The sequence below is a fragment of the Nocardia noduli genome, assembly GCF_019038455.1.
Classification (GTDB): Bacteria; Actinomycetota; Actinomycetes; order Mycobacteriales; family Mycobacteriaceae; genus Nocardia; species Nocardia noduli.
This window is the reverse complement of sequence record NZ_JAFMPL010000019.1, coordinates 57,040-99,807: the sequence shown is the minus strand read 5'-3', so window position 1 is coordinate 99,807 and position 42,768 is coordinate 57,040. Positions and strand designations below refer to the sequence as shown.

General features: G+C 68.5%; 41 protein-coding genes (1 of these 41 only partly in view). 20 read left to right on the top strand and 21 right to left on the bottom strand.

The genetic code is table 11. The features are described from left to right. The 4 genes from JZ792_RS14355 to rimP form a co-directional block, all read right to left on the bottom strand. Nucleotides 1-277 (bottom strand): translation initiation factor IF-2 N-terminal domain-containing protein (locus JZ792_RS14355; RefSeq protein WP_216910900.1); only part of this gene is annotated, 277 nt, incomplete at its 3' end. Between the two features lie 109 nt (nucleotides 278-386). Then, nucleotides 387-704, bottom strand: coding sequence for a YlxR family protein (locus JZ792_RS14350; RefSeq protein WP_232840028.1), 318 nt, complete (start codon nucleotides 702-704; stop codon nucleotides 387-389). 194 nt (nucleotides 705-898) lie between these two features. Next, the gene (gene nusA / locus JZ792_RS14345) at nucleotides 899-1,927 is read right to left on the bottom strand and encodes a transcription termination factor NusA (protein WP_216910898.1); all 1,029 of its coding nucleotides are present in this window, start codon (nucleotides 1,925-1,927) and stop codon (nucleotides 899-901) included. Continuing rightward, the gene (rimP, locus tag JZ792_RS14340; protein WP_216910896.1) at nucleotides 1,924-2,571 is read right to left on the bottom strand and encodes a ribosome maturation factor RimP; all 648 of its coding nucleotides are present in this window, start codon (nucleotides 2,569-2,571) and stop codon (nucleotides 1,924-1,926) included. The genes nusA and rimP overlap by 4 nt, the downstream gene beginning before the upstream one ends. A gap of 248 nt (nucleotides 2,572-2,819) precedes the next feature. On the opposite strand from rimP, the gene JZ792_RS14335 reads away from it, so the two are divergent. From JZ792_RS14335 to JZ792_RS14325, 3 genes are all read left to right on the top strand, one after another. Continuing rightward, on the top strand, nucleotides 2,820-3,482 hold the full coding sequence (locus JZ792_RS14335; protein ID WP_308165295.1) for a hypothetical protein: 663 nt from the start codon (nucleotides 2,820-2,822) through the stop codon (nucleotides 3,480-3,482). Continuing rightward, nucleotides 3,479-3,913 (top strand): DUF4439 domain-containing protein, encoded by a 435-nt coding sequence (locus JZ792_RS14330; protein ID WP_216910894.1) that lies wholly within the window; start codon nucleotides 3,479-3,481, stop codon nucleotides 3,911-3,913. Before JZ792_RS14335 ends, JZ792_RS14330 begins: the two co-directional genes overlap by 4 nt. 324 nt (nucleotides 3,914-4,237) lie before the next feature. Continuing rightward, nucleotides 4,238-4,438, top strand: a complete 201-nt coding sequence (locus JZ792_RS14325; protein ID WP_216910892.1) for a hypothetical protein — start codon at nucleotides 4,238-4,240, stop codon at nucleotides 4,436-4,438. 69 nt (nucleotides 4,439-4,507) lie between these two features. On the opposite strand, the gene JZ792_RS14320 is transcribed toward JZ792_RS14325, so the two are convergent. Together JZ792_RS14320 and JZ792_RS14315 are read right to left on the bottom strand one after the other, a co-directional pair. After that, a complete protein-coding gene (locus JZ792_RS14320) occupies nucleotides 4,508-6,259 on the bottom strand; it encodes an acyl-CoA dehydrogenase family protein (protein WP_216910890.1) in 1,752 nt (583 codons plus the stop codon). Nucleotides 6,260-6,476: 217 nt separating this feature from the next. After that, the gene (locus JZ792_RS14315) at nucleotides 6,477-8,225 is read right to left on the bottom strand and encodes a proline--tRNA ligase (RefSeq protein WP_216910888.1); all 1,749 of its coding nucleotides are present in this window, start codon (nucleotides 8,223-8,225) and stop codon (nucleotides 6,477-6,479) included. Between the two features lie 124 nt (nucleotides 8,226-8,349). On the opposite strand from JZ792_RS14315, the gene yaaA reads away from it, so the two are divergent. After that, the gene (gene yaaA / locus JZ792_RS14310; RefSeq protein ID WP_216910886.1) at nucleotides 8,350-9,093 is read left to right on the top strand and encodes a peroxide stress protein YaaA; all 744 of its coding nucleotides are present in this window, start codon (nucleotides 8,350-8,352) and stop codon (nucleotides 9,091-9,093) included. A gap of 13 nt (nucleotides 9,094-9,106) precedes the next feature. On the opposite strand, the gene JZ792_RS14305 is transcribed toward yaaA, so the two are convergent. Next, nucleotides 9,107-9,733 (bottom strand): HD domain-containing protein, encoded by a 627-nt coding sequence (locus JZ792_RS14305; protein ID WP_216910884.1) that lies wholly within the window; start codon nucleotides 9,731-9,733, stop codon nucleotides 9,107-9,109. A gap of 535 nt (nucleotides 9,734-10,268) precedes the next feature. Here JZ792_RS14305 and JZ792_RS14300 point away from each other — a divergent pair. Both JZ792_RS14300 and JZ792_RS14295 read left to right on the top strand, forming a co-directional pair. Then, nucleotides 10,269-10,634 carry a hypothetical protein gene (locus JZ792_RS14300; RefSeq protein WP_216910883.1) on the top strand — a complete coding sequence of 122 codons (366 nt, stop codon included), beginning with the start codon at nucleotides 10,269-10,271 and terminating at the stop codon, nucleotides 10,632-10,634. 524 nt (nucleotides 10,635-11,158) lie between these two features. After that, nucleotides 11,159-12,412, top strand: coding sequence for a PucR family transcriptional regulator (locus tag JZ792_RS14295; protein ID WP_216910881.1), 1,254 nt, complete (start codon nucleotides 11,159-11,161; stop codon nucleotides 12,410-12,412). Nucleotides 12,413-12,422: 10 nt separating this feature from the next. On the opposite strand, the gene JZ792_RS14290 is transcribed toward JZ792_RS14295, so the two are convergent. Beyond that, nucleotides 12,423-12,755, bottom strand: a complete 333-nt coding sequence (locus tag JZ792_RS14290) for a hypothetical protein (protein WP_216910879.1) — start codon at nucleotides 12,753-12,755, stop codon at nucleotides 12,423-12,425. A 180-nt stretch (nucleotides 12,756-12,935) separates the two neighbouring features. On the opposite strand from JZ792_RS14290, the gene JZ792_RS14285 reads away from it, so the two are divergent. Both JZ792_RS14285 and JZ792_RS14280 read left to right on the top strand, forming a co-directional pair. Beyond that, nucleotides 12,936-13,511, top strand: coding sequence for a TetR/AcrR family transcriptional regulator (locus JZ792_RS14285; RefSeq protein ID WP_216910877.1), 576 nt, complete (start codon nucleotides 12,936-12,938; stop codon nucleotides 13,509-13,511). A 2-nt stretch (nucleotides 13,512-13,513) separates the two neighbouring features. Then, nucleotides 13,514-14,722: an NADH:flavin oxidoreductase gene (locus tag JZ792_RS14280; protein ID WP_216910875.1), complete on the top strand. Its 1,209-nt coding sequence runs from the start codon at nucleotides 13,514-13,516 to the stop codon at nucleotides 14,720-14,722. A 19-nt stretch (nucleotides 14,723-14,741) separates the two neighbouring features. Here JZ792_RS14280 and JZ792_RS14275 read toward each other — a convergent pair whose 3' ends face one another. Then, complete coding sequence (locus tag JZ792_RS14275) at nucleotides 14,742-16,331, bottom strand: GMC oxidoreductase (protein ID WP_216910873.1); 1,590 nt, start codon at nucleotides 16,329-16,331, stop codon at nucleotides 14,742-14,744. A gap of 84 nt (nucleotides 16,332-16,415) precedes the next feature. Further along, nucleotides 16,416-17,756 (bottom strand): lipase family protein, encoded by a 1,341-nt coding sequence (locus JZ792_RS14270; RefSeq protein ID WP_254189792.1) that lies wholly within the window; start codon nucleotides 17,754-17,756, stop codon nucleotides 16,416-16,418. Nucleotides 17,757-18,163: 407 nt separating this feature from the next. Between JZ792_RS14270 and JZ792_RS14265 the strand changes: the two genes are divergently transcribed. The 6 genes from JZ792_RS14265 to JZ792_RS14240 all read left to right on the top strand — a co-directional run bounded on the left by JZ792_RS14265 (nucleotide 18,164) and on the right by JZ792_RS14240 (nucleotide 22,872). Then, on the top strand, nucleotides 18,164-18,895 hold the full coding sequence (locus tag JZ792_RS14265; protein ID WP_216910871.1) for a DUF7873 family protein: 732 nt from the start codon (nucleotides 18,164-18,166) through the stop codon (nucleotides 18,893-18,895). 517 nt (nucleotides 18,896-19,412) lie between these two features. Next, nucleotides 19,413-20,903, top strand: a complete 1,491-nt coding sequence (locus JZ792_RS14260; RefSeq protein WP_216910870.1) for a CoA-acylating methylmalonate-semialdehyde dehydrogenase — start codon at nucleotides 19,413-19,415, stop codon at nucleotides 20,901-20,903. A 273-nt stretch (nucleotides 20,904-21,176) separates the two neighbouring features. Then, nucleotides 21,177-21,542: a hypothetical protein gene (locus JZ792_RS14255; RefSeq protein ID WP_216910868.1), complete on the top strand. Its 366-nt coding sequence runs from the start codon at nucleotides 21,177-21,179 to the stop codon at nucleotides 21,540-21,542. A gap of 255 nt (nucleotides 21,543-21,797) precedes the next feature. Beyond that, a complete protein-coding gene (locus JZ792_RS14250; RefSeq protein ID WP_216910866.1) occupies nucleotides 21,798-22,241 on the top strand; it encodes a PPOX class F420-dependent oxidoreductase in 444 nt (147 codons plus the stop codon). Between the two features lie 74 nt (nucleotides 22,242-22,315). Then, nucleotides 22,316-22,552 (top strand): hypothetical protein, encoded by a 237-nt coding sequence (locus JZ792_RS14245; RefSeq protein ID WP_216910864.1) that lies wholly within the window; start codon nucleotides 22,316-22,318, stop codon nucleotides 22,550-22,552. Next, nucleotides 22,552-22,872: a hypothetical protein gene (locus JZ792_RS14240; protein ID WP_216910862.1), complete on the top strand. Its 321-nt coding sequence runs from the start codon at nucleotides 22,552-22,554 to the stop codon at nucleotides 22,870-22,872. Before JZ792_RS14245 ends, JZ792_RS14240 begins: the two co-directional genes overlap by 1 nt. Before the next feature lie 7 nt (nucleotides 22,873-22,879). Here JZ792_RS14240 and JZ792_RS14235 read toward each other — a convergent pair whose 3' ends face one another. Both JZ792_RS14235 and cobA read right to left on the bottom strand, forming a co-directional pair. Further along, nucleotides 22,880-24,364 (bottom strand): MFS transporter, encoded by a 1,485-nt coding sequence (locus JZ792_RS14235; protein WP_216910860.1) that lies wholly within the window; start codon nucleotides 24,362-24,364, stop codon nucleotides 22,880-22,882. A gap of 137 nt (nucleotides 24,365-24,501) precedes the next feature. Beyond that, nucleotides 24,502-25,758, bottom strand: a complete 1,257-nt coding sequence (gene cobA, locus JZ792_RS14230) for a uroporphyrinogen-III C-methyltransferase (protein ID WP_216910858.1) — start codon at nucleotides 25,756-25,758, stop codon at nucleotides 24,502-24,504. Nucleotides 25,759-25,973: 215 nt separating this feature from the next. Here cobA and JZ792_RS14225 point away from each other — a divergent pair, with 215 nt between their 5' ends. Then, nucleotides 25,974-27,353, top strand: a complete 1,380-nt coding sequence (locus JZ792_RS14225) for a purine-cytosine permease family protein (RefSeq protein WP_216910856.1) — start codon at nucleotides 25,974-25,976, stop codon at nucleotides 27,351-27,353. Nucleotides 27,354-27,369: 16 nt separating this feature from the next. Here JZ792_RS14225 and JZ792_RS14220 read toward each other — a convergent pair whose 3' ends face one another. Further along, the gene (locus JZ792_RS14220) at nucleotides 27,370-28,899 is read right to left on the bottom strand and encodes a PucR family transcriptional regulator (RefSeq protein WP_216910854.1); all 1,530 of its coding nucleotides are present in this window, start codon (nucleotides 28,897-28,899) and stop codon (nucleotides 27,370-27,372) included. An 85-nt stretch (nucleotides 28,900-28,984) separates the two neighbouring features. Here JZ792_RS14220 and JZ792_RS14215 point away from each other — a divergent pair, with 85 nt between their 5' ends. From JZ792_RS14215 to JZ792_RS14200, 4 genes are all read left to right on the top strand, one after another. Continuing rightward, nucleotides 28,985-29,455 carry a nucleoside deaminase gene (locus JZ792_RS14215; RefSeq protein WP_216910852.1) on the top strand — a complete coding sequence of 157 codons (471 nt, stop codon included), beginning with the start codon at nucleotides 28,985-28,987 and terminating at the stop codon, nucleotides 29,453-29,455. A 17-nt stretch (nucleotides 29,456-29,472) separates the two neighbouring features. After that, a complete protein-coding gene (locus JZ792_RS14210) occupies nucleotides 29,473-30,459 on the top strand; it encodes an isopenicillin N synthase family dioxygenase (protein ID WP_216910850.1) in 987 nt (328 codons plus the stop codon). Nucleotides 30,460-30,611: 152 nt separating this feature from the next. Then, nucleotides 30,612-31,742, top strand: coding sequence for a phosphotransferase family protein (locus JZ792_RS14205; protein ID WP_216910848.1), 1,131 nt, complete (start codon nucleotides 30,612-30,614; stop codon nucleotides 31,740-31,742). Nucleotides 31,743-31,744: 2 nt separating this feature from the next. Next, a complete protein-coding gene (locus JZ792_RS14200) occupies nucleotides 31,745-32,842 on the top strand; it encodes an Rv3169 family protein (RefSeq protein WP_216910846.1) in 1,098 nt (365 codons plus the stop codon). 124 nt (nucleotides 32,843-32,966) lie between these two features. Here the strand turns inward: JZ792_RS14200 and JZ792_RS14195 are convergent, their stop codons facing one another. The 6 genes from JZ792_RS14195 to mqo form a co-directional block, all read right to left on the bottom strand. Next, nucleotides 32,967-33,347 carry a cobalamin biosynthesis protein gene (locus tag JZ792_RS14195; protein ID WP_254189791.1) on the bottom strand — a complete coding sequence of 127 codons (381 nt, stop codon included), beginning with the start codon at nucleotides 33,345-33,347 and terminating at the stop codon, nucleotides 32,967-32,969. A 110-nt stretch (nucleotides 33,348-33,457) separates the two neighbouring features. Continuing rightward, entirely contained in the window at nucleotides 33,458-35,104 is a 1,647-nt protein-coding gene (locus JZ792_RS14190; RefSeq protein WP_216910844.1) for a cobyrinic acid a,c-diamide synthase CobB, read from the bottom strand. An 85-nt stretch (nucleotides 35,105-35,189) separates the two neighbouring features. Beyond that, nucleotides 35,190-35,804 carry a cob(I)yrinic acid a,c-diamide adenosyltransferase gene (cobO, locus tag JZ792_RS14185; RefSeq protein ID WP_216910842.1) on the bottom strand — a complete coding sequence of 205 codons (615 nt, stop codon included), beginning with the start codon at nucleotides 35,802-35,804 and terminating at the stop codon, nucleotides 35,190-35,192. Between the two features lie 59 nt (nucleotides 35,805-35,863). Beyond that, the gene (locus JZ792_RS14180) at nucleotides 35,864-37,924 is read right to left on the bottom strand and encodes a VWA domain-containing protein (protein WP_216910840.1); all 2,061 of its coding nucleotides are present in this window, start codon (nucleotides 37,922-37,924) and stop codon (nucleotides 35,864-35,866) included. A gap of 147 nt (nucleotides 37,925-38,071) precedes the next feature. Further along, entirely contained in the window at nucleotides 38,072-38,521 is a 450-nt protein-coding gene (locus tag JZ792_RS14175) for a GNAT family N-acetyltransferase (RefSeq protein ID WP_109529583.1), read from the bottom strand. Nucleotides 38,522-38,533: 12 nt separating this feature from the next. Next, nucleotides 38,534-40,054 carry a malate dehydrogenase (quinone) gene (gene mqo, locus JZ792_RS14170; protein WP_216910838.1) on the bottom strand — a complete coding sequence of 507 codons (1,521 nt, stop codon included), beginning with the start codon at nucleotides 40,052-40,054 and terminating at the stop codon, nucleotides 38,534-38,536. A 288-nt stretch (nucleotides 40,055-40,342) separates the two neighbouring features. Here mqo and JZ792_RS14165 point away from each other — a divergent pair, with 288 nt between their 5' ends. Continuing rightward, complete coding sequence (locus JZ792_RS14165) at nucleotides 40,343-41,404, top strand: alpha/beta hydrolase (RefSeq protein WP_308165294.1); 1,062 nt, start codon at nucleotides 40,343-40,345, stop codon at nucleotides 41,402-41,404. Here the strand turns inward: JZ792_RS14165 and JZ792_RS14160 are convergent. Then, nucleotides 41,384-41,947 carry an alpha/beta hydrolase gene (locus JZ792_RS14160; protein WP_216910836.1) on the bottom strand — a complete coding sequence of 188 codons (564 nt, stop codon included), beginning with the start codon at nucleotides 41,945-41,947 and terminating at the stop codon, nucleotides 41,384-41,386. The two genes, JZ792_RS14165 and JZ792_RS14160, sit on opposite strands and share 21 nt — an antisense overlap. Before the next feature lie 120 nt (nucleotides 41,948-42,067). Next, nucleotides 42,068-42,768, bottom strand: partial view of a cobyric acid synthase gene (locus JZ792_RS14155; RefSeq protein WP_216910834.1) — the 3' portion only. The gene runs 937 nt beyond the window's last position; the window shows 701 of its 1,638 coding nt (coding positions 938-1,638); its start codon lies off the right edge, out of view — the gene reads right to left on this strand; its stop codon occupies nucleotides 42,068-42,070.

Below are 42,768 nucleotides of genomic sequence, written 5' to 3'. Positions count from 1 at the left end.
GTGCGGGGGGACGCGGTCCGGGACGGGGGCCGGGACCGGTCGGCTTCTGGCCCGGGCGGGCCGACGAAGCGGGTCCGGGACGAGCCCCGGACTTGGCATCGGACGCCGTGGCGGATTTCGCCGACAGCGACTCGCGGAGGCGACGGGCGACGGGCGCTTCCACCGTCGAGGACGCCGACTTCACGAACTCGCCCTGCTCCTTGAGCTTCGCGAGTAGTTCCTTACTTGTGACACCGAGTTCTTTGGCCAACTCGTGCACGCGGGCCTTGCCTGCCACTGCTCTCCTCACTGAGAGGTCGAGCAGCTCCGCCGTTTCAGGGGACGGCGGCCCGCACGACCTCGGGTTATCTCCGATGGACGTTCATCGTTGGTACTTCACGGTGTGCTCATGAGTGCTCGTGCCTGTTCTCGAGGTAATGCTCCAGGGCTGAGATATCCAGATTTCCGGACACTCGTAGTGCTCTGCCGAATGCTCGGCGTCGCTCTGCTGCGCGCAGACAAGACGAAAGGGGGTGCAACCAGGCACCCCTCCCGGGCAGTCTGCGCCGCGAATCGGGAACGATCGCGACGATACGGGAACCGTCACCGGCATCCCGATCCTGCGCCACGATCCGCAACAGATCGACGGCCAACTCGCGCTCCCGGCATCCGATACACGTACGCACCGGAGCCGATCGACGCTGGGGCGCCGGGTCGATCTCGATGGTGCGGTCCGGTACGGAAACCGAAGGCTCGCGCTGAACCTGAGACCACTGTACCGCTGTCCCGCTCGGAACACCGAACCCCGCCCCCGCGGAAGTTACCAACATGTCATCCCGGGTGTTCGATTCCCGATCCACCCGATCCGGCGCGGGACTCGCCGGATCGACCGCCGCGCGCCGTGGCGCGCCACCCTCGGTCAACTTCGGTGCGCCTCCGTCCGCACGTTGCCGCCCATGTCAGGGGCGGCGTCGCTGCGGATATCGATCCGCCAGCCGGTGAGCCGGGCGGCCAAGCGGGCGTTCTGCCCCTCCTTGCCGATGGCGAGCGAGAGCTGGAAGTCGGGGACGACCACCCGTGCCGCGCGGGCGTCCGGGTCGACGATAGTGACGGACACCACTTTCGACGGCGACAAGGCGTTGCCGACGAAGGCCGCCGGATCCTCGGCGTAATCGATGATGTCGATCTTCTCGCCCGCCAGTTCGCTCATCACATTGCGCACGCGCTGCCCCATCGGGCCGATGCAGGCGCCCTTGGCATTGACGCCCGACACCGTCGAGCGCACCGCGATCTTGGAGCGATGTCCGGCCTCACGGGCCACCGCGACGATCTCCACCGAGCCGTCGGCGATCTCGGGCACCTCGAGGGCGAACAATCGGCGAACCAGATTCGGATGTGTGCGCGACAGCGTGATCTGCGGCCCGCGCGGGCCACGGGTGACGCCGACGACGTAGCACTTGATCCGGTCGCCGTGCTCGTAGGTCTCCCCCGGCACCTGCTCTGCGGGCGGGATCAACCCTTCCGTGCCGTGCAGCTCGCTGCCGATGCGCACCACCACCGTGCCGCGCGCGTTGGCGCGGGCGTCGCGCTGGACGACACCGCCGACGATATCGCCCTCGTGGGTCGAGAACTCGCCGAAGGATTTCTCGTTCTCCGCGTCCCGCAACCGCTGGAGCACCACCTGGCGCGCCGTGGTCGCCGCGATGCGGCCGAATCCCTCGGGGGTGTCGTCCCATTCGGAGACGACGTTGCCGTCGGCGTCCACCTCGCGCGCCATCACCCTGACCACGCCGGTCTTCTGGTTGATGTCGATGTAGGCGTTGGCCTGGTGGCCCTCGGTGTGGCGATACGCGGTGAGCAGTGCCGACTCGATCGCGGAGATCACCGTCTCGATCGAGATCCCCTTGTCGGCGACAATCGCGCGCAGGGCTTCGATTTCGATGTTCATTCCACGATCCCTTCGGTCGGCGAATCGGACGCTGTTACAGGTACTGCATCGGTACTTCCCGAGATGTCTTCGGCATCCTGGCCCGGCGTCGGTCTGCCGGGCGCTACGCCGCCCGCGAGTTCGAGTTCCCTCGCGCCGGGCGGATTGAATTCCACTTGAACGACCGCTTCGGCGATATCGGCCAGTGGCACCGTCACCCGGTGCGGTTTATGTCTACCGCCCAACACGAGCGCCACCGAATCGCCGTCCAGCGCGCCGACCCTCGCGTCGAACCGGGCGTGTCCCCCCGGATCCGGAGGTTCCGCGCCGGGACGCAAGGTTATCCGTACTTTGCGGCCGCGCGCACGTCGCCAGTGCCGGTCCGCCGTGAGCGGACGGTCGATCCCCGGTGAGGTGACCTCGAGCAGATACGGCGTCTCGCCGAAATCGCCCGCCTCGTCGAGCAGCTCCGACAGATCGCGGCTCAGGGTGGCGATGGTGTCGAGATCCGAAGCCGCGTCGCTGTCCACGACGACCGTCACCCGAGCCTGCGCGTCCGCGTGCTTGCCCACCGTCGAGAGATCGACGCCCTCGAGATCGAATCCTCGGCGCTCGACGAGTCCAGCTATCAGCTGGCTCACCCTTTCGTCGGTCGGCATCGGCATGGTGGGGCGGCTCCTGGTTCAGTTGTGACGCGAGCTTCGGATTTCTTCGAGCGCTGTGTACCGGTAACGAAGTGCGGACGGTCCCCGACAGCAAATCTCGTCTACCGAAGGTCTAGCGTAACGCGCCCAGAGAGTGTAAAGGACCAGCGGCCTGTGGCAAGTTTGCCGGGTATGCCGCTTCGGAAGCGGGCCGAAACTCCGGCCGCGCCCCGGTCGGAGTCACCCCGCGAATCTGGCACGATGGTGCCGTGCCCATCCGCCACCCCGCCTCCACGCGCGACGAGCGTATCCCCGGCTCGCCCGCCGATCGGCCCGACGCCCGCCCGGACCGGAACATGTTCGGTGCGAACGTGTTCGGCGGCCCGAGCGCGGGCAGCGGTGCGACGGTCGATCGTCGCACCGCGTTGCGGCTCGCGGGCGGCGCGACGGCGGGAGTCCTGACACTCGGCGCGGCGACGGGATGTTCGGACGAACCGGTCTATCTCCCCGATCCGCTTGCCGCGCAGGAAGCCGCGGCCAGGGCCGACGCCGCCGCCGCGAGCGCCGCCATCGCGCTCGCGCCGCAACAGCAGGCGGCGCTGAACACGATCTCGGCGCAGCGCACCGAACACGCGGATGCCCTGCGCACCGAGATCGACCGGGTCATCGGTGTCTACGGCGACGGAACCACCCCCGTGCACCGCACCCGCGAACCGAATTCGCCCGCCGCGGGCGCGAGTCCGGCTCCCGCCGTCCCCGGTAGCGCCGTACCGCCCACCGTTCCACCCACCGTCGAGCAGTTGCGCGAACAACTGACCCGCTCGCAGCGATCGAGCGCGGACCTGGCTCGCACCCAATCGGGATATCGCGCGGGCCTGCTCGCCTCCATCAGCGCGGCCTGCGCGGCCCAGACGGGAGTCCTGCTGGCATGACCGACGCCGAACGCCGTGCCGTCCTCGACGCACTCGCCGCCGAGTACGCGGCGGTGTACGCCTACGGGGTGATCGCCGCGTACGCCTCGCCCGAGCGGACCCGCCTGGTGGCCGAGAACACCGCCGCGCATCGCGCCCGCCGCGACGCGACCGTGCGGGCGCTGGAAGCGGCGGGGGTCACCGCGCCCGCCGCCGACGCCGCGTACACCACCCCGTTCCCGGTGGACGACCCGATACCCGCCGCCCGGCTCGCCGTCACCGTGGAGAACGACACCGCCGTCGCTTGGCGCGCGGTCGTCGAGCACGCCGCGACCGAATCGGTCCGGGGCACCGGGATCGATGCTCTCACCGAGAGCGCGCTGAGACTGGCGACCTGGCAGGCGATCCTCGGTACCAACCCTCCGACCGCCGCCTTCCCCGGTCGCGCCTGACCGACGAGATACCAGGCGCCGGTCCGACCGGCGCCGATCCTGCGACCGTCGCCTTTCTCGGACCGCATCCGACCACGCGGACCCCGAGACGCCGCTCGGTGGCAGACGCCGAGCCTCGAATTCGAGCGTTCCGCACGACGGTTCCGACCCGCACGGTCGGCCCCGGTTCTCCCGGGCTACTCTTTCCGACACCCCGGCGCGCAAGTCTCCAGCGCGGACTGTCGATGCGCCGGATCACGCGGCCGTCCCGAGCGCGGGCCGCACCGAACAGTTCTTCGTTATCGTGCCGCAACCACCCAAAGGGATTGCCGGAGGACAGGATTCATGACCCGTTCCGCACGACTCATCTGCGTTCTTCTCGTCATCGTCGCGGCCGCCGTCGCCGCCGTCCTGACGGCCGGATCGACCGCGGCCGACAGAGGCGACGCCGAGCGGGAGTCCGGTGACGCCGAGGCGAATCCGAACGCGTCCACCCGCGAGACGCCCGATTCCACCGATCTGGTGGTGGATCTGTACCTGGTCTGACGCGAGTACGACGGATACTCCGTGGCGGTAGGGTCGGGTTCGCTCACCGGCCCTACCGCCACGGATTCGTCAGGGCCGCATCTCGTACGCGCCGTCGTTGGCGACCACCCGGTCCCACACCCGGTCGAAACGTTCCCGGTTCGCGACCGGGGTGCGCAGGGCGCCGACGGCCCATTCCCGCTGCGCCGCGCCCGCCGACGGCTTCCCGTAGAGCGTGGTGGCGTATCCGTTGAAGTCGCGGACCTGGAAGTCGAAGATCTGGTCGAGCACATCGCGATCCAGTCCGATGATCGCGGCCTGCTCCAGAATCAGCTGACCGTAGACGACCAGTGAGAACAGGTGGCCGATGGTCAGCATGAAATCGAGATCCTCGCGCTGCCCCTCGTCCGGCGCGGCCGTGAGCAGCAGGGTGCGCAGCGCCTGCGCCTGCTCGTAGAACCGGGCGACGTTCGGCACGTCGGCGTGCTTCTCGTACACCGGGGTCCAGTCGGCGAACCGGACCTTGCCCGCACCGCGGGCCGGGCCCTGCCGCCAGAAGAATTCCTCGTCGCCCGCTTCCCGCCTGGTGCCGATCTCGGGGTAGTCCGCCGGATCGAACAGGTAGTTGGGCATGAACTTGAGGATCTGACCGACATTCACGTGCACGGTGCCCTCCAGCCGGGGCAGCGTGTTGATCAGCCGGGCGACCTCGGCGAAGTAGGTGTTCTTCTCGAAGCCCTTGGCGGCGAGCACATCCAGCAGCAGGGTCATCACGACCTCGCCCTCGGAGGTCACCTTGGATTTGGTCATCGGGTTGAACAGCAGGTAGCGCCGGTCTTCGAGACTCGCACTGCGGAAGTAGTCGACGGCCCGGTCGCTGAACAGTTTCATCGCGACGATCCGGCTGTAGGCGTCGACGAAATTACCGCGCACGTGCGGGAACCGGGTGACCGGATTGCCGTACAGGATGCGGTTGTTGGCGTGGGTGATGGCCTCGTAGAACGAGTGCTCGACCATGCCGATGCCACCGTGGCAGAGATTGAACTTGCCGACGTTGACCGTGTTCAGGGCCGCGGAGAAAGCCTCGGGGCCGGTGTGCAGCACATCCTCGGCGCGCACCGGGTAATCGGTGAGGCGGAAATTGCTGACATACATCTGGCCGTGCACGACATTGCCGATGAGTTCGTAGTCCTCGTGCCTGCTGTCGGCGGCGAACCAGACGTACCCGTCCGCGCCGTCGATATCGGCCCGGCGTGAGAACACCGAGACCATGCTCGCCACATTGCCGTTGCCGATGTAGTACTTCTCACCGTTGGCGCGGAACAGGATTCCCGCCTCGGCGTCGTCGCTGCCCGGTTCGGTCGGGGTGAGCACCAGGTCGGTGTTGTAGATATCGGCGCCGTGGGTCTGCTCGGACAGGCCGAAGGCCATCACCTGCCCCTCGGCCAGATCCGCCGCCGCCCGTTTCTTGGCGGCTTCGTTGTCGCTCTGCCAGATCGGGCCGAGTCCGAGGATCGTGACTTGCTCCGCGTACCAATACGCGAGCCCGTAGAAGCCGAAGATCTCCGACAGCGCGGCGTTGCGCGCGGCGTCCCAGCGCCGATTCGGATCGCCGTCGGCGTAGGCCGCCGGTGTCAGGAAGGTCGCGAACAACTTCTCCTTCCTGACGAAATCCAGGAATTCCGACACCCACAGCGCGTCCTGGTCATCGGCCAGCAACTGCGCCTTGCCCTTCGACTCGAACCACTCGATGGTGGCCTTCAGCAGTCGCGTGGTCTCGGCGTCGAACTGCTGGGGGTCGTAGGTGGACGGGTTGAACAGCAGGTCGTCGGTACTCGTCATGCCGGTCAACTTACCAGCGAGTAACAGGTGCCTGCCCACGGTCTGCCGGATGTGTGACCTGCGCTTTCACCTTACGCAGCCGTAGGTAGACGCCGGTCGCCGCACCTTCTCACCACCGTGGACGCCCGATGCTGTGCGAAGTCACCACACAGATCCGGACGGCACATCGCGGCCCCCGGTCGTGCCGCACCGGGGGCCGCGACGGTCCGGGAACGGATCAGGCGCGAATCTTCGCGACGACCGCGTCCACGGCGGAATCGGCCGCGATCTCGGTGACCTCTCCGGTGAAGCGGTCGCGCAATTCGACCTTGCCCTCGGCCCAGCCCCGGCCGATGACGAGAATCCACGGCATGCCGAGGAGTTCGGCGTCCTTGAATTTCACGCCGGGCGAGGCCGTGCGGTCGTCGAAGAGCACGTCGAGCCCGCGGGCGTGCAGACCCGCGACGACCTGTTCCGCGCCCGTGCGCGCCGCGTCGTCCTTGTTGGCGATGACGACGTGCACGTCGAACGGGGCGACCTCGGACGGCCAGCGCAGGCCCTTGTCGTCGTGCTGCTGTTCGGCGATCACCGCGACCATGCGCGAGACGCCGATGCCGTAGGAACCCATGGTCAGCCGTACCGGCTTACCGTTCTCGCCGAGCACGTCGACCTCGAAGGCATCGGTGTACTTGTTGCCGAGTTGGAAGATGTGCCCGATCTCGATGCCGCGCGCGGACACGAGGGTGCCTTGCCCGTCCGGCGACGGGTCGCCGTCGCGGACCTCGGCGGCCTCGATGGTGCCGTCCGGGGTGAAATCGCGTCCGGCGACCAGACCGACGGCATGCTTACCCGAGACGTCCGCACCGGTGATCCAGCCGGTACCGGTCCCGACGCGCGGATCGACCAGGTAGCGAACGCCGTTGTCCTGCATCGCCTTCGGCCCGATATAACCCTTGATCAGGAACGGGTTGGCCGCGAAATCGGCATCGGTGAGCAGTTCCACCTCGGCGGGCTCGACGGCGGCGCCGAGTCGTTTGTCGTCGACCTCGCGGTCACCGGGGATGCCGATGCCGATGATCTCGGATTTGCCGTCCGGGTGGCGCAACTTCACCATGACGTTCTTGAGGGTGTCGGCCGCGGTCACCGGGCGATCCAGCACGCCCGCCGCGTTGGCCCATTCCACCAGTGTCGCGATGGTGGGGGTGCCGGGGGTGTCGTGGACGACCGCGGCGGGCAGGCCGTCGACCGGCAGCGGCGCGGGCGCGGGTGTGACCACCGCTTCCACGTTGGCCGCGTACCCGGACTCCTCGCTGCGCACGTAAGTGTCCTCACCCACCGGGCTCTCGGCCAGGAACTCCTCGGACGCGCTGCCGCCCATGGCGCCGGAGGTCGCCGCGACGATCACGTACTTGACGCCGAGTCGTTCGAAGATGCGCTGGTAGGCATCCCGATGGGCCCGGTAGCTGTTCTTCAGGCCGCCTTCGTCGAGGTCGAAGGAGTAGGAATCCTTCATGATGAACTCGCGTCCGCGCAGGATGCCCGCGCGGGGACGCTCCTCGTCGCGGTATTTGGTCTGGATCTGATAGAGCACGACCGGCAGATCCTTGTACGAGTTGTATTCGCCCTTCACGGTGAGCGCGAACAGTTCCTCGTGGGTGGGTCCGAGCAGGTAATCGGCGTTCTTGCGGTCCTGCAACCGGAACAGGCCGTCGCCGTATTCGGTCCAGCGGTTGGTGGTCTCGTAGGGCTCGCGCGGAAGCAGCGAGGGCAGCGAGATCTCCTGGGCGCCCATGGCGTCCATCTCTTCTCTGACGACATTCTCCACCTGCCGGAGCACCCGCAGACCCAGCGGCAGCCACGAGTAGATCCCCGGGGCGACGCGGCGCACGTATCCGGCGCGGACGAGCAGTTTGTGGCTCGGCACCTCGGCGTCGGCGGGATCGTCGCGCAGGGTACGCAGGAACAGTCTGGAGAGGCGGGTGATCACGGGTGCAAAGCGTAGTCGCCGGTCACAGGGACCACGCAAGCCATTACCGTTTTCCCGCGCGCCGTGTTCGCACCGGGCGACCACCTCCGTGTCGCGGGCGCGCACGCCGGTACCGTATCCGCTCGTGCTGGTGCTGCTGCCTCCCTCCGAAACCAAATCCGACGGCGGCGCGGGCGCGCCACTGGAACTCTCGGAGCTCGCGATGCCGCGCCTGACCGAGGTACGCGACCGGCTCGTCACCGAAGTGATCCGGCTCGCCGCCGATCCCGACCGCTCGCGCGATGTCCTCGGGCTCGGCAAAGGGGCCGACGGTGAGATCGCGCGCAACGCCGCGCTGCGCACCTCGGCGACCCGTCCGGCCCTACAGCGCTACACCGGGGTGCTCTACGACGCGCTCGACGCGAAGGGTTTCACCAAGGTCCAGCGCGAGAAGGCCTACGCCAGGCTCGGTATCGGCTCCGCGCTGTTCGGCGCGATCCGCGCGAGCGATCCCATCCCGGCCTACCGGCTCTCCGGAGGCACCAAACTCCCCGGCCTGCCGACCCTTTCGGCGATGTGGCGCGACCATCTCGGCGCGGCGCTCGCGGACGAGGCGGCGGGCGAACTCGTCGTCGACCTGCGCTCGGGCACCTACCAGCAACTCGGCCGCGTCCCCGGCGCGGTCACCGCCAACGTGCTCACCGAACATCCCGACGGCAGCCGCACGGTGGTCAGCCATTTCAACAAACACCACAAGGGGCTGCTCGCGCGTGCCCTGGTCGTCACCCGCGCCGATCCCACCGATATCCGGGCGGTCGCGCGGATCGCGACCAAGGCGGGCCTGCGTACCGAGATCGCCTCGCCCACCGAACTGCTCGTCCTGACCTGACCGGTCGCGGCCGCTACCCGGTCAGTCGCGCGATCTCGCGCGCGAGATTCGCCCGTGCCGCCGATTCGTAGCGGGCGCGTGCGGTCGGGGTGTGGAACAGCCGTTCCTGTTCGGCGAGTCCGCGCAGCACGGCGGCGCGGCCCGGCCGGAAGACCTCGTCGGGCACCTGCCGGTATTCGGCGCGGACCGCCGCGGCGTAGGCGTCGTACCCGGATTCGTCCGCCGCGAGTACCGCAAGGTCGGCGTCACAGAGCACGCCGCCGTTGCGATCTTCGGGTCGCGGGGTGTGGCCGGCGGTGAGCCGCACCAATCGGGCGACCTCGCCGATCAGTTCCGCCGGAGCGCCGAGTGCGGCCAGTGTCGACTCGGACAACCGGGCGCTGAGTTCCTCGTTGTCGGCACGGTCGACCGCGTAGACGGCGTCGTGGAAGAAGGCCGCGTAGCGCACCGCGTCGATATCGTCGGCGTCGGCGGCGAGGTCGTCGACGACCGACAGCATCGCCGCGAGGTGCTCCACGGTGTGGTAGCGCCGATGGGGTTCCCGGTATCGCGCGATCAGTTCCGCCCCGACGTATTCCGCCGCCGCCCCCGACAGCGCCACCCATCGCCGCATCAGATCCGGTCCCACGTCTGTTCGCATCCGACAAGTCTGCCCACCGACGCCCACTTCGACAATCACTGGGACGCTGCGCGATTCGGCACACACCCGATTCCGGTGCCGGGATCGTGGCGGCGCGAATCCTGTGATGCGTCACAATCCTCATCGAATGCGCGCGTGGCCGATGTGCCGGACCGTCTCTCCGGCGTATCGGCATTTCCTCTGGATGTGACCGACAGACTCAGACAGTTGACCTGAATCGCCACGCCGCGGCGTCGAACTCGGGATTGGGCGGAAGCAAGAATCTTTATGCCGCCCCCTGGTATCCCACAACAATTGCTGTACCGTTTCGATTCATGGTAGTTCTCCGACTTCGCCGCGAGACACAACTCGGCGAATCCGGAAACTATCGGAAGCCGGGACGGTCCATCGGTTCGGGTCACACCGCGCCGTCGATCGGATTTCCTCGGTTTCGTACGGGTCTCACGAATGACCCGCTCGCTGTTCGCCAATCTGCGGATCGATAATCCGTCAGCATTGTCCGGTGGACGAACTCATTAAATCAGTGGAGATTCTCATGAGAAAAAGAAGTGCAATGGTCCTCGCCGTGCTGGCCACCGCTACCGCGATGACCGGCATCATGTCGTCGGCCGCGACGGCGGCGCCCAGCCCCGATATCGCCGCGGACTGCCCGGCCATCACCTCGATCGCCAACGACGCGCTTGCCGCGTTGACGCCGCTGGCGACGCTCCCGGTAGAGGAGTCGCAGCCGATCAAGGAGGCCTTGATCGGAGAGCTCCAAGGGCGGGCGGGCGAACTGACCACCGATCAGGGGCGCGCGAATGTGCAGAATTTCATCAGTGCGCTTCAGACCGCGACTTCCCCGGCCCAGGGGTATCTGATCGTCAACGCGCTGAGCAAACTGCGTTCCGACTGCGCATAATATCTCACGCTCCGAAAGCGGGGTTACCGACCATTCGGTGACCCCGCTTTCGCATATCCACCGGAAAAACTCTCTACCAGAGAGCACAATTCCGATCACAATAGTGTCGAATAGGATTGTGAAAAGTCACCTCGTGCGGGTATCGCCATTGGAGATCATCATCCCGTCGAGCGATGCCGACACCCGATCAATGGTCGACATCGGGCCGACCGGCCTCGAACTGGATTATCTGGATACATCAGACAAATCGGACAAGTGTCGAAATCTCGGCCGGGCGGGCGCGATATCGGAGGCGAATTCCGGAAATCCCCGGCGGATTCGGCCCGCGCGACCGGAGAACTTCGCGTTCGCACAATCCGACAATCGCCGTGCGGCGTCGAGTTGGGCGTCCCGCGACAGCGCGACGGGGACGGGGCTGGTCGGCGGCGACGAAGTCGCGCCCCTCGCCTTGTCGCCGGTGACAAAGTTCTGGTTGCCGGAACCGAAACGTTGTCCGGCACGGGGGCGTCGGACACAATCGGCCCATGCCTGTCGCAACACCGTCGACCACCGCGGATCCGCCCCTGGTGACCCGACTACTCGCCCGGTGGCCGCAGATCGCCGAGCGAATGCTGGCCGCCGGACTCGGCGCCACCCCACCCGCGGCCGACCTGCCCGAGGGTCATTTCACCGCCGAGGTACTGCCCGCCATCTACGGATGCGGGCGCGCGGTGTTGCAGGCCATCGGCGAGGAACGCGAATTCACCAGGGCCGAGGTGACGGCATTCGTCGCTCCCGTCGCGCAACGCCATGCCGAGGACCGGTTACCGCTCGCCCTACTGATCGAGGCGATGCACGGCTCGGCGCAGTCGGTGCTCGCCGAGGCCGCCGCACTCACCGCACCGGGCGAGATCGACGAGCTGACCGTGGTCATCTCGCGACTGCTCGACCTGCTCATGCATATCAACGTGACCGTGATGGAGACCTATGCCGAGGTCGAACAGTCCATCTACAGCGCCGAGCGCGAAGCGCGCCGGGAACTGTGCTCGGCACTGCTTCGCGGCCGACCGGCGTACGAGGAGGCCGCCCGCGCCGACACGGCCCTGACCGACCGCTATACCGTGCTCGCCATCGGGATCGCCCCACCCGCGCGGCCCGCCCCGGCATCGGACCTGCTGGCGCGCAGGCGCATCCGCGTCCTGCACCGCACCCTCGACGCCCGCACCAACGGCGGTGCGCTGGCGACCTTCGACGGTTCGGCGGGGATCGCGCTACTTCCCGTGCACGCCGATCCCGACACCGATTCCGCCCGGTACGCGGGATTGGCCGAGGATCTGGCCGAACAGTTCGGCGTGCCCGCCTATCTCACCGAATGTCGCGCGGTGCGGCGCGGGGACGTTCCCGCCGCCGCGGCCGAAGTCGCCGAACTCGCGACGCTCGCGCGCCTGCTCGGGCGTCCTTCCGGGCTCTACCGGCTCGACGATCTGCTGCTCGAGTACCAGCTCACCCGTCCCGGCTCCGCGCGCGATCGGTTGGCCGAACGCATCACGCCCCTTCTACGCAACCCGCACCTGCTCGAAGCGCTGGAGGCGCATATCCGCCACGGCTCCGACCGCAAGACCGCGTCGGCGCGACTGCATATCCACCCCAACACGTTCAGCTATCGGCTGCGGCGCGTCGCCGAACTCACCGGCATCGACCCGAACGAACCGGACAACTCCCGGTTACTGGCGGCATCACTGACCATCCACCGCCTGTTCCCGCCCCCGGCCGCGCCGGATTCCGGCGACGATCACTGAGGGCCGCCGCTCAGCGATACCCCTCCCAGCGCATCGGGGTCCGTGCCGCGTAGGTCGCTTCCGGTTCGAAGGTGTTGATCTCGCACAATCGCAGCAGGTCGTCGGGTAGCTCACCGCCCAGGTGCACCAGGCTCGGCGTGATGACGGCGTCGACGTCCATCCCCCGCACGAGTTCGAGCAGTCGAGGCAGCGACCGGTCGGCCTCGGAACCCGCGGCGACCGTATCGGCCAGGTCGTAGCCGAACCGCCGCGCCATGCCGCGAATCCGGACCTCGTGCCATTCCCACGACATCCCCGACACATCTCGGCGCAGGTATCCGATCGCGGTGGGCCGCTGTCTCATTCGTCGCCTCGTCTGCTCGTGTCCCGACGGCGGCCCCCTGAACCGCCTGCCGACGACGCTACGGTCCGGCTCGGGATCGCGCGGGGTTCTTTCCACATCGTCACCGAATCGCGCGCACCGATCCGGTCACCGTTTCAATCATTGATTGAACACAGTATTGAAACGTGTTCTAATTCTGGGGTGGTCCAGAAACTTGCCGCGGGCACCCGTCAGCGCCTGCTCGCCGCCGCCGAACGGCTGCTGCTGAGCGAGCCCTACGACGAGGTGTCGGTGCGGGCGATCTGCGCCGAGGCCGGGACCAATCCGGCGGCGGTCCATTACCACTTCGGATCGAAGGAGGCGCTGGTCGGCGCGTTGATCGAGGACCGGCTCGGACCACTGTGGGCAGCCGGGATGGCCGAGGCCACCGGCTCGCGGCCCGATTCGGTGCCCGCGCTCGTCGACGCCGTGCTGGCCCCTTTCCTGGATTTAGCCGCCGATCCGGTGGGCAGGCTGCATCTTCGCCTGCTCGCCCGCTTCGTGTCGGGACGCCACCTCACCGCGTGGCAGGGACGATGGTTCCGCATGGACTCGTGGACGGCCCTGCTGCCGCAACTGAGCGCCGGGGAGAGCCGACGCCGCTGGATGCTCGCCTTCGACCTCGTCATCATGCGTTTCGGCAGCCCCGAAACCGAGGAACACGGCATGTCGGAGCGCGCGGTGGCGACACTGCGGAACTTCGTCGTCGCCGGCCTCACCGCACCGGTACAGGAGTGACCATGACAGAAGTGTTCGCACCGGCGGCACTCGGCCCGATCATGCTGCGCAACAGGGTGATCAAAGCCGCCACCTTCGAGGGCAGAACCCCCGACGCGCTCGCGACCGACGATCTGATCGCGTTCCATCGCGAGGTCGCGGCGGGCGGCGTCGGCATGACGACGGTCGCCTATTGCGCCGTCGCGCCGGGCGGGCGCACCGATCGGCACCAGATCTGGATGCGACCGGAAGCCGTCGCGGGTCTGCGGAAGCTGACCGACGCCGTCCACGCCGAAGGCGCGGCGGCCAACGCCCAGATCGGCCATGCCGGACCCGTCGCCAACGCTGCCTCCAACCGCGTACCGGCACTCGCGCCGAGCCCGCTGTTCAGCCCGCTCGGGATGCGGGCCATGAAAGTCCCCGACGCGGCCGCGATCGCCGACCTCGTCGCCGCACACGCCGGCGCCGCGCGACTGGCCGAACAGGCCGGATTCGACGCGGTGGAAATCCATTTCGGCCACAACTATCTGGCGAGTGCCTTCCTGAGCCCGCTGCTCAACCGTCGCAAGGACGACTACGGCGGGCCGCTCGTGAACCGGGCCCGCTTCGCCCGCGAGATCGCGCGTGCGGTCCGGGAGGCCGTCGGTGGGCGGCTCGCCGTCACCGCCAAACTGAATATGGAGGACGGCAGGCGCGGCGGACTCACCGTCCCCGAATCCCTCCAGGTGGCCTCGTGGCTGGAGGCCGACGGCACCCTCGACGCGATCGAATTGACCGCGGGCAGTTCGCTGCTCAACCCGATGCTGCTGTTCCACGGCGACGCGCCGCGCCGCTCGTTCGCGAAAACCCTTCCCGGCCCGGCGCGCTGGGGCTTCCGTGCGGTCGGACGGGCCTTCCTGAAGGAATACCCCTATCACGAGGCGTACCTGCTCGAGCGGGCTCGACAATTCCGCCGGGAACTGTCCATGCCGCTGATCCTGCTGGGCGGCATCACGAATATGGACACCATGCGCCTGGCGATGACCGAGGGTTTCGATTTCGTCGCGATGGGACGCGCGCTGCTGCGGGAACCGGATCTGTTGCACCGCATACGATCCGACGAATCGACGCGGTCGGCGTGCGTGCACTGCAACGAATGCATGCCGACGATCTACTCCGGCACCCGCTGCGTCTATCGCCCCGTGCTCCCGCACGAACCCGTTACGCTGCCGATGCCGACGATCTCGCACTGACCGCCGTACCGCGACACGCTCAGATCAGCGTGCCGAGATCGCGGGCGACGATATTGTCCAGTGCCCGTTCGGCGACCGCGGCGATGGTCATCGACGGATTGCAGGCGGCGGCGTTACCCGGCAGCAGCGCGCCGTCGAGAACATAGAGACCGGGCTGGTCGTGCACGCGGCCGTCCAGGTCGCAGACCGCGCCCATACTCGCGCCGCCGAGGGGATGCCAGGTGGACGGGAACAGCGCGTTGGTGTCGATCAGCATGCCGTCGGGCCCGGCGATACGGCGCACGGCGGGATCGATGTGGTTGTTCTGGATGTCGCTGTCACCGTCGGCGGGCCAGTGCAGGATCGCGTCGTCGCGTGCGGAGTCGTAGGCGAAGGCGCCGCGACTGTCGCTGACGCCGTAGCCGACCATCATGGTGCTGCGCGGGTCGATCGACAGCGGCGGAATGGACGCCTGGATGACGGTGTGCGCGGAACGCGGGTCGTCCCAGTTCTTGCTGCCGTAGACCACCGGTCCGCCCTGGGGCGCACCGAATTCGGCGTCGGGATCGGTCCACACGTAGATGCGGTCGGCGTTGGTTCCCCAGCCCTGCCCGAGCCCGTCGGGCAGGCCGGGAATCATGCCCTTGGCACCCGCGCGCACCAGCAACCGGGTGGTGTTGAGACTGCCCGCGGCCATGATCAGGGCATCGGCGGTGAGGATCTTGTTCTCGAGCACCGCGCCCGTGGTGTCCAGGCGCAGGACGTGGGCGATCCAGCGGCCGTCCGGCGCGCGTTCGACGTCGGTGACCTCGTGCAGGGTTTCCACCCGCACCAGTCCGGTGGCCTCGGCGGCGGCGATGTAGGTGACATCCACCGAATGCTTGCCGCCGTTGTTGACGCCCATCGCGCCGTCGCCGTTGGTGTAGGACGGTTTCATCTCCCCGCGCAGTTCGGCGAGCGCGAAATCCCAATCGATCGGCATGGGTATCTTCGACAGCGGCATACCCGCACGCTGTACGCGTTCGGCGAAAACCCGTGCCGCCCGGTAGTTCTCGCTCGCGACCAGTTCGTCGGGAGCCTCGGCCAGACCCAGCATCGCCGCCACCCGCGGGTAGTGCACCCGGTTCATCAGCGCCCAGTCGAGTTCCTGGGGGAAGTGGGTGTCGAACACCTCCCGGGTCGGTTGCAGCGACATCCCCTGGTAGACGAGGGAACCGCCGCCGACACCGGCCGCGCACAGCGCGGTCATGTTCACCCCGGGCACCGCCTCGACCAGCCCGGTGTAGGGCTCGAACAGCATGGGCCGCCCGAACAGGTTCGGGCTGGAGCGGTGCCACAGCAGTCGTTTGTCCGGCGCGGACGCGCGCGGGAAGGTTTCCGCGTTCGGACCGGTCGGCCAGCGCAGACCACGTTCGAGCACCGTCACCGGCACCCCCGCCCGCGCCAGGCGCAGGGCGCTCACACCACCGCCGAAACCGGAACCGATGACCACCACCCGGTGCTCTTCACGGGTCAACGGGACAGTGCGGGGCGCGGCGGCGGCCGGAGCGGCCGAGCGCGCGCCGAGGGCGAGGGCACCGGCGGCGGCAGCGGCGCCACCGAGAAGTGACCGGCGCGAGAATGCAGTCATCACGGATCCTTCGGGGAGCCCGACCGGGGGGAGGTCGGGTGGTTCGGGAATCGGTCCGGCGCCGCGACCGCGACGCCGGGGCACTCAGCGGTAGGTGCAGCCCGAGACGGGCTTGTCCGCGAGTCGGTCGAGCAGATAGGTGATGGCGTTGTCGGGGCCGAAACCGTCGATCATCTCGGGACCGAAATGACCGGGGATGGTGGTCCCGGGCAGGATCGGCGGCAGCTCGTTGGTGCGGAAGTCGACCGTGGCGCCCTTGGCGCACCAGTCGTCGGCGAGGCGACGGGCCTGGTTGTAGGGGACGGTGTCGTCGTTGAGGCCGCTGGTGATCAGCACCGGCGAGGTCGGGGTCAGACTGCCGATACGCAGTTCCGCCAGTGCGGGTGCCGCTTCGGGCATTCCGGCGAGATGTTCGCTCAGCGAACGGCCGTCGACGGTCATCGTGCTGGTCTTCAGGAAGGGATTCCTGACGATGATGTCACCGATGCACTCGTCGCTCAGCTCGGTCAGCTTCGCCCGCCCGGCGGGGCTGATCACCCTGTCGAGGGCCCGGTGGAGTTCCGGGTATCGGGCGAGCATGCCGTTGATCGCGAATCCGATGGCGCCGCCTATCAGCGCGCCGTCGATCCGTTCGAGGATGACGGCCAGATCCGCCGTCGGTCCGCCCGCCCACGTGCCCTTCAGGTTCAACTCCGGCGCATACGACGAGTGCATCTCGGCCGCGGCCGCCGTCGCGCCGCCGCCCTGGGAGTAGCCCCACAGGACAACCGGGGTGTCGGGCCCGACACCGCCGAGTTCGTTGGCCGCGCGCACCCCGTCGAGAACCGCGTGGGCGCCCTCGATCCGGTTGGCGTAGGTGTGGATCCCGGGGGTTCCGAGGCCGACGTAGTCGGTGACCAGCACCCGGGCGCCGAGTGCGCTCCAGACCGCGGAGGAGGGTAGCTCCTGATTCGCGGACAGCGACGGCGACGGATCGGTCGTCACCGAGATGCCGGTCGAGAACGCCACCGACATCGCGCAGCGGTCGCCCTGACCCGATGTGCCGGGAGCGATGACGACCGTCGGACGTGCGCCCGAACCCTGCCAGGGGCCGTTCGGTTCGATGTAGGTGCCGCTGACCGCTACCGGCGAGCCATCCTGGAGTCTGCTGCTGTACATGACGTGTCTGGCCTGAACCGGCCAGCCGCCCTCGGTGGGCACGGTGGCCAGGATCGTCATCGGCTGGGTCGCGACGACCGCGCCGGGAGTGTTCGGGACATCCACGGGTGGTGTGTAGAACGAGCCGACCGGCGCCGCCACGGCATCCGGAACACCGATTCCCGCGCCGGACAGCGCGACCACGGCGGCCGTCGCCAGCACGGCGGGCAGCCGACCCGGCCGCGGACGCGACATCGACAGTGCACGCGAACGAACCCGCTGACGCATAGACAACTCTCCGTGTGACACCACCCCCGCACCGTCGCCGGAGTGTCCAGTTTCGCAATAGGCAGATGACATGACTCGCGTCACAGCCGCGCGAACAGACAGTAACATGGTTACTGAGATAGCGGTAACCGCAGGTCTCAGATTGCTGCCGGAGTGCGGAACGCGCAGCGACCGCCCGCACGAACAACCGCCGAAACGTTGGTCGCCCGAACGGAATCGACGCGCTGACCTCGGAACATCCCTCATCGCCGGGTAATTCGGATGCGCCACGGGCGACGCGCCGCTACCGTGACATGCGCGGCGGGGGGAACATCATCGGCGCCGCACCGAAGGTACCGGGCACAAAGATGTTGCGGTGCAATGATTTCGGCGTACGCGAACCGAGCAGCGCCGAGAGGAGGCAGACGATGACCAAACTCAATCAGATCATCGCCGTGGAGAAGGGCGTCAAGAGCGGCGCGCTACGCGAACTGGCCGACACCCAGGGACAGCTGCACAAGCCCGCGCTGCTCGCCGGGATCGCGCGCACGTATCAGCCGAAGGACGAAGAGGGCGAACAGCTCCCGCCGGAGTCGACGCGCGTGCAGGTGAAATCCGAGGAAGTGCTGCGGCAGACCGCGACCACGCTGACGCGCCTGTTCGACGTGACGGCCACCAAGGACTGGGCCAACACCGAGGCCAAGGCCGATGTCACCGTCGACGGTACGACGCTGCTCAGCGACGTCCCGGTCTCCTACCTGCTCTTCCTGGAGAAGCAGCTCGCCGACCTGCACACCTTCGTCAAGAAGCTGCCGGTACTCGACGCCGCCGAGGCCTGGTCCTTCGACGATTCCTCCGACACCTGGCGCACCGACGCGGTGCGCACCCTGCGCACCAAGAAGGTACCGCGCAACCACGTCAAGGCCGAGGCCACCGAGAAGCACCCGGCCCAGGTCGAGGTGTACTACGAGGACATCGCCATCGGCTACTGGACCACGGTGAAATTCTCCGGCGCGCTGCCCGCGCGGCGCGTCAACGAGATCGCCGATCGCATCGAGAAGGTGCAGCAGGCGGTCAAATTCGCTCGCGAGGAGGCCAACAGCGCCGAGATCACCGATCGCAAGACCGGTGCGGCGATCTTCGGTTACCTTTTCCGATGAACCGATCCGGGGCGGTATCACCCGCCCCGGATCCCACATTCGTCCCCGCCGCGAGGCGGGGACAGCGCAGGAGCGCACACTCAAACTGAAGTTCAGATCTGAATCACACGGTGTCAGTGCGGGTTCGAGCCCCGCCCCGGGTACCTGCCCGGGTAGCCCAATCGGCAGAGGCAGCCGTGACCACGCTCAGATTCTCGCTCCAGCTTCGAGTATTCGCCGCCGAACACGGGATCACGAGGAAAGGACACGCAGCGCCGAGATGCCGGTTCAACTCCGGCTCCCTCAGCCACGATGGGGGATGGTCCAAAGGCAGGACGCGTCGCGATCATCTTGATCCGCTCCCACCGATCCCGGTGTGCGAATTGGGTGGCATCACTGGAACCCGGGGGCAGGCTAGACCCCCGGGTTCTCCCATCTCCGACATGCCGAAAGCGTCGAATGACCGACACGGCGGCCTCCGCTCGGCGACGATGGACGCGCGAGACAGCGCAACCACGACTCCCACGATCGAGGAGATATGGACACCATCGCGCATTGGCTGGACGGCAAACCCTTCGACGGCACGAGCGGCCGCTCCGCCCCGGTGACCAATCCCGCGACCGGCGTGGTCACCGGCCGGGTCGCGCTGGCCGACGCCGCCGATGTCGAGACCGTCGTCGCCGCGGCGGCCGATGCCTTCCCCGCGTGGCGTGACACCTCGCTGGCCCGGCGCACGCAGATCCTCTTCCGCTTCCGGGAACTGCTCAACGACCGCAAGGAGGAGTTGGCCGCGCTGGTCACCGCCGAACACGGCAAGGTCGCCTCCGACGCGCTGGGCGAGGTGACACGCGGCCTCGAGGTCGTCGAATTCGCCTGCGGTATACCGCATCTGCTCAAAGGCGGTTACACCGAGAACGCGTCGACCAAGGTCGACATCTTCTCGATCCGCCAACCGCTCGGTCCCGTCGCGATCATCTCGCCGTTCAACTTTCCGGCCATGGTGCCGATGTGGTTCTTCCCCCTGGCCATCGCCGCGGGCAATACCGTCGTGCTCAAACCGAGCGAGAAGGACCCCTCCTCGTCGCTGTGGCTCGCGCGCCTGTGGCACGAAGCCGGTTTGCCCGCAGGGGTTTTCAACGTGGTGCAGGGCGACAAGGTCGCGGTCGACGCCCTGCTCGACAGTGCGGCGATCAAGGCCGTCTCCTTCGTGGGCTCCACACCCGTCGCGCGCTACGTCTACGAACGCGGCACCGCCAACGGCAAACGGGTGCAGGCTCTGGGCGGAGCCAAGAACCACATGCTCGTGCTGCCCGACGCCGATCTCGACCTGGCCGCCGATGCCGCCGTGAACGCCGGATTCGGGTCGGCCGGTGAACGATGCATGGCGATCAGCGTGGTACTGGCCGTCGGGCCGATCGGCGACGAACTGGTGTCGAAGATCGCCGAACGCGCCGCGACCATCACCACGGGCGACAGCGTGCGCGGCGCGGATATGGGGCCGCTGGTCACCCGCGAGCACCGCGATCGCGTCGCCGGATATCTCGAGGCGGGCGAATCCGACGGCGCGACAGTGGTTCTCGACGGACGCGGTGTGCGAGTCGACGGTTCCGACGACGGATTCTGGCTCGGCCCCACGGTGCTCGACCACGTCGACCCCGGAATGAGTGTCTACACCGACGAGATCTTCGGCCCGGTGCTCTCGGTGGTTCGGGTCGACAGTTACGACGAAGGGTTGGCGCTGATCAATGCCAACCCCTACGGCAACGGCACCGCGATCTTCACCAACGACGGCGGCGCGGCCCGGCGGTTCCACCACGAGGTGGAGGTCGGGATGGTCGGCATCAATGTGCCGATTCCGGTGCCGATGGCCTACTACAGTTTCGGCGGCTGGAAGAACTCGTTGTTCGGCGACGCGCACGCGCACGGCACCGACGGGGTGGCATTCTTCACCCGGGGCAAAGCCGTCACCGCCAGATGGCTCGACCCGAGTCACGGCGGCCTCGAACTCGGTTTCCCCCGCAATACCTAGGTAGTTCCGATCACCCCTGGAAATCGGGAAATTCTCATGTAGCATCTCCGCTCATGACAGATTCGGTGACCGGACGAGAGGCTCTCGCCTATCGCCGAACGCTGTCCGAAACCAGGTCGGTTTCCACGGTCGCGACAGTACGAAACTGCCGACCGCGCCCGACCGGTTTCGCGCGGGTCGCACATGCGACCCGTCATTTGTGCGCCGCCCGGTCCGAATGAAGTCGGACGGAATTACCCGGCGAACGAATCGATGAGATCAATGGAGATTTTCATGAGAAAACGTAGTGCCATGGCCCTGGCCGTACTTGCCGCCGCCACCGCGATGACCGGCATCATCTCGCCGATCGCCACGGCCGAGCCCAGCCCCGATATCGCCGCGGACTGTGGCACTATCACTTCGATCGCCGACGGCGCCATCAGCGCTTTGACACCGTTGCGTACCCTTTCGCCGGAGGATCAGCGGGCGGCCAAGCAGGTCTACATCGGGCAACTGCAAGGCCAAATGGGCAGTCTGACCACCGAGCGCGGTCGCGCCGATGTCCAGAACTTCATCAATGCGCTACAGGCGGCCGAGACGCCCGCCGACGCTTCCTTGATCGTCAACGCGCTGGGTAAGTTGCGCTCGGACTGCGCATAAAGTAGGCGGGCCGCCGATATGTCGGCGGCCCTTCCTCTTGTGACACCGGATGGTTTTCCTTTCCGCCGAACTGTTCATGCCCGCTATTTCGACCCGCACGGCGTCCGCGCCGAAATTCGCCATTCGGAAACAATGACACACGGACTCGTGCTTCGGTTCGTGAAGTTTCTCCTTCAATAAAGTCGGCCGCGGCAACGAATATCGCCGCCGTGGGTCTTCGAACCGTTCGGTACCGGCTTCCTCGGTGCGGGTGGAATGATCGCGCCAACACGGGCGTTGGCTTCCGACGTGACGACCGACCTCTCCGAAGGCCTGAAGAAGTACCTCGACGAGTCCACGGTGTTCGCGACCGCCGCGACCATCAGCCCCACCGGCGAACCGCATCTCACGGTCGTCTGGATCGAACGAGACGGCGACGACCTGCTGTTCTCCACCACCCGCACGCGGGCGCAGGGCAGGAATATCGTTCGCGATCCGCGGGTGACCATTCTGGTCAGCCCGCCCGACAACCCCTACGTCTACGCCGAGATCCGCGGCACCGCCACGGTGACCGACGATCCGGAACGGGTACTGCCGAACCGCCTGTCCCGCAAGTACACGGGACAGGACTACGCGGATTTCAACCCGTCCGCCCCCGACGACAGCGCCGAACGCATCATCGTCCGGATAACGCCCACCAAGGTCGTCAGCCGCCTCTGATCCGACAGATGTCGATCATCCGGCGGATCTCGGCCGTGCCGCGGGGTACCGCCACCGGCGGTACCCTCGACGGTATGGCTGGACGCAAGACCTCGGTATCGCTCGACGAGGAGACCCTCCAGATATTGGAGCGCCGCGCCGAGGCCGAGAACCTCGGACGCTCGGCGTACCTGGCCAAACTCATCCACCGCGACGACCTGCGCCAACGTCTGGCCGCCGACACCGCGACCCTGAATTCGGCGGGACACACCCCCGACCGGGCCACGACGGTGGCCGCCGGTCTGCTCGCGCAGCGACGCGCGGGCCACTGATGCCGTCGCCCCGATTCGGCGAGGTCTGGCATGCCCCGTCCGGCAGCGTGCTGCCCGGCGGCATGCTCTGCCTGATCGTCAGCTCCGACGACTACAACCGGATCCGCCGCCAATACATCATCGTCGAGGTCGTCACCGACCCTCTGTCCGGCGACGCGATCATCTGCCCCCTCGGCCCCGGCATCGGCGTCGCCCTCACCGGCACCCCCTTCGCCGTCGGCCCGAACTGGTTCGACGGCACCGACGAACCCATCGCGATCCTCGACGAACCCGCCGCCCGCCGCGCCGCCGACCAGGTCCGCGCCATCCTCGGTCCCTGAGCCGGAACTAGCCGCGCTGGGCTTCTTCCTGGGCGTGGTGTGCCTGGGCGATCTGTTGGGGGGTGAAGCGCAGGGTGAGGGCGACGAGTCCGATCAGGACGGCGACGCCCGCGCAGACGGCGAGGACCAGGGTGTAGCCGTTGCTGAGGGCGTCGATCTGGGTGGGGGTCATGCCGGAGGCGTGGCCGGTGCGGCCGCCGAGGGACAGGGTGCGTGAGACCGCGACGGGGGTCAGGATGCCGATGGCGAGCGGGGTGCCCAGGTTCATGAACATCTGGCCGACCGCGGCGAGCGGGCCGATATCCGACGGCGGAACGCCGATGAGTACGCACAGCGGTGTCAGCACCATCGCCACGCCGACACCCGCGCCGATCACCACGAGCAGGATCAGCAGGGTGGGCAGGTACTGCACGTCGCGGTCGAGTGTCGAGGCGATCAGCAGGCCGATGGCCAGTACCGCCGCCGAGCCCGAAAGCAACCAGCGCGGCGCGACGAGCAGCGCCAGCTTCGAGGCGCCTGCCGCACCGATACCGATACCGACCGTGAACGGGATGCAGGCGATACCGGCGTGCAGCGGGCTGTAGTTCAGGACGTTCTGAAGGAATTGCGCGACGAAGAAGGTCATCGCGCCGAGCACACCGCCCGCGAGCAGGATCAGCACGAAGGTCGCCACCCGGTCCCTGCTGTCGAACAGCGACCACGGCACCAGCGGATTGTCGACGCGACGTTCGGCGAAGACGAAGGCGATCAGCAGCGCGGCCCCACCTACCAGCGAACCGATGATGGCCCAGTGCCCCCAACCCAGTTCGGGCCCCTCGGTCGCGCCGAAGACGATGGCGGTGCAGGCCAGGGTGCCCAGTACGGCGCCGCGGATATCGAGGCCGACGCGGTGATGGTCGGTGTCGGCGAGGCAGTAGATCGCACCGACGACGATGAGCACGCCGATCGGCACATTGATCAGGAAGATCCAGCGCCAGGACAGTTCGGTCAGCGCGCCGCCGATCACCAGGCCGCCGACCGATCCGATACCGACCATGGAGCCGACGATGGCGATGGCCTGATTGCGCGCCTTACCCGGCGCGAAGGTGGTGGCGACGAGCGCGAAGGCCGACGGCGCGGCGAGTGCGGCACCGGTGCCCTGGAGCGCGCGCGACGCGATCAGCATCGCCTCGCCGGTGGCAAGACCGCACAGCAGCGAGGCGAAGGTGAACAGCGCGACGCCGACGATCAGCATGCGTTTGCGCCCGAAGGCGTCGCCGATCCGGCCGCCGAGCAGCATCAGGCCCGCGAAGGTGAGGCCGTAGGAGGTCACCGTCCACGCGCTGCCCGAACTGGACAGGCCCATCTCCTGCTGGAGTCTCGGTAGCGCGAGGATGACCACGCTGCCGTCGAGGACGACCATCAGCTGCAAACCGCTCAGCACGAGGATGGCGAGCCCGAAGGCCCGCTGCGTCACGGGATACTGCGTCGGCGCAGCGGGGTTCTGGAGCACAGTGAGCCACTGTAATTGATGCGGCAACCTGTGCCCGCCCCGCGCCGCGCTGGACCGACGAGCCACAACGGACCGCGGTCTTCGTTGTGACCGTGCCGGTCCGCCACGCCGGGCGCGGGTTCAGGCGGTTCGCAGGTTCAGCCGTTCGCGGCGAGATCGGCGGAGAACGCCGCGGTCGGGCCGATCACCACGATGGCGGGCGGGCGGATTCCCTCGCCGCGCACCCGCGCGGCGACGGTGCCCAGATCCGCGCGCAGCACCCGCTGGGTGCGCAGGGTGCCCTCCTGGATGACGGTGGCCGGAGTACTCGCGGGCCTGCCGCCGTCGATGAGCACGGTGGCGAACTGTTCGATCCGCTCGACCGCCATCATGAGCACGATCGTCCCGCGCAGCCGGGCCAGCGCGGGCCAATCGACCAGCGAATCCGGATGATCCGGCGCCACGTGACCGCTGACCACGACGAATTCGTGGGTGACGCCGCGATGGGTCACCGGAATACCGGCGGCGGCGGGCACCGAGATGGGGCTGGTGATGCCGGGCACGACGGTCACCGGGATACCGGCGTCGACGCAGGCCTCGACCTCTTCGAAGCCGCGGCCGAAGACGTAGGGGTCGCCGCCCTTGAGCCGCACCACGAATTTGCCCGCCTTGGCGCCTTCGATCAGGGCGGCGTTGATCGCCTCCTGCGCCATGGCGCGGCCGTACGGGATCTTCGCGGCGTCGATCACCTCGACGTCGGGACCGAGTTCGGCGAGCAGTTCCGGCGGCGCGAGCCGGTCGGCTACCACCAGATTCGCCCTGGCCAGCAGGCGGCGGCCGCGCACCGTGATCAGATCGGGGTCGCCGGGTCCGCCGCCGACCAGCGCGACGCCGGGCACGATCGGCGAGGAATCGTCGGTGACGACGCCCGATTGCAGGGCCTCCAGCAGCGCGGTCCGGACCGCGGCCGAACGCCGATGCTGACCGCTGGCCAGCACGCCGATGCTCAGTCCGTCGTAGCGGGCGGTCGCGGGCGTGACGGCGGTGCCGAGCCGGGCGATATCGGCGCGGACGCAGAAGATACGGCGGCGCTCGGCCTCGGCGACGACGGCGGCGTTGGTCTCGGGCTCGTCGGTGCACGCGATCGCGTACCAGGCGCCGTCCAGATCGCCGTCGGCGTAGGCGCGCAGGGTGATGGTCAGCTGTCCCGACGTGGCCATGCCCTCGACGGCGGGGGTCACCTCGCGGCTGACGACGTGGACATCGGCACCGGACGCGAGCAGCAGCCCGATGCGGCGCTGGGCCACTGTTCCGCCGCCGACCACGACGACGCGGCGGCCGTTGAGATCGAGCCCGACCAGGTAGTTCGGGTCACCGGTCGGCTGGTCTTCGGTGGCTTCTGACGTATTCGGCACAGTGGTCGAGAGTACGGCCTGGCTTCGCGCCGCTCGCAGACAGACCGGCATGTGCGGGCGGGCCGGGTTCGACGCCCCGATCGACACCCAGGTTTCCCGCACGTTTCGGTTTCGGGACATCACCCGATACCCCGGACGAACTGTCCGTCGACGTCGGAATTCTGGCTTACGATTCGCCCGTTGCCGACCGGGACCGCAGCGACCAGGGTTCATGCATGGCATTGACCGAGGACACGCCGCTGGCCGGCTACGCCGATCGCGTCGTCGCGGTGGAACCGGGCGGCAACGAAGTAATTCCCGACGACGCGCGGCACGGGACGCCCCGCCAGCTCTTCTGGACCTGGACGTCACCGAATCTCGAATTCGCCACCATCTTCATCGGCGTGCTGTCGGTGACGGCGTTCGGGATGAACTTCTGGCAGGCCACGCTCGGCCTGGCGGTCGGCGTCGGCCTCGGCGGCGCGGCGCATTTCGTGCTGTCGGCGCGCGGGCCGCGGCACGGGGTGCCGCAGATGGTGCTCGGGCGCGCCGCGTTCGGCTATCGCGGCAACGCGCTGCCCGCCGCTTTCATGTCGATCATGTGCGGGGTCGGCTGGTTCGCCACCAACAGCGTCAGCGGCGCGTTCGCGCTCAACACGCTGACCGGGATGCCGAAACCGCTGGCGCTGACGCTGATCGTGGTGGCGCAGACCGGATTCGCCGTCTTCGGCCACAATCTGGTGCACGCCTTCGAGCGGTTCGTCTTTCCGGTCCTTGCCGTGGTGTTCCTGGTGGTCACCGTGGTGATCTTCAGCAAAGCCGATCTCGGGGCGGCCGCGCCGTCCGGCGGGGTGGGCGGCATGGGCGGATTCCTGCTGACCGTCGGCACCGCGTTCGGCTACGCGGGCGGCTGGAATCCCTACGCCGCGGACTACACCCGCTATCTGCCCGCCCGCGTCTCGAAGGCGGCGACCGGCGGATTCGCCGCGGCGGGACTGTTCGTGTCCTGCCTGTGGCTTTCGGCGCTCGGGGCGGCCTCGGCCACCATCGTGAGTTCGGCGACCGGAAGTCCGACCGATGTCTTCACCTCGAATCTGCCGTCGGTCCTGGCGAATCTGACCCTGCTCGCGATCGCGCTCGGCGCGGTGGCCGCCAACGCGCTGAACGTGTATTCGGGGGCGATGGCCTTCGTGACCATCGGGGTGAAACTGCCGGTGCGCACCCAGCGCGCGGTGGTGTCGATCGCCTTCGGCGTGATCGGCTTCCTGGTCGCGCTGTGGGCGCTGCCGGACGCGGCCCAGAGTTACGAGGCGTTCCTGCTGATCGTCGCGTACTGGATCGGCCCGTGGCTCGGCGTGATGTTCGCCGATCAGTACCTGCGGCGGCGCGGCGATATCGCCGAACTGCTCTACGACCGCTCCTACACCAACCGGGGTGGCGTCGCGGCCTTCCTGGCCGGGCTGGCGATTTCGGTACTGCTGTTCTGCAATCAGGCGAAATTCACCGGTTACGTGGTGCGGGAGATCCCCGAACTGGGCGATATCACCTTCTTCGTCGGCTTCGTCCTGTCCGGCGCGGCCTACCTGCTGGTGAACCGGCGACGCCTGTCGGTCTGACTCACCGGTCGCCGACTCAGCGGTCGCCACCGAGGCGGTGGGCGCACAGCGCCAGCAGCAGAGTCGCGGCGAGGGCCGGATCATTGGGTTCGTAGCCGAGCAGTTCGCGGATGCGGTCCAAGCGCTGGTAGAGCGATTGGCGGCCGATATGCAGCGCGGCGGCACAGCGGGTCGGGCTCGCACCGTGACGGAGGTAGACCTCGAGGGTGCGGGTCAGACTGCTGTGGTGGGCCGTGTCCCAGTCGACGAGCGGGGTGAGCACGGCGGCCAAGCGGGCCCGTTCGGCGGCGGGCAGGGTTTCCACGGTCAGTTCGGCGGCGAGTTCACGACAGCTGGTGAGCGGCCCGTGGAGCCGGTCACGACGATGACGGGTGGCCAGGCGCAGGGCCGACCTGGTGGCCGAGAGTCCGGCGGCAAGGGCGGCCGAGGTGAATTCGCACGCGTCGCCCACCACCATCGTGACGCCCTCGGTGCTGTTCGCCGCGAGGGACGACCGCAGCGCCCGGGTGACTTCGCCGACCGGATCGGCGACCGAATTCGCCACCGCGACAAGGGCGTAGGTGGTGGCGTGGACATCGGCGATCACCCCGGGCCGCCCGAGCGCCTTGGTGGCGGCGTCGAGGAATCCGGTCGCGATCCGGCTGTCGGGGGCCTCGATCGCGACGGGGACCACGGTGCGCCCGGTCAGTCCGGGCGCACCGGCGGCACCGGCCCGTGACCGCAGATCGGCCTGCCGGATCTGCTGACCGTTCACCAGATCCGCGAGCAACGCGGTGGCCACCACCTGCGGCCGACCGCTCGGCGTGCCCGAATTCGCCAGGGCCAGACCGACTCCCGGCGCGGACTGATCGATCACCGCCGCCAGTGTCGCGGCGTCCAGAGACGAACCGGGTCCGGCGGTCAGGGTGCCCCAGATACTGTCCTTGACGCGGATACTCGCCCGCGCCGCGCCGGATTCGACCGCGGCCCAAGCGGATCGGTCGTCGTCCACCCCGTGCGCGGCGATCAGCGCGCCGCTGCCGCTCGTCACGACGACCGCGCATTCGGTGACCTCCGCGATGCGGGCGAGCAGCCGCGCCACCCCGTTGCCCGCGACGAGTTCACCGGTCAGATCCCCGGCCAGTTCGTTGAGCAGGCGCAGCGAGCGCACCTCGCGGGACACGATTTCGGTATTGGCGTCGCGGCACAGGTCGATGAAGGGGACGACGGTGCGCAACGCGATCAGCGGAAGGCCGTTGCGCGAGGCCTCCTCCACCATCTCGGCCGGAATGGCCTCGAAGGTGCGGCCGAGTTCGAAGGCGACCCCGGCCACCTGGCGGGCCGCGATCTCCCGCACATAGTGCCGTCTGGTTCCGGCGTCGACACCGGAGAGGCCGAGTCCGGTGGTGAGCAGCAGTTCCCCGCCGGACAGCAGCGGACTGATCTCGTAGATCTCGCTGGAATGCACCCAGCGCACCGCGCGATCGAGTCCGCCGTGACCGGCCAGGACGTGCGGATCGGCCGCGACGAACTGGTCGGCGAGTAATTCGCGAACGGTGGGGAGCATACGGTCATCTTGTCATCCGGCCTCCGGGACGAACCGGACGATCTGTACGTTGCGGAGCGACCGTGTCCGCCGCGAGGGTTGACCCATGACCCAGCTGACGCCCGACGGACTGCTCGAGGTGGCCTACCAGGAAGCTCTGCGCGGACTCGCCGAGGGCGGGGTGCCGATCGGGGCGGCGCTGTTCGACGGTGACGGTGTGCTGCTCGGCAGCGGGCACAACCGTCGCGTGCAATCCGGGGATCCCAGCACGCACGCCGAAACCGACGCCTTCCGCGCGGCCGGGCGACGGCGCGACTACCGCTCGACCATCATGGTGACCACGCTGTCGCCGTGCTGGTATTGCAGCGGTCTGGTACGCCAATTCGGGATCGGGACGGTGATCGTCGGCGAGTCGACCACCTTCCACGGCGGCCACGACTGGCTGATCGAACACGGCGTCGCGGTCACCGTACTGGAGGATCGGCGCTGCATCGATCTGATGACCACCTTCATCGCCGAACAACCGGCGCTGTGGTTCGAGGATATCGGCGTGGCCGACCCGAGCACGGTCGAGTGAGACAGGAGCGACATCACATGGATGCCCCGGATACCCCGAACGCCCCCGACGCCATCGCCTCCATCGATCTGGCCCGTTGGCGCGCGGGCGGCGACGCGGCGGCCGAGGTCGAACGCGAGGTCGACGCGGGCCTGCGCCGCGCCGGATTCCTCCTGGTGTACGGGCACGGGATTCCGGCGGAATTGCCCGCGGCCGTACGAGCGGCCGCGCGACGATTCTTCGCGCTGCCCGACGAGGTGAAGGAGGCCTACGCGGTCACCGTCGGCGGCCGGGGCTGGATCGGACCGGGTAAGGAGGCCAACGGCTACGCCGAGGGCACCGAGACACCGCCCGATCTGAAGGAGACCTACGCGGTCGGCGCGGATACCGCGACCGGAGATCGCGCGGTCGATGACGTGTGGTTCCTGCCGAACGTGTGGCCCGCCGAGGTCACCGAACTGCGCGAACTCCTCACGGCCTACACCACCGCCGTGCGCGCGCTCTCCGACGAACTGCTCGCCCTGTGCGCCGCCGCCCTGCACCTGCCCGACAACCCGTTCGCCTCCGTCACCACCCGGCCGACCTGGACCTGCAATATCAACCACTACCCGCCGATGACGACCGTCGGCACGCCGGAACCCGGGCAGTTCCGCATCGGCCCGCATACCGATTTCGGCACCGTGACGGTGTTGGACCGGGAACCGGGCGCGGGCGGTCTCCAGGTGTACACCGAGGAACAGGGCTGGGCCGACGCGCCGTGGGACCCGGCCGCGCTCACCGTGAACATCGGCGATCTGCTCGCCTACTGGAGCGGTCAGCGCTGGCCCTCGGGCAGGCACCGGGTACTGCCCCCACAACCGGAGGCGCCCGAGGAGGATCTGGTGTCGTTGATCTACTTCTACGAACTCGACCACGACGCGGTGGTGACGCCGCTGGCGGCGCCGATCGGCCGGGTCACCGGCCAGCCACCGGTGATCTCCGCCGATTTCCTGCGCACCCGACTGGACGCCATCACCGTCGGATGATCGGCGCGGGCGCGCGCCGTCGCCCGGTCGTCGAGAAATTTCTCCGTATTTCCGCCCTGTGAAACAACTAGAACGCGTTACAGTCCGTATCCCGGGCAGTTCCGCGTGCGGTTGCCCGTCCGGACGCGCAGGCGCGACACAGGAGGACCTCGATGGCCGACGATCCAGATCCCACCGAGCGGACCCGATTGACCGTCAGCGAGCGCGATCTCGAGCATCTCGCCGCCGATCTGTCCCGCTGGCTCGGTGACCGGGTCGGCGCGGACGGCCCGCCGACGATCTCGGAGCTGACGCGACCGCAGGCGGGCGGCATGTCGAGCACGTCGATCCTGTTCGAGGCCGAATGGAGTGTCGGCGGACGCGCGGAGAAGGGCTCGTTCGTCGCCAGGATGGCGCCGGAGGACGATTCCTTCCCGGTGTTCGAAACCTACGATCTGGCCACCCAGTACCACGTCATCGAAGGTGTCGCCGCCGCGACCGACGTGCCGGTCCCGGAGCTGTGCTGGCTGGAGACCGACGAGAAGGCGCTCGGCTCACCGTTTTTCGTGATGAGGCGGGTCGACGGACGGGTGCCGTCGGACAATCCGCCCTACGTCTTCGTCGGCTGGTTGCTCGACGCGCAGGCCGAAGAGCGCGATCGACTCACCGGCGACACCCTCGAGATCTTCGCGAAGATCCACGCCATCGTCGATCCCGCGGCGCGTTTCCCGATGCTCGACGGGCCGGGACAGGCGCTGCGCAGGCATGTCGACGCCCAGAAAGCCTGGTACCGCTGGGCATTGGCCGATGACGGTTACGAGATCCCGCTCATCGAACGCGGCTTCGCCTGGCTCGAGCAGCACTGGCCCGCCGACCCCGGACCCGATGTGCTGAGCTGGGGCGATGCGCGACCCGGCAATATCATCTACCGGGAATTCGAGCCGGTCGCGGTACTGGACTGGGAGATGGCGGCGTTGGGGCCGCGCGAACTCGACGTGGCGTGGGTGATCTTCATCCACCGCTTCTTCCAGGATCTGGCCGTCAAATTCGGCCAGCCGGGTCTGCCGGACTTCCTGCGCCGCGACGCGGTCGCCGCCGAATACGAGAAACGCAGCGGCTACCGGGTACGCGACCTGGACTTCTACCTCGTCTACGCCGCGCTGCGGCACGCGATCGTGATGGCGCGGGTGACCCGTCGCATGATCCATTTCGGCGAGGCCACCGTTCCCGAGGACCGCGACGACTACGTGATGCACCGCGCGAGCCTCGAGGCGATGCTCGACGGCACCTACGAATGGGACTGACCATGCCTTCACCCCTGGACGAATACGCCATCCACCAGACCACGCTGCCCTTCACCCGGGTGGCGAGCAGTGACCGGAACTTCTACGACCGCAGCTACTTCAACGCTCACAACCGCGACGGCGGCCTGTTCCTGATCACCGGATTCGGCGTCTACCCGAATCTCGGGGTGACCGACGCCTACGCGTGCGTGCGACGCGGCGACATCCATCGCACGGTGCGTTTCTCCGACGCCTTGGGCGACCGCGATCTCGCGATGCGGGTCGGCGGCTACCGCATCGAGGTCGTCGAAGCGCTGCAACGGATCCGGGTGATCTGCGAACACGACGAACTCTCGTTCGACCTCACCTGGACCGGCTCGTTCCCCGCCGTGCAGGAACAGCCGCACCTGGTGCTCACCGGCAACCGGCCCCTCATCGAAGCCTCTCGATTCGCCCAGGTCGGCTCCTGGGCGGGCACTCTGAGTATCGAAGGCGAGGACGTCGCCATCGACCCCGCCGTGTGGACCGGCAGCAGGGATCGCTCGTGGGGGATCCGCCCGGTGGGCGAGCCGGAACCGCCCGGGCGCGCGGCGAGTGAGCCCTCCGGCGGCTTCTGGTGGTTGTACGCGCCCTTGCGTTTCGACGATTTCGCCATCATCGTCATCGTGCAGGAGGAGCCCGACGGCACCAGAACCCTCAACGACGCGGTACGCGTCTGGCCCGACGGCCGCACCGAACAACTCGGCTGGCCCCGCATCTCCCTGCGCTATCGCTCCGGCACCCGCGTCCCGATCAGCGCCAGACTCGACCTCACCACCCCCGACGGCAAACCCCTCGAAGTGGAGATCACCACGGGTGTCGGTGTCCCGCTGCACGTCGGCTGCGGTTACAGCGGCGACCCCGACTGGCAGCACGGCCAGTGGAAAGGCCGCGACTGGACCAGCACCAGCCGCTACGACCTCACCGATCCCGCCGTCGCGGCGCGCATCCCCTACGGCGTGACCGACCACGTCGCCCACGCCCGCTGCGGAGACGCCGAAGGGTGGGGGCTGTTCGAACACGGGAGTCTCGGACGTCACGATCCCACCGGCTTCGCCGATTGGACCTCGGTCGCCCCCTGAGGTTCTCGCCGACGTAGGCCAGGCGCGGCTCGACCTGTCCGCCACGAATGTCCGGTGAACCGATGGCCGCGGGCATACCGTTCTGCCGTGTGGGACGGACCCGAGTCGGGCGCCGACCGGGTGACTACACCGGATGCGGTGCGGACGTGTCGAGGAAGGCGGCTGCCGCGATCACCACGCCGTCCATCACCCTTTTCGGCACGATCAACGGTCCGTGGCCGGACAGGATCGCCGCGGCTTCCGCGACGCTCGGCGTGCCGATCGCTGCCGAGGTCCGGTCGGCGGGGTGTGGGACCTCGACGCGGGACAGCGCGTCGGCGGTGTACACGAGCAGTGGAACAGCCAGTGTTCGGGCGACTTCGAGCAGGCCGCCCTCGTCGGCGCGGCGGTCGACAGTCGCCAGGCAGACGATCCGGAATTCACGACGGAGTTCGGCGAGAGCCGTGACTATCCGCACTGCCGAGACGGCGGGGCGAAGGCCGAGTCCCACAGCGATACGTGGCAATTCACGACTCTCATCCACCCGGATACCACCGCAGCGGCGCGTGCGTCTCGCGAAGCCGTATCGGGCACGCGGCGCACATACACGGTGTCATCATCGGACAGCCCCGAGACTCAGACGACCACGCCGTCGCGGGCGAAGTCTGCCGCCGCGGCGACGAAACGCGCTGTCGCGGCGGGGTTTCCGGCCGGATGGGTGTGCAGGTAGGAGGCGTGCACGTTGTGGACGAGCGCGCCCTCGACGACACGTTCGCCCAGGCCACCGCGCCAGCCCCACGCGGAACCCGCGGTGGCGGCGGACACCAGGCGGGTGCGGTGGAATTCGTGACCGCGTACACGTTCACCGGTGCGCCAGAGCGGGGAATCGGCCAGGGCCACCGCGTCGCGGTAGCCGAGGGTCAGGCGGGGTCCGAATTCCGCGTCGGCATCGACCACTCCCGCCATGGCGTGCCCGTCGAGCGAGCGGACGAGGTAGAGCAGTCCTGCGCATTCGGCGTGCACGGGTAGTCCATCCGATGCCAGTTCGCGGACCGCCGTCAGCAGCCGGATGTTGGCGGCGAGTTGAGCGGCGTGCTCCTCCGGGAAACCACCGGGAAGCACGAGACCGGCTGTGTCGGGCGGCAATTCGTCACGCAGCGGATCGAAGACGACGACACGCGCGCCCGCGGCGGTCAGCAGTTCACGATGCTCGGCGTATCCGAAGGTGAACGCGGGACCACCCGCCATCGCGATCACCGGGGCGACCCGACGCGGCGAGGAGATCGAGCCGAGCGCGTCACCCGTTCCATCAGCGGCGATCGAGTCGACAGAGACGACCGGGCCACCGATGCTCGCCGAACCATTCGCGGTCGCCGAGTCACCGGCACTCGTGCCGGAAGGACCGACGCCGAAAGGCATGCCCCCGTTCGGCGAACCGTGGCTGTCAGGTGCGGAGTCGACCGCAGTCGCGGCCACGGCATTTTCGGCCGACACCGAAGCATCACCTCCGCCGACAGCTATCCGCTCGCGCGCGATGGCTCCGACTTCGGCCTCCGGATCCCACGCGGGACCGCCGACCGTACTGCGGGCCAGCCCCGCGATCGCGGCCAGATCCACATGGGCCGCGACGAGATCGGTCATGGCCGCCACCGCGATCGTCGCGGCCGAACCGTGTTCGATGGCGGGGATGAGGCCCAGATGCCGTGAGGGCACTTCCAATTCGGCCATGCGGGGCAGCGAGCCGAGCACCGGCAGACCCACCCTGGTGCAGGCCGCGCGCAACACCTGTTCGTGTCGTTCGCTGCCGACCCGGTTGAGAATCACCCCGCCGAGCCGCACCGAGGTGTCGAAGGTGGCGAAACCGTGCAGCAGCGCCGCGAGGCTCTGACTGTGACCACGGGCGTCCACGACGAGCACGACCGGCGCGCCGAGCAGACTCGCGACCTGCGCCGTCGACCCCTCGGCCACCGGACCCGCCTGGTTCTCGTCGATCCGGCCGTCGAACAGTCCCATGACGCCTTCGACCACGGCCAGGTCGCAGCCCCGCACGCCGTGCAGGTACAGCGGCACCACCCGATGCTCGCCCACCAGTACCGGATCGAGATTGCGTCCGGGCCTGCCCGCCGCCAGCCCGTGATAGCCGGGGTCGATGTAATCCGGTCCCACCTTGAACGGCGCGACCCGATGCCCGGCCCGCCCCAACGCGCCGATCAAACCCGTTGCGAGCGTGGTCTTCCCGCTCCCGGACGCGGGCGCCGCGATCACCACCGCCGGCACGTTCATCGGAGGTCCCCGACCGCGAACACCCGTGATCGGTCCGTGCGCGAGCGGCTCCGCTCCCCCGTCGACACCGTCCCCCGAGCGCCGGTCACCATTCGATACCGCGCTGACCCTTGCGGCCCGCGTCCATCGGATGCTTGACCTTCGTCATCTCGGTGACCAGATCCGCGACCTCGAGCAACGCGGGCGGCGCGTCACGACCGGTGATGACGACGTGCTGATTGCCCGGGCGCTCGCGCAGCGTATCGACGACGTCATCGATGTCCACCCAGCCCCATTTGAGCGGATAGGTGAATTCGTCGAGCACGTAGAACCGGTGCTGTTCGGCCCGCAGCCGCCGGGCGATCTCCTGCCAGCCCGCCAGCGCGGCGGCGGCGTGATCCTCGTCGCTGCCCGGTTTACGGGTCCACGACCAGCCCTCGCCCATCTTGTGCCACTCCACCGCGCCGCCGGCACCGGTCTCCTCGTGCAATCGGCCGAGGGTGCGGAAGGCGGCTTCCTCGCCCACCTTCCACTTGGCGCTCTTGACGAACTGGAAGACCGCCACGTCGAAGCCCTGGTTCCAGGCGCGCAAGGCCATGCCGAACGCCGCCGTCGACTTGCCCTTACCCGGCCCGGTGTGCACGGCCAGCACCGGCTGGTTGCGGCGCTGGCGCGTGGTCAGCCCGTCTTCCGGAACGGTTTCCGGCACGCCCTTGGGCATCGAATCTCCTCGTTCGTCGTTCGCGTCGTGCGGGTTTCGACCGAAACCCCGGTCACCGTTCAGGCGGCCCGTGCGGCCGGGCCTCCGCCGCGCCCGGCCCGGACGATGTCGGCCACCGAATCGCCGGTCAACTCGGCCAGGCGGACGTAGCCCGCCCGCAGATCACGTGCCAGATCGGCGGCCAGCCCGAGACGCACCATGCCGCGCTCGCAGTCGACGACCATCGCGGTCACCGCCTCGCTCGCCAGCAACGACGCGGCGGCACGGGCCCGCGGCACCGGGTCGACCCCCCCGGTCGCACGACCGTCGGTGAGCAGCACGAGCATCGGACGACGTCGCGGATCGCGCACCCGCTCCCGGTGGACGACCTCGCGGGCCTTCAGCAGCCCGGCGGCCAGCGGCGTCTTGCCGCCGGTACGCAGACCGGACAGGCGGCGTACCGCGATATCGACCGACGAGGTCGGCGGCAGGACCAGTTCGGCTTCGGCTCCGCGCACGGTGATCACGGCGACCTTGTCGCGGCGCTGGTAGGCATCGCGCAGCAGGGCGACGATCGCGCCGGTGACCGCGGAGAGCCGGTCGCGCGCCGCCATCGACCCGGAGGCGTCGACCACGAAGACGATCACATTGCCTTCGCGCCCTTCGCGATACGCGCCGCGCAGATCCTCGGCGGCCAGCGCGAGCGGACCGTCCACGCGGCCACGGCGGTGCTGGTGGGGGGCGGCGGCGAAGATCGTGCCGAGCAGGTGGAGTCCGGCGGAGGTGTCGGTGCTCGGACGCACCATTCGGCCGTGCCTGGTCTCGGCGCGGGAGCGACGGCCGGGAGCGCCTTCGCCGACGCCGGGAACTTCCCAGCGTGGCGCGGCGGCGGTCGTGGATGCCGGAGCGCCCGTGCGGTTCTCGCGGGACTTCCCGCCGCGCGGACCGTCGGGGGGCGAATCGGGGTCGTCGTCGGGATCGGCACCGGCCGGATCGTCCTCGGCCGAATTCTGTTCGCGCGTGCCGTCTGGCCCGTCGTCGGATCCCGAATCGTCGGCCGCGGAATCCTCACGTGGCGCGTCGCCGTCCCGGGTATCGCGCGGTCCGGAATCCTCGGCCTGCTCTTCGTCGGCCCGATCGACCTCCGCGGCGGCGTCGCGCATCGCGTCGTCCAGCTGGTCCTCGGTGATACCGGGCTCGTCGAAGGGATCGCGGCGACGGCGATGCGGTAGCGCGAGTTCCGCGGCGACCCGGACGTCCTCCTCGGTCACCGCGTCACCGCCGCGCCAGGCGGCGTAGGCGGTCGCGGTGCGGGCGACGACGAGGTCGGCGCGCATCCCGTCCACATCGAAGGAGGCACACAGCGCGGCGATCCGGCGCAGTTCGGCGTCGTCGAGCGCGATACGCGCGACCCGGTCGCGGGCGGTCAGGATGCGGTCGGCGACCGCGCGATCGGCACCGGCGTAGTTGGCCGCGAAACCGGCCGGGTCCGCCTCGTAGTCGAGTCTGCGGCGCACCACGGCCATCCTGGTGTCGACGTCGCGGGAGGCCACCACGTCGACGGTCAGGCCGAAACGGTCGAGCAGCTGCGGACGCAGTTCGCCCTCTTCCGGATTCATGGTGCCGACCAGGACGAAACGCGCCGGATGCGAATGCGAGACGCCGTCGCGTTCGATATGCACCCGCCCCATCGCCGCGGCGTCGAGCAGCACGTCGACCAGGTGATCGTGCAGCAGGTTGACCTCGTCGACGTACAGCACGCCGTGATGGGCGGCCGCGAGCAGACCGGGCCGGAAGGCCTGTTCGCCGTCGCGCAGCACCCGTTCCAGATCCAGGGATCCGACCACCCGGTCCTCGGTCGCGCCGACGGGCAGTTCCACCAGGCGCGCGGGCCGCGCGCCGGTCTCGTCCACGACCGGCGGGAGCAGTTGCGCCAGCGCGCGAACCACGGTCGACTTCGCGGTGCCCTTCTCGCCGCGCACGAGCACACCGCCGATTCCCGGGTGCACCGCGCACAGGATCAACGCCAGTTGCAGCTGTTCCTGCCCGACCACCGCCGAGAACGGGAACCCGGCTTCGAGGTCCGCGCGCGACCCGGCAGAGTGGGACGGTGGTGCTATTTCGGCGTGGGACACGGACATACCCCTCACACTATTCGCGGGCGTCGGCCCGGGCGTCGGCACCCCGTCCGTGCCGGAGTCCACCCGGCGCGGGGGCCGCGAGCCGAGGTGAGCCGGAACACACGCGCCCGCCCCGGAGTCGGGACGGGCGCGCGCGACACCGGAGGACTATCCCCTGCGCATGGGCAGGTGGGTGATGCCGTCGTCGTCGAATTCCGCGCCGTCGGGCTTGAACCCGAATTTGGCGTACATGTCCACGAGGTAGGTCTGCGCGTTGAGCCGGGCGGGCGCCGATCCGACCTCGGCCAGCGCCGCCTTCAGCAGCCTGGTGGTGTATCCGTGGCCGCGCAGCGGGGCGGCGGTACAGAGACGTCCGATACGGAAGCTCTTGACCCCGTCGTCGTGCTCTTCGAGCAGCCGCAGGGTCGAGATGACCTCACCGTCGTCCTCGAGCCAGAAGTGCCGGGTCTCCGGTTGCAGGTCGAGTCCGTCCAACTCGGGGTACGCGCACTTCTGCTCGACGACGAAGACTTCGACGCGCAATTTCAACAGCTGATACAGGGTGGCGGTATCGAGATCCAGTGACCATGACCGTTTGAGAGCAACCGTTGACATCATCGCGTCTTGCTATCACACCAGCGCTGTCGACGCGACCTCGGCGCGGGTCGCCGTGTCGACCGCCACATCCGTGAGATTCAGCGTCTTGGACGTCCAGTTCCAGACTTCCTGGAACAGCGCCTTGTTCTCCGACAGCTTCACGCCCAGCGACGGGATCATGGTCTCGAGTTTCGGCGTCCACTCGCTGTACTCGCGCGGGAAGCAGCGCTGGAGGACATCGAGCATGGCGGTCACACAGGTCGACGCCCCCGGGGAGGCGCCGAGCAGGCCCGCGATGCTGCCGTCCTCGGCCGCGATGACGGCGGTGCCGAGTTCGAGGACACCACCCGCGCCCTTGCGCCGGATGATCTGCACGCGCTGCCCCGCGGTGATGAGTTCCCATTCGCGGCCGTCGGCGCGCGGGATGAACTCTTCCATCGTGTAGACCTTGCCCGCCTGCGATTTCAGCAGTTCGGAGACGAGGTACTTGACCAGCGACAGCTCGGTCAGGCCGACGCCGAGCATGGGGGCCAGGTTGCCCGCCCTGATCGACTTGAACAGATCGCCGTTACTGCCGTCCTTGAGGAATTTCGGCGTCCAGCCCGCGTAAGGACCGAACAGCAGCCCGGCCTCCCCGTCGATGACGCGGGTGTCCAGGTGCGGGACCGACATCGGCGGCGCGCCGACGGCGGCCTTGCCGTACACCTTGGCCCGATGCTGACCGATGAGCCCGCGGTCGGTGCAGCGCAGGAACTGGCCGCTGACCGGGAAGCCCGCGAAACCCGCGATCTCCTTGACGCCCGACTTCTGCAGCAGGGGCAGCGCTCCTCCGCCCGCGCCGACGAAGACGAATTTCGCCGCGATGGTGCGGATCTTGCCGTTGCGGGTGTTGCGGACCTTCACCAGCCAGCTGCCGTCGGCCTGCTTGGACAGGTTGCGCACCTCGTGCCCGAAGGCCAGATCCGCGCCGGTGGCGCCGAGATGGGCGAGCAGTTCCTTGGTCAGCGAGCCGAAGTCGATATCGGTGCCCGCGTCGGTCCAGTTCAGCGCGATCGGATCGGAGAAATCGCGACCGCGCGCCATCAGCGGTAACCGCCTGCTGAACTCGTCGGGGCTGTCGATGTACTCCATCCCCTCGAACAGCGGGTGACGGGCCAGCGCCTCGTAACGCTTGCGCAGGTACTCGACGTCGGAGGCGCCGTGCACGAAGCTGACATGCGGAATCGGGTTGATGAAACCGGACGGGTCGCCGAGCACGCCGTTCTCCACCGCGTAGGCCCAGAACTGACGCGACACCTGGAAGCGCTCGTTGATGTCGATGGCTTTGCTCACATCGACCGAACCGTCCGCGTTCTGCGGGCTGTAGTTCAGTTCGCACAGCGCCGAGTGGCCGGTGCCCGCGTTGTTCCACGGGTCGCTGCTCTCCGCGGCGGCGGCATCGAGTCGCTCGAACAGCGAGATCGACCAGTCCGGCTGCAGCTGCCGAAGCAGCGCGCCGAGGGTGGCACTCATGATTCCTGCACCGATGAGGACAACATCGGTCTTCTCTGTCATGGCAGCGTTCGGCACGGGTAGATCGACTTCCTTGTCACTCTGCGCAGCCCACCGGCTGGGTGGAGCTGCCTGGGCACATGCGCTATGCGGTTGTTGCCGAGCCTGGCGTCGTGGCTTCGGCTCGAATTGCTGGCGGAGAAGAGGTTACCCGCCGTTCACCTACTGCCAATTGTGCACCTCGACACCGCGGCAACCTGCAACAAACCGGGTGAATGTGACGTAGATGCCTCCTCGGCGGTTCGGTGATCTCACACGCCGTCGGCCCAGATATCGCCTAGATTGGGACACGTGACCGAAAAAACCTCATATGCCGTGTCGGACATCACGGACCGGGCTCAGTGGCAGCCCGACATTCTCGGTGCGGGTTACGAGCAGCGAACCCTGCCTCTCGGCCCCGACCCGGACGGCGAGGGCGACGCGGTCGCGACGCTGGTGCGCTACACCCCCGGCGACGACGCGGCCGAGGTCACCGAACCCACGGTCCTCTACGTGCACGGTTTCACCGACTACTTCTTCCAGCGCCATCTGGCCGAGCATTTCGCCGAGCGCGGGCACCGCTTCTACGCGCTCGACCTCCGCAAATGCGGACGCTCGCTGCGCGAGGGACAGACCCCGCACTATGTGACCGATCTCGCGCTCTACGACGCCGAACTCGACGAGGCCGCGCGCATCATCGCGCAGGAGACCGACGCGCCGCTGCTGATCGTCGCGCATTCGACGGGCGGGCTGATCACCGCGCTGTGGCTGGATCGGCTGAACCGCACATCGGGAACCGTCGCGTCCGGAATCGTCGGCCTCGTGCTCAACAGCCCGTGGCTGGACCTACAGGGCCCGGCCTACTACCGCAGCGTCGGCACCCCGATCATCAACGCGGTCGGCCGGGTCAGGGCGATGGTCGCGCTGCCCGGGTCCGAGATCAGGACCTACGGCGACAGCCTGCACCACACGGTGTCGGGCGAATGGGATTACAACCTCGACTGGAAGCCGCTGTCCGGATTCCCGGTCCGGCTCGGGTGGCTGCGGGCGATCCGCACCGGGCACGCCGAATTGCACAGGGGACTCGATGTCGGGGTGCCGTCGTTGATCCTGCGGTCCCGGGTGACCAGGTTCATGCGCGAATACGGTCCGGCCGCCGACGTCGCCGACGTCGTGCTCGACGTGCGTCAGATCCAGCGCTGGGCGGGCTGCATCGGCGACCGCACCAATATCGTGCCCATCGACGGGGCCCGCCACGACGTCTTCCTGTCCTCGGAGCGGCCACGCACGCAGGCGTTCACCGAACTCGACAACTGGCTCGCCTGGCTGGCGGGGTACCGCGCGACTACCGATTCACCAGAGGCTGGTGCGTAGCACGATCTCGGTCGCGAGTTCGTTGCCCGCGGCGCTGGCGACGTTGTCGACGTCGACCTCGACGACGCGGAACTCCCCGTAGACGAAGCGCCCCGACGCGTCGGCCACCGAACGCGGCAGGCTCTTGGTCACCAGCACCGTCACCGGAAGTTCCATCGGACGGCAGGCGGGGTCGGCGACGACCCCGTCCGCCGCGGGAGCGGCCGGATGGCCCCGGTCCGCGACGATCAGGCTGACGAAACGACCGAAGGTCCCCGAGCAGACCTGCCAGGCCAGCGCGGCGCCCGCGCCGCGCGCGGCGACATTGGCGTAGGGCACGCCGAGTTCGTCGAGGATGGCGTGCACCGCGGGCGCGTCGAGCCCGTCGATGGACTCCACGACGATGGTGCGCAGGTCCGAATTGTGGAGTCGGGCACATACCTGGTCGTACACGTCCACGGGGTCACCCGCGTCGGGTAGCAGCAACACGCTGTGCCGCGTATCCGGCCCGTCGACCCGCACGGTCCAGGCCCGGTCACCGACTGTGATCCGCCGAGATTTCATGCCGGGGTACGGTACACCGCTCGGTTGAACTCGCCCGCGTCGCCGCGTCGTCCGGGCCGAGTCGCGCCCGCCGTCATCGCCCGGCATCGCCGGGCGTCTCCCGCGTCACCGATTCGTCGTTCACCCATCCGCCGCACGTACCGCCGAAGACTCCGTACTCGATATCGAGGCGTCCGGCGCGAGCGCGACAGCGGCGGGGCGATGCGGCTGCACCGGCGCGGGCACGAGCAGCGCGGGGGCGAGCACCGGGAGGTCGGCGGGAGCGCCGCCGCGGATCAGTTCCTCGATCCGGGTGATGTCGAGATGTTCCTCGAGGAGATCGGCCAGCAGGTCCAGTTGCGCCGAACGCACCGCCGCCACCGAGATACCCTCGGCGACAACGTAATCGAAGCGTCCGGCCCGATCGGCGACGATACGCAGCCAGGCGCGCCGGAATTCGTCGGATTCGAGCAGGCCGTGCAGGTGGGTGCCCCACACCGCGCCGCGCACGCTGCCCTCCTCCTGACCATCCACTTCCAGCCACGCCCGATCGCCGCTGTGGGTGACCCGTCCGTGGTGGATCTCGTAGCCCGACACCGCGATTCCCTCGGTCGCGGCGCCGCCCGCGCCCCGGCCGTCGACCGTGCGCAGCACCTTCACCGGATCGAATTCGATGTCGAGATCGAGCAGACCGAGCCCGTTGACCATCCCGGCCTCGGATTCGACATCGTCGCTGATCTGTTTGCCCAGCATCTGATAGCCGCCGCAGATACCGAGGATCGGGCGGCCGGTCGCCGCGCGCTCGCGCAGCGCCTTCGCGATACCGCTGCGCCGCAACCACT

Coding starts and splice junctions, on each gene's coding strand:
- JZ792_RS14275 (WP_216910873.1), bottom strand. CDS start 16,331: ATGACTGCATTCTCGCGCCGGTCACTTCTCGGTGGCGCCGCTGCCGCC.
- JZ792_RS14180 (WP_216910840.1), bottom strand. CDS start 37,924: ATGTCCGTGTCCCACGCCGAAATAGCACCACCGTCCCACTCTGCCGGG.
- JZ792_RS14220 (WP_216910854.1), bottom strand. CDS start 28,899: ATGCTCCCCACCGTTCGCGAATTACTCGCCGACCAGTTCGTCGCGGCC.
- rimP (WP_216910896.1), bottom strand. CDS start 2,571: ATGCCGATGCCGACCGACGAAAGGGTGAGCCAGCTGATAGCTGGACTC.
- JZ792_RS14260 (WP_216910870.1), top strand. CDS start 19,413: ATGGACACCATCGCGCATTGGCTGGACGGCAAACCCTTCGACGGCACG.
- JZ792_RS14205 (WP_216910848.1), top strand. CDS start 30,612: ATGGCCGACGATCCAGATCCCACCGAGCGGACCCGATTGACCGTCAGC.
- JZ792_RS14240 (WP_216910862.1), top strand. CDS start 22,552: ATGCCGTCGCCCCGATTCGGCGAGGTCTGGCATGCCCCGTCCGGCAGC.
- JZ792_RS14300 (WP_216910883.1), top strand. CDS start 10,269: ATGAGAAAAAGAAGTGCAATGGTCCTCGCCGTGCTGGCCACCGCTACC.
- cobO (WP_216910842.1), bottom strand. CDS start 35,804: ATGCCCAAGGGCGTGCCGGAAACCGTTCCGGAAGACGGGCTGACCACG.
- JZ792_RS14215 (WP_216910852.1), top strand. CDS start 28,985: ATGACCCAGCTGACGCCCGACGGACTGCTCGAGGTGGCCTACCAGGAA.
- JZ792_RS14330 (WP_216910894.1), top strand. CDS start 3,479: ATGACCGACGCCGAACGCCGTGCCGTCCTCGACGCACTCGCCGCCGAG.
- JZ792_RS14225 (WP_216910856.1), top strand. CDS start 25,974: ATGGCATTGACCGAGGACACGCCGCTGGCCGGCTACGCCGATCGCGTC.
- JZ792_RS14265 (WP_216910871.1), top strand. CDS start 18,164: ATGACCAAACTCAATCAGATCATCGCCGTGGAGAAGGGCGTCAAGAGC.
- JZ792_RS14175 (WP_109529583.1), bottom strand. CDS start 38,521: ATGATGTCAACGGTTGCTCTCAAACGGTCATGGTCACTGGATCTCGAT.
- JZ792_RS14210 (WP_216910850.1), top strand. CDS start 29,473: ATGGATGCCCCGGATACCCCGAACGCCCCCGACGCCATCGCCTCCATC.
- nusA (WP_216910898.1), bottom strand. CDS start 1,927: ATGAACATCGAAATCGAAGCCCTGCGCGCGATTGTCGCCGACAAGGGG.
- JZ792_RS14280 (WP_216910875.1), top strand. CDS start 13,514: ATGACAGAAGTGTTCGCACCGGCGGCACTCGGCCCGATCATGCTGCGC.
- JZ792_RS14320 (WP_216910890.1), bottom strand. CDS start 6,259: ATGACGAGTACCGACGACCTGCTGTTCAACCCGTCCACCTACGACCCC.
- JZ792_RS14250 (WP_216910866.1), top strand. CDS start 21,798: ATGATCGCGCCAACACGGGCGTTGGCTTCCGACGTGACGACCGACCTC.
- JZ792_RS14305 (WP_216910884.1), bottom strand. CDS start 9,733: ATGCGAACAGACGTGGGACCGGATCTGATGCGGCGATGGGTGGCGCTG.
- JZ792_RS14255 (WP_216910868.1), top strand. CDS start 21,177: ATGAGAAAACGTAGTGCCATGGCCCTGGCCGTACTTGCCGCCGCCACC.
- JZ792_RS14245 (WP_216910864.1), top strand. CDS start 22,316: ATGGCTGGACGCAAGACCTCGGTATCGCTCGACGAGGAGACCCTCCAG.
- JZ792_RS14325 (WP_216910892.1), top strand. CDS start 4,238: ATGACCCGTTCCGCACGACTCATCTGCGTTCTTCTCGTCATCGTCGCG.
- JZ792_RS14295 (WP_216910881.1), top strand. CDS start 11,159: ATGCCTGTCGCAACACCGTCGACCACCGCGGATCCGCCCCTGGTGACC.
- JZ792_RS14270 (WP_254189792.1), bottom strand. CDS start 17,756: ATGCGTCAGCGGGTTCGTTCGCGTGCACTGTCGATGTCGCGTCCGCGG.
- JZ792_RS14190 (WP_216910844.1), bottom strand. CDS start 35,104: ATGAACGTGCCGGCGGTGGTGATCGCGGCGCCCGCGTCCGGGAGCGGG.
- JZ792_RS14290 (WP_216910879.1), bottom strand. CDS start 12,755: ATGAGACAGCGGCCCACCGCGATCGGATACCTGCGCCGAGATGTGTCG.
- JZ792_RS14160 (WP_216910836.1), bottom strand. CDS start 41,947: ATGAAATCTCGGCGGATCACAGTCGGTGACCGGGCCTGGACCGTGCGG.
- JZ792_RS14200 (WP_216910846.1), top strand. CDS start 31,745: ATGCCTTCACCCCTGGACGAATACGCCATCCACCAGACCACGCTGCCC.
- mqo (WP_216910838.1), bottom strand. CDS start 40,054: ATGACAGAGAAGACCGATGTTGTCCTCATCGGTGCAGGAATCATGAGT.